This window comes from Streptomyces sp. NPDC001787 (genome assembly GCF_040297465.1).
In the GTDB taxonomy this organism is placed as follows: Bacteria; Actinomycetota; Actinomycetes; order Streptomycetales; family Streptomycetaceae; genus Streptomyces.
Map to the genome: position 1 here is coordinate 113,602 of NZ_JBEOZE010000010.1, position 57,671 is coordinate 171,272.

The window sequence follows — 57,671 nt, forward strand, 5'->3', positions numbered from 1 at the left end:
CGGTCCTGTGCGGGTAGCAGGCCCTACGGACTCACGGCCCCCAGGGGCCACGGCCCGCCCGCTCGGGCGTCGTCAGCCCGGTGCCAGCCGCGACGGCTGGGCGCCCGTCACCAGCGTGGCCAGGGCCTGGTCGATGTCCGCGCCGAGGTACCAGTCGCCCGTGTGGTCGATGCTGTAGACGCGTCCCTCGTTGTCGATCGCGAGCACGGCCTGCCCTTCCCCCTCCTCGCCGAGCGGGCTGACCTCCGTCTCCAGCGCCCGTCCGAGGTCGCCCAGCGTCCGGGCGAGATGCAGCCCGCTCATCGGGTCGATGCGCACCGCGGCCGGGGCGATCTGGCGGCCCGGCGCGGAGGCGGTGATGTGCAGCCCGCCGAACTCCGCCCAGGCCTCGACGGCCGCCGGGAACACGGCGTGCTGATGTCCGGCGGGCGAGGAGTGGGAGCGCAGCTCGTCCGCCCATTCCTCGGCCTGCCGGATGTCCCAGCGCCCCGGCTGCCAGCCGGCGTCGCGCAGGGCGGCGTCGACGGCGACGGGGAAGCGGGTGGAGGTGTGCTGCTGATGTCGGTCGTGCATCTGCGCGCGGTCAGCCCTTCTCGGCGGTGGTCGCCGCCCCGGTGGCGGTGAGGTCGACGGGGCGTACGCCGAAGTGGGCGAGCATCGCCGTGCAGGAGCGGCAGGGCGGCGCGTAGCTGCCGTGCAGGGGGTCGCCGTCCTCGCGGATCCGGCGGGCGGTGATGCGGGAGTGCTTCAGCGCGCGGCGGGCCTCGCCGTTGGTCAGCGGCTTGCGCTGGGCCCGCTTGGAGCGGCTGCCCTCCGCGGCGGTGAGCTGCCGGGACAGCAGTATGGCCTCGGGACAGCGGCCGGTGAAACGTTCGCGCTGGCCGCTGGTGAGGGTGTCGAGGAAGTCCTGGACGAGTGGGTGGAGCACGGGCGGCTGGTCCCCCTTGCCCGCCGTGCACGTGAGCGTCTCCCCGCGTACGGACAGCGCTGCGGCCACGGCGGGCAGGATGCCGTCGCGGCGGTGGTGCAGGCGGGGGGTGCGGCTGGTCTCGGTGCTCCTCCAGCTGAGTCGCGGGTCCCCGGATGTCGTTGTTTGTGCCATATGCATGGTGCTGGCGTCCCTCCCTGCAATCCCCCGAGTTGCGGGGACAGCCTGCCAAATGTGCCGGGTCGTGGGGAAGCTGGGGCGGTGAAACGTGTCCTCGTGTCGCCCGAAGGGGGCGAAACGGTCGCTCCCTCCGTCACGTCGAAGTGACGGTTCGTGACCGATGCGGAGGGGCGGGACCCCCTGTTGCCCCACCGCATAGGCTGTGCGGAACACCAGACGCAGCAGGGGGCAACCGCCATGACGACAGGTCGGCTCGGGCAGCAAGCCGCGCCACCGAACGCGGCCTACGCCGGGCAGGTCGTGCACTTCCCGGACCCGGTCCGGGCGTCCCGCCACCCCAGGGGTGTGCGCGTGGACGGGAACGGCCATCCGGAACTCTCGCCGTACGCGCGTGCCGCCGCGGAGATCGCCGATCCCCCGCAGGGGTTCGGCGTCGACGAGCTGCGGCTCACCGACTATGTGTCGGCGAACGCCGCACTGGCGGCGAGCGGACATGAGCTGTGGGACACGATCCCGGCGGTGGCCACACCGCACGGCTGGACCTGGCACCACGTGGCGGGCGGCCGGCGGATGGAGCTGGTCCCGGTCGAGGTGAAGGCGCTGCTGCGCCATCACGCCGGCCTGGCCACGACTCCGGTCGACCAGAACCGGCGCGGCACCCGTCCGCTCCAGGAGACCCGGCCCGCGCACTTCCGGCTGCCGAAGGGCGCCGTGGCGGTGAGCGAGCAGCAGGTCCTGAACGTGGAGGAGGACCTCGGCTACCGGCTGCCGGGCGCGTACCGCACCTTCCTGAAGGCGGCGGGCGGCTCGGCCCCGGTGGGCGCGGCGCTGGACGCGGAGCTGGGACTGCTGGTGGACCAGCCGTTCTTCACGGTGCGTGAGGAGGCCGCGATGAACGACCTGCTGTACGTGAACAAATGCCTGCGGGACCACTTCACCAAGGACTACCTGGGCGTCGGCTTCGTCCAGGGCGGCATCCTCGCCGTGAAGGTACGGGGCGACAGCATCGGCTCGGTCTGGTTCTGCCCGTACGACGACGCCAGGGACCAGGACGGCTGGAGCGTGCAGGAGCGGGCCGAACGGCTGCTGCTGCCCTGCGGTACGGACTTCGATGTGTTCCTCCAGCGGCTGGCGGGCAACCCGCCGGAACTGGAGACCGTGGCGAACCTGATGGTGGACGGCGGCTTCGCGCAGGCCGTCCCGGTGGAGGGGTGAGCGCGATGGTGACCTTCGCGCAGGCGCAGGAGCGGGCGGACGAGTGGGTCAACGGCGACGTGGCCGCGTACCAGCACCGCGAGGTACGGGTCCGTGAGTTCGAACTCGGCTTCGTGGTGTGGGCCGAGGACCGGGTGGACGGCCCGGTCTCGGACGGCGGGCGGCAGCGGCTGGTGATCGCCCGCGACAGCGGTGAGGCCACGCTGTGGCCCGGTCTGCCGGTGGGCGAGGTGATCCGGCGGTACGAGGAGGAGTACGGCGCCTCGGCCGGAGCACCGGTCGCGCCGGAGCCGCCCCAGCGCATCGACCTGAATCAGACGTCGTTCCTGCTGACTCCGCCGGAGTGGCTCCAGGAGGCGGCGGACAAGCTGGGGATCCCGGACCGGCGCGCGGGCGCCGACACGGATGAGGACACGGCCCCGGCTCCGGAAGCGGATCGGGTCCCGGCCCCGGCCGCGGGGATTCCGGCCGCGCCCGTGGTCCCGGCCGCACCCGCAGCGCCTGTTCCGCCCGTTCCGCCTGTGGTCCCGGCCGCACCCGCAGTCGACCACGAGCCCACGGCCTCCGAGGGCGTGCCCGCGTCCGCGCCGCACTCCGTGCCTTTCGGGGCCACCCCGTGGGCCGGCACCGACACCAACGCGGGCTCCGACGAGGGCGCGGTCCCGCTGCCCGCCACCGTGTTCGCGCCGCCGCTCTCGGGGACCGACGACGAGGGGGCCCCGCCGCCGGTCGTATCGGCCGACGCCCCCACGGCGCTGATGTCCGGCGGCAGCCAGTTGCCGCGTACGAGCCTCGCGCCCGCGCTGAACACGCGGCCGGGCCCCGATGCCGGTGACATCGCGGACGCGGCCACCAGCAAGGCCGCCGTGTCCCCGCGCAGCGCGCGGGGAAGCGTCTCGACGACTCCGCCGCCGCCCGGCGCCCCCGGTACTCCCGGCGTACGCCCCGGTGCGACGCCACCACCTTCGGGCCCGGGTGCGCCCGGCGCTCCGGCGGGCGGCTATGTGCCGACCCAGCTCGTCTCCCAGCTCGGCCCGCCCGGTCCGCCGGGGCCGCCCGGAGCGACGCCGCCTCCCGGGCTCCCCACGCCTCCCGGTCCGCCCGGAGCGACACCGCCTCCCGGTCCGCCCGGACCCCCCGGAGCCACGCCCCCGCCCGGCGGCGGGATGCACCACGCGGCGACGATGTTCGCCGACGGCAGCAGCCTCGGTGGCCCCGGCGGTCTCGCGGCCCCGCAGCCTCCGGGCCCGCCCGGCGCTCCGGGCGCCGGTGCGCCGCAGCCTCCCGGCCCGCCGGGTCCTCCCGGCCCTCCCGGCCCGCCCACGCCTCCGGGCCCGCCCGGCGCGCCGCAGCCGCCCGGCCCGCCCGGTCCGCCCGGACCTCCGCCCGGCGCCACGCCGCCGCCCGGTGGCGGGGTGCATCATGCCGCGACGATGCTGGCGAGCCCCGCCCAGGTCGGCCCGCCCGGTGCTCCGGGTGCGCCCACGCCCCCCGGCCCGCCGAATCAGCACACCCCGCACACCCCGCACGGTCCGCACACCCCGCCGCCTCCGTCGTACGGCTATCCGCAGCAGCCCACCGGTCAGCCGACCGTCGGGCCCGGCTACCAGGCCGTACTGCGCTACCGGGCGCCGGACGGCAGTGAGCAGCAGCTGATCCGCCGCTCGGCGCCCGGCACCCCGCACCCCGAGTGGCAGATGCTGCACGAGCTGCGCGCGATGAACGTGCCGCCGCAGCAGGTGATCGAGCTGCACACCGAGCTGGAGTCCTGCGAGCTGCCGGGTGGCTACTGCGCCCGGATGATCCGGGAGACCTGGCCGCAGGTACGGATCACCAGCGTCGCCCCGTACGGCACCGACCACGCGAGCCGCCAGCAGGGCATGCAGCATCTGCTGACGCACCAGGGCGAGCTGCACCAGGTCGCCGACGGCCCTGCCCGGCCCGCGCCGGTACGGGCACCGCTGCCGCAGATGCCGCCCGCCCCGGCCATTCCGCCGGAGGCTGTCGCGGAGGAGCTGCTCCAGGCCTTCGGCCCGCAGGGCGTGCTCCGCTTCGACCAGCGCGCCGTGTCCCGGCAGGGGGTGCCCGAGATCGTGGGGCGGACCCTGGTGTGGGCGGGTCTGCCCGCCGATTTCGGGCCGTTCTTCTGGGCGCAGCCGGGTCAGCCGGTGGTGCCCACACTGGCCGAGCTGGCCACGCAGCGGCAGGTGCAGCCCGCCTCCGACGCGGGCTCGTACCTCGTGATGGGGACGGACTTCGGCCGGGCGATCTGTGTCCAGTACGGCACGGCGAACATCGTGGCCGTACCGGTGGAGGCAGGACCGGGCGGGCAGCCGGTGCCGCCGCAGTTCGTCAACACCGGGCTGCCGGAGTTCGTGCGCTCGATGGCGCTGCTCGGCCGGATGTGGCGGCTGCGCTACGGGCTCAACCCGGAGCAGGCGGGCCGCTGGACCGTCGACTTCCAGGCACAGCTGGTGGCTCTGGACCCGGCGGCTCTCGCGTCGCCGGAGAGCTGGTGGTCGGTGCTGCTGGAGCAGATGTGGGACGGGCTGATCTGACCCGTACGAGCCCCGTCGCCGATGGCTGGGAAGCGCCCGGACCCCTGGAATGAGCCAGGGGACCGGGCGTTTCCGGCTTCCCGGGCTGTGATGCCGGTCGCTTCCGGAAGGAATCCCGCTGATCGATTCAGACTTCCGTCACCAATTACCGCATCCTTGACGTATTGATGGGGTGTCGGAGAGTCGGAGAGAGGCTTCAGGATGAGTGCTGCACCGGATTCCGCGTACGGCTTTGTCGGCGTACGGGGACGTGGCTACCGCCCTGAGCAGGTGGACCGCATGGTGGCAGCCCTGTCGGCGGAGCGGGACGCGGCGCTGGCCGAGATCGCCCGGCTGTCGGACCTGACACAGGAGCTGGCCGCCGAGTCGGCCCGGCTGGGCGAGACCGTGGCCACGCTCGCCCCGCAGACCTACGCGGAGCTGGGCGAGCGGGCCCAGCGGATCCTGGCGCTCGCCGAGAGCGAGGCCGAGACCCTGCACGACGCCGCCCGGACGGACGGCCAGCGGCTGCGGGACGAGGCGGAAGCGGTGGGACGCGCCGCCGGGGACGCGGCCCGCGAGCACTCCGCGACGGTACGGGAGGCGGCCGAGGCCCACGCGGAACAGGCGCTCGACACCGCACGCCACACGGCCGAGGAGACGGTGTCCACGGCCCGCCGGGAGGCCGCCGAGGTCGCAGGGACCGCCGAGGCGGGGATGCGGGAGACGCGTCGCCGTACGGCGAGCGTACTGGCGCACCAGGAGCAGGAGCACGCCGAGCGCTGGAAGGTCTCGGAGGCCGAACTCGCGGCGGAGGAAGCCGCGTCGGCCGCCCGGCACGCCGAGCTGACCGAGCGGGCCGAGGCACTCCTCGCGGAGGCGAAGCGAGCCCTCGCGGAGACCGAGGAAGCCGTCCGGCACGGCCAGGAGGACGCGGAGGCGAGCGCCGCCGAACTCCTCGCCGAGGCCCGGGTACGCGAGGAGCGGGTGGTCCGCGAGACGGAACGCGTCCTGCGCGAGCACGAGGAGGGCCGCGAGGAGGTGCAGGCGCACATGAAGCACGTACGCAACTCGCTCGCGGCGCTCACCGGACGCGTGACCCCGGCCGAGGACGACGAGGCGGAGGGCTGAGGGCGGTGGGGTGGGGCGCTGAGGACGGGCGCTCCGCCGGCTGCTGCTCCGACCGCACAGGTTGACCGGTTCGGTGTCTCCGGCTGTATAGCGGCTCAAGAGACGGTCGTTGTAGCCCAGGTCCCCGAAAGAGGGTGGGGGCCTCGGCGAGGTTTCCGGGGCCGCACGCGGCGTGGAAGATCTTCTCAGCGGTCCAGGTATGCACCCAGCCCTGCGTGCTGCGGCTGACCTCTTGGAGGGTGTACTCGCGCCCTTCCAGGCCCCTCTGCTCCAGATCGATGCCGATGGTTCAGCCGAGTTGTCGAGCGTGGCGATCTACGCTCCACTCGTGCCTCCAGCCGCCGTCGCACTGCTGCGAGTACCAGTTCTGCAGCCAGTTGAGAAGGGGCTCCGCATCGCTCATGACAGGTGATGCTGAGCGAGCCGCGCCGGGTTCGGGCGTGACTGGTCCATCCTGCAGGGGAAAAGCGATGTCGGAACCGGTACGAGTACGCAGACTGACCTGCCAGGAGGGGCAGCGGCTGCAGCAGACGAAGAAGGCATGCGCTGGGGGAGGACGCCCTCGCTGTTGCAGCAGGACCTGCAACCCGGGGAACCTATGCGGTCACAGCACTACCCCGGGGTCATCCGATCCAGAATCCGGCTCTCAGCGTCGACCTCGGTGATCGACATGAACGCAGCTTCTGAGGGCAACGGGCACTGGATCAGGCCGATTCAGCACTTCGATGCGGGCGATCGTGACGTACGGCGGCCTTCAGGCAGGTAGGTCGGGATACGTTCGTCCTCCCGAGCGTGCCAGGCGTCGCTGGCGAGGGCTGGCCTGCGAAGAACTGATGGGGGAGTTCTGGGTGGGGTTTGACGAAGAGTGGGGCCAACTACGGGCGGAGGCGGCTGCGCGGTTGGCTTCAGCGCCAGCCATCACAGCAGGTGCGTGCGCAGCGCCTCTGCTGCCCGTGGACGTTGATCCGGTTCGGGATGCGCGGGAGGCGGTACTGGAGAGGCTGACGGACTTCCGCAGCCGGGCGGTCTTGGTGCCGCGAGATGAGAGTGGCGGGCTGTGGACGGCTGACCTTGGTGGCCTGTACTGGATCTGCGCGTTCTCGGATGAGGAGGCGCTGTTCCGGTTCGCGGAGGCGCGGGACGAGACCGGGCGGGAGTGGCCGTACCGGCGGATGATCGGCGCACGGCTGCTGGACGAGGTGATTCCGGTGCTGGACTTCCCGTGTGGGGTGGCGCTGAACGCGGCGGGTCCCGACGGAATGGTGTTCCCGCCAGTACGTGGCATCGTGCCGGACGCTGCGGCGCTCGATGGGGAGGCGGCGTGAGCGGCGAAGGGCCGGACCTCGACATGTCCAAGCTGGCGCTTGATGAGATCGCGCGGGGGATCACGGAGACTCTGGGAGAGCTGAAGGAACTGGGGTGGATCGGTTCGGCGAGTATGGGGGGAAATTTCTCCGCGCTGAAGCTGTCGGGGCTTGAGACGGGCCACGATGGTCTCACTTCAGCGCTGGGTGTTTTCTGCGAGCGCTGGGGGTGGGGGGTCCGGTCGCTTGTGCAGAAAGGTAATAAATTTGCGACAGATGTGGGTTTATCAGCGGGTTTGATGCACGAGCAGGATCAGTACATCCAGGGCAGTTTCAAGGTACTGACGAATGCGGCGATGGGAAATCCGTACGCGTCCGAGGCGGACGTCGTGGGCCAGGATTGGCGAGGGGTTCTGTCCGAGAATCTGTACACGCACGTCCGGGACGCGGACTACAGCAGGGAGTCTTTCGAGACGGCCTGGGACGAGAGCAAGAACGTCTGGAGAGAGACGTACAGCGACGTCGCTGCGCCCACGCACTGGAGCAAGCTCACGGACATCGCACAGGACCCGGGCACTGAGCGTGGCGATCCCTGATGACGGACTGGGGAGGCCTGGTCAACAAAGGCCTGGGGAAGTTGGAGGGCGGCTGGGAGTCCACCAAGAGCCTGGTCGGTGAAGGGGTCGACAAGGCAACCAATGGGATCGGCGGAGCCCTCGACTACGTCGGGGCCCACGACTGGGCGGACGGCGCAGAGGATTGGGGTGACGACGTTGCCTCTGGCCTCGGCGCGTCGGTACGGGAACAGCAGCTCGGTCAAACAGAGCAGGCGAATGAGCTCATTCACGGTACGCCTTCCGCGATCCGGGAGTCAGCGAAGCATTTCACGGACTTCCAGACTGCCTTCGACCGGGTTGGCGCGGGGATGCGGGCGCTGGATTCGGGTAGTTGGAAAGGTGCGGCGGCGGATGCCTTCCGGGAGAGATTCGCCCTGCATCCGGCGGACTGGATGCGAGCGGCGGATGCCTGTGAGGCGGCCGGCAAGGCGCTGCTGCATTACACGGACACCGTGGAGTGGGCCCAGACGCAGGCGCAGCAGGCGATCGACTTGTACAAGCAAGCCGAGAAGATCTCCAAAGGCGCCCACGACGCCTACATGGCGAAGGTCGATACATACAGCGCGGCAGTCAAGGCAGGCCGTGATCCTGGACCGGAGCCGATACGTGGTGCCGATTCCGGCGAGGCGTTGTCCGAGCAGGCCCGGGAGCTCCTGGCCGAGGCACGGCGCCAGCGCGACGGGGCCGCCGAGTCGGTTCAGCGTGTCCTTGAGGCGGCGATGGAGCACGCTCCGGCGGAGCCGCCGCCAGCAACTGCGGCGCTGGCCGGGATAGGAGACTACGCAGGTGCACAGTCGGTGGAATTCACACACTTCGTGGGCGGCGTGGTCAAGGGCACGGCGGGCCTGGCCAACTTCGCCCGCGGGCTGAATCCGCTGGACCCCTACAACGTGACCCACCCGGCCGACTACCTGCGGCACAGCAACATGACCCTGGCGGGGCTCGTCACGACCGCCGCCCACCCGGAGCGAATCCCGGCCGCACTGATCGAGAGTTTCAAGAGTGACCCGAGTGAGGGTTTGGGGCGAATGGTGCCGGAGTTATTCGGCACGAAGGGGCTCGGCGGAGCCAGAGCAAGCGCGAGACTATCCCCCAAAGAGAGTATTCCCGGTCGCAGCAGCAGACTCCTCGATGGGTTGGCGAGTAGAGGTTCCGGCTCTCCGCTTCCAGATTTTGAAGATGTTCGTCGGGCTGTTGTCGAAAGTAAACCAGAGCCTCTTTCGCGATCGTGGCCCGATACGGACGGTCGATATTATGCGAGTCGAGTGCTGAAGGGTGGGCGCTCGGACGGGGAAACGGTGCTGGCCGGCCATGGATACATCGAAATGGGGGCCGGCGAGATAGTCGTTCCGCCAGGAACGAAAATATCATTCTATGTGCCGCACGGTGATAGGATTCCAGGCCTGAATGGAGTTGCGATTGAAGGCGGGTCTTATCCCGGAGGGGCCTTGGAGACCTTTGGGCCTGGGGATCGTATACCGAATTACACCCTCGCACCCCCGGAAGCCAAGGGGGCCGGTGGTTTCACCGTGTACGAAAATTCCACAACGGTTGCTCAGCGTACGATGCTGTCAGATCTCCTCAAGGGAGATATGGGGAACGTTCACTGGGCCGCATGTCGCGAGTTCAAATAATGGGAAGAACGGCACGAGCAGGATGGGGTGGAGCAGTGGGTTTCGGCTTGGGGCAGGCGGGTGCGGAGTGGGTTCTTACGGATGTGTCCCTGGTGGTGAAGAAGAGCGATCTCGACCCTGACGAGGTGACGGCCCGTCTGGGGCTGGAGCCGACTGCGGTCCGTGCGCCAGGAGAGGATCGTTGGGGCCCGCCGGGCGAGATCGACGGTCAGTGGCGGCTCCAATGCGACGAGCGCACGACCAGGAAGCTCTCTGAGCAATTGGATGAGATTTTGCTTTTGGCAGAGCATTGTGCTCCCCAGCTGCGAGAAATGATGGCGGAGGGATGTGAAGTCTGCCTGGCTGTCCATGGATTTGCGGACAATGATTCCCGTGCCTTCTTCTCCTCTCCCGTTGTATCGAGGGTCGCCTCTCTGGGTGTTCCCCTGCTCCTCAAGCCGAACCTGAATGCGCGCTGATCCAATGAAAGAGTGGGGTTGTCATGGGCTCGGTCGATAGCTGGCGGGGTGTCGGCGTCACCCTGATGGTCGGCAAGATTGATATTGATGTGGATTTCGTGGCGTCGGCCCTCGGGGTGAATGCGCAGTCGCTGGCGGAAACCTCGCGAATCGACTCAAGTCCGGACTCCTGGGCATGGAGCTTCGGGGAGTCCGTAGGTGGCACGCTAGAGCAGCAGGTCTTCTCGCTGGTCGCTCGGATCCGGCCCAGGCTTGAGAATGTGCGCGCGCTGATTCGGGAAGGTTGCTCGGTGCATGTGGATATCGCAGGCACAGTGGAGACGGGATCGGAGATCCTTGTTTCGCCTGATGCGCTCGCTGAGTTGGCATCCTTGGGTGTTCCTCTGACCTTCACCTGCCGTACGGAGACAGGGGTGGCCGAGAGCGACCCCCTGAGCTGGCTCGACGGGTAGCCGAGTGACCTCCGGTCCCTGTCGACAGGGACGCTCTGCGGGACCGGCTGCCGGTGGAGGACGACGGGGCGGCGGAGGGCTGAGGGCGGTGGGGGTGCCTTCAGGTGACGGCGGTGCCCCTGTTGGAGGCGCGGCCCTTCCTGCCCCGGTGGGCCCGGTCGGCCCGGTCGGTCATGGCGGCGCGCACGGTTTTGATGGAGTCGCGGTCTGTGGGGTCTGCGGGGTCCGCGCTCTGGGGCGGGGTGTCGCAGTCGAGACAGTTGCCGGGGCTGGCGGCGCGGAAGGCGCGCTCGCAGCCACCGTCGCAGGTCTGCCAGGGCAGTAGGTCCGGTGCGGCGGGTACGGCAACGGGGGCTTCGCCGAGCCGGTAGGCCAGGATGCGGGCCGGTCGGGCGCGTAGCGGGGTGGGCAGATCAAGGGCGAGCGAATCGGTGATCTGCTCGGCGCCGATTCCCTGCGCGAGCCAGGCGGTGACGGCGGGGGCGAGCGCGGCCACTTCGCGCCGGGACAGGATGAGCCGGGAGTCGACGATACGCAGCGAGGCCAGGATCGCGACGGCCTGCGGGTCGGCATCGGTGAGTGCGAGCGGAGGCGGGGCAACGGGGGTGTACGGAGCGGGGGTCGGGTCCCCGCATGCGTCGGCCTCGGGGGTGGTGACGGACTCGTCGTCCGTCTCTTCGGAGGGCCACCCCTCCGACTCAGGCGGCACAGGCGGCACAGGCGGTGGGGCGATCCGGTCGGCGGTCCGGGCAGCGGTCCGGCTGTCAGTGTGGCCGGGCACGTCGTGGAAGTACGTTCGCGTACCGATCAGCCCGCCGGACCCGCGAACCCGGCGCCGCTCCAGGTACCCGGCGTCCTCCAGCTCCCGCAGCGCGCGGGAGATCAGGATCTCGCCCTCGGTGAAGTGCGCGCACAGCGCGGGGACGCTCACCCGGGCGCCGTCCGGCAACGAGAGGATGAACGCGGCGACGCCGACCGTGACGGCGCTGCCGGGGCGCTGCGCAAGGGAGTTGGAGATCACGGTGAAGCGGGCCGTGAGGCGCGTGCGGACGTGGATCACGCCGGAGGTCGGAGCTCCGGCTACGGCGCGCAGGGGCGTATTAGACTGCGAATCAGCCATGGGGAAGGTGCTTCTTCCTGATTGGTCAGGCCCTCGATCGGGATTGCCGTCCCGGCCGGGGGCCGTTTGCGTGTGAGGTTGTTTCGCCGAACGTAACGGGCCCCGCCCCGGGCATGCAAACAAGTCACCCTTGTGGGTGACCAGTTGGGAGGGGAGGGAGGGAGGTAGTTTCTTCCCCGGTTCTTTGGGGAGGCCAGTGGCCCACCGACCCCCCGGCGACGACCCCTTGGTGGATGGCAGAACCCGAGAGCGAGCGTACGCGCGAGCCGTCAGCCACGCCGCCGCGTGTTGAGCCGGGCCGCCTGGCGGGTCAGGTGGTCGCGCTCGGCGAGGTTGGGGGCCTTCAGGGCCGCTTCGGCGTACAGCCGCGCCGCCGTCTCCGGGTCGCCGTCACGCTCGTGGAGGTACGCCGCCACCGCGCTGTGGCGGGGCAGCGAGTCGTCCAGTGACGCGAGCGCCGACAGACCGGCGCGCGGTCCATCGGCCTCGCCGACGGCCACCGCGCGGTTGAGCCGGACGACCGGGTTGTCGGTCAGGCGCACGAGTTCGTCGTACCACTCCACGATCTGCACCCAGTCGGTCTCCTCGGCGGTGGGCGCGTCGGCGTGCAGTGCCGCGATGGCGGCCTGGGCCTGGAACTCGCCCAGCCGGTCCCGGGCCAGGGCCGCCTGAAGGATCCCGACTCCCTCAGCGATCGACACGGTGTCCCACCGGCCGCGGTCCTGCTCGGCGAGCGGCACCAGGCCGCCGTCCGGCGCGGTCCGGGCGGCGCGCCGGGCGTGGTGGAGCAGCATGAGGGCGAGCAGTCCCGCCACCTCGGGGTGGTCGACCACGGCGGCGAGCTGCCGGGTGAGCCGGATGGCCTCGGCGGCGAGGTCGATATCGCCGGAGTACCCCTCGTTGAAGACCAGATAGAGGACGCGCAGCACGGTGGCGACGTCGCCGGGGCGGTCGAACCGTACGCCGGAGACCGTGCGCTTGGCCCGGCTGATGCGCTGCGCCATGGTCGCCTCGGGCACCAGGTAGGCGCGGGCGATCTGGCGGGTGGTCAGCCCGCCCACGGCGCGCAGCGTGAGCGCGACCGCGGATGACGGTGTCAGCGACGGATGGGCGCACAGGAAGTAGAGCTGGAGCGTGTCGTCCACCGCGGGCGAGGGGCCGGGCGCCGGCTCCTCGTCGAGCCGGTCCTCACGCCGGCGGCGGGCGCTGTCCGCCCGGGTCGCGTCGAGGAACCGGCGCCAGGCCACGGTGATCAGCCAGCCCTTGGGGTCCTGCGGCCGTCCGGCGGGCCAGACGCGGACCGCCTCGACCAGCGCGTCCTGCACGGCGTCCTCGGCCGCCGCGAAATCGGCTCCGCGGCGGACGAGGACCCCGAGCACCTCCGGCGTCAGGCGCCGGAGCGATGCCTCGTCCACCTGGAAGGTCACTCCGTGACGGTGGGCTGCGCGGTCAGGAACGGGCGAAGTTCGAGCCACTCGTGGATGGGCTTCCCGCCGGCCCCGGGCGCGGCCGACAGTTCCCCGGCCAGTTCGACGGCGCGCTCGTAGCTGTCGACGTCGATCACCATCCAGCCGGCGATGAGGTCCTTGGTCTCGGCGAAGGGGCCGTCGGTGACCGGGGGACGGCCCTCACCGTCGTACCGGACGAACGTTCCCCCGGGGGCGAGCGCCTGGCTGTCGACGTATTCGCCGGTTCCTTCCAGCCGGGCCGCGAAGTCGTTCATGTACCGCACGTGGGCCGAGACCTCTTCGGGCGTCCACTGGTCCATCGGAACGTCGTTGACCGAGGCCGGAGCGCCGCGGTAGTGCTTGAGCAGCAGGTACTTGGCCATGGTGTCTCTCCTCGCTGTGGTGCGGCCCATTCTGGCCGCGTTCACTACGGGGACGGAGCGGGACACGGGTTCTCGACATCGGCGCCCGAAATTCTTGGCCCCGGTGGACGAGCCCGGCTCTCCCACCGGTCCCGCACGGGCGTGAATGAGGATTCCTGTCCTTCAGGAGCGGGGTGACCGGGGTGGGCGGGATGCCGGTTCTCGTGCGACGGCGGCGGTCGAGCGTTCGCGGCGGGGTTCGTCCCAGGTGCCGAATTGTGCGGTGAGCCATGTGGAGTCCACGTGCCAGGTGCGGCGGAGGTTCAGGATGGGGGCGCCGTTGCGGTAGGCGTGGAGGACATCGTCGTGGTGGAGGAGCAACTCGGGGCGTGCGGCTGTGACTTGGGCGACGCTGGGGTGGCGCTGCGACGGCGGCAACCCTGGTCGTCCGGCTCCGAACCTGACGGCCGAACACGCCTCAGTGGTCGCCCTCGGCCGGCCTCTGATGCCCACACGGCACAGGGTCGCCGTTCCTGTCGAAGACCTCGGCGTCGCTGCCCGAATTCACCCACACCGTAATGCCCTGATCATGCACGACCACGTTGAACGGCGAGTGCTCCGGATCCGTCTCGGTCACGACGGTGAACTCTTCACCCGGACCCATCCAGTGATCGGTTCCCCACGGCTCAACCCACAGGCAGACCATGCTGCTGGTCTCGTTGCTCACGCTCGTCTTGGACACGCTCGCACCCTAACGAGCAACATGACCGCCCGGACAAGTCCTGACTGCTTCACGTCCTCGTACAGCAACAACGGCGGCGCCTGCGTCGAGGTCGCTTCGGCGTCAACAGGCGCCATGTGCCCTGACCTTGCTTTGTGGTATTGATCACCCGAAGTCCTCTATTGTCCTGACCTCAACCATTCAAGGGAAAGGCCAGGAGGCTTCGTTGTCCTCAACTCCGCCAACTCCGCCAACTCCGCCAACTCCGCCGACTCCGAGCAGCGACCCGGACCCGACCCCTGACCCGGGTTCCGGACCAGTTCCTTTACCCCGGCAGCCATCGCGCGCGCGTCGGGCGCGGGAGTGGTTCGGCGGTCTGACCGAGGCCGGCAAAGTCGCGCTTGTCGCAGCTGTGATCACGACCGTCGGTGGAGGGGTGTTCGGGTTGGTCAACGCCGCCGCCTTCACGTGGGGCGGCGGGAGCGACGCGGCCAGCGATGGAGCGCCGCAGAAAGTGGCTCCCGTCGCAACACCGTCCGGGCGCAGTACGCCTGATGGCGGGCCGGACACCAGCCTGCCCACCCAGGCCGCCGAGTGCGAGGTCCGCTTCAAGGTCCTGTACTGCACAGGAGGCAAGCCAGGGACCAAGCTGTACCGGCAACGCGCTGAAGATTCCGAGGTCGTCCACACACTCGCCGGTACCTCCAGCCGCTATTCGTGCTGGGGGCATGGCCGCTCCCACTCGGGAGGCAACGACATCTGGTATTGGACTCGCTTCAAGGGCGAGGACTACTGGGGCAATGTTCCGGCAGGGGAGGTGAGCACGGATCAGGACCCCGCCCCCGGCCTGCCCGAGTGCTGATGGCCCTCCCCGGGTGGAATGACGCGGGTGCGGATCCTTCGCCGCCACGTTCATGACCGTGCCGCCGTGTTCGAACCGGATGTACTCCGGCGCGAGCGCGCGTGACGTCCATCGCCTACGACCACGGCGTGGCCGACCACGCCGCCCCCTCGTCGCCCCTTCTCACCGCCCCCGTCCGGGCGTGCCCGCGAGGATCAGGGGCTCCACCGCCTCGTACTGCTCGCGCTGCTCCTCGGTTCCCCGGCGGGTGAACACGGTGCCCAGCCAGCCCGCCAGGAAGCCGAACGGGACCGAGACGAGGCCCGTCGTCGTGTACGGGAACCAGTTGAAGTCGTCGTCCGGGAACACCGCGTCCGGCGAGCCGGAGATCAGGTTGGTGCCGGTGAAGAGGACCAGCACGCTGAGGGTGCCGCCGATGAGCGTCCAGAGCAGGCCGGTGCGGGTGAAGCGGCGCCAGAACATGCTGTAGACGAGCGCCGGGGCCAGGGCCGAGGCGCCGACGCAGAAGGAGAGCGTCACCAGGGCCTGGAGGTTCCAGTGCCGGGCGAGGACGGCGAGGGCGATGGTGAGCAGGCCGATGGCGACGGCCGCGGCCTGGGCGATGCCCATCTCGGTGCGTTCCTTCAGGGGCGGCTTGCCCGGCCTGCGCAGACCGTGGGCGATCAGGTCGTGGGCCAGGGAGTTCGCGCAGGCCAGGATCATTCCGGCGACGGAGGCGAGCAGGGTGAGGAAGATCGCCGTGGTCATGAGCGTGACGATCAGCGCACCGGCGCCGCCGCCGCCCGCGACCGCGCCGCTGACCTGGAGGATGGCGCTGTTGCCCTGGGCCCCGGCCTCGATGATCTGCGCATGGCCGATGAGCGCCGCCGCGCCGAAGCCGGCGAGGGTGAGCAGCAGGCAGATGGCGGCGACGATGGCGATGGCCCAGGACAGTGAACGGCGGACCGCGGGGGCGCTGCTGACGCTGGTCATCCGCATGGTGATGTGCGGGAGGCACGCGACGCCGAGCACCAGGGTCAGTTCGGAGCTGATCATGTCCAGGTCGTTGCCGTCGAACTGGAGCCCGGAGTGCAGGTACGCCGCCCCGGCCCCGCTGCCGCGTACGGCGGCCTGGAGCAGGGCGCCGAGGCTCCAGTCGTAACGGTTGAGCACGAGTGCGGAGACGAGCAGCGAGGCGCCGAGGAGGACCACCGTCTTCACGATCTGGATGAGGGTGGTCCCCTTCATGCCGCCGATCGCCGAGTACGCGATCATCACGACGCCGAGCGCGACGATGGACCCGGTGCGGAATCCGGAGCTGTCGAAGCCCAGCATGAAGGCGAGCAGATTTCCGCTGCCCGCGAGCTGGACGACCATCAGGGGCACGAGCGCGGCGAGCGCGGCGGCGCAGGCGGTGATGCGGACCGCGCGGCCCGGTGCCCGGCGGGTGAGCATGTCCCCGATGGTGAACCGGCCCGCGTTGCGCAGGGGTTCGGCCAGCAGGAACATCAGCAGGACCAGCGAGAGCACGGTGCTCAGGGCGACCACGAGTCCGTCGTAGCCGGTGAGGGCGGTGAGGCCGGTGGCGCCGAGGACGGTGGCCGCCGAGAGGTAGTCCCCGGCGATGGCGAGGCCGTTGCGCAACGGGGAGAGCGTGCGGTAGCCGGTGTAGAAGGTGTTGAGGTCGTCGCGTTCCGGGCCGGTCATCACACAGAGCAGCAGGGCGACCGTGGCCACGGCGATGAACGCCACCAGGGACATGGTCTGCGCGGACTCGTCGAAGCCGTTCATCGTCCCGCCCGGTCGTTGGATGTACGGGTGTGTGTACGGGGAGTGGGTGCGGCATGCGCACGGCGGTGGGCAGGGGCGCCGGTACGGGGGCGGCCGTCGTCGTGCAACGCCTCCGAGAGCGGGTCCACCGTCCGTTCGGCGGTCCGCTCGTACACACGGATCGCGAGCCCGATGACCGGGAGCTGGCCCAGGCCCATCAGCAGACCGAGGGTGAGGCCCCCGCCCATCCGGCGGGTCATCAACTCGGGAACGTAGGCGGAGAGCACGAGGAAGAGCACGAAATAGCTGAGCGCGGTGAAGGTGGCCACCCGGCGCAGGACGCGGTACGCGGCGCGCAGCCGGCGCAGATCGCCGAGCCGGGCGGATGCCTGGCCGGGGCCGGCCGCCGGGGCGTCCTCGCACGGGGCGGGCCACAGGGGCCGGGCCGCTGGCAACTGCGCCGGCTCGGGTGGCGAACTCTGCCAGGGCAGTAGGTAGTCGTGCTGGTAGGGGGGAGGGTGCGGGTCGTTGGTCGGCATCGGGTACTGCGCCTTTCCTTGCATGGCTGGGGGCCCTTGGGGTGGACGTGCAAGGCTGAAGCGGAGGCGCCGGAGCGCCGGTTGATGCGCGTAGATTACTAACGGGTACCCCGGGTGGGGAGGGGGTACGCCTAAATACCCTTGGCAGAAGGGCGGTTGTCCACTTCCTGGTTGCCTAACGGACGCTTTCGGCGCTTTCGTCGAGGATCGGGAAGCGGCGCGGGGCGAGAAGGACGAGTACGAGCAGGGCGAGCGCTGCCGCTCCGGCGGCGCCGAGGTAGACATGGTCGACCGCCGCGTCGACGGCCCGGCGCAGATGGTCCGTCGCGGCGGCGGAGAGGGAGCCCGGTTCGTCCAGGGCGTGCGAGATCGCGTCCAGGTCGCCGGTCAGCCCGGGAACCGGGGCGTCGGTCAGCCGGGAGGCCAGCACCCCGTTGGCGACGGCGCCGAACAGCGCCGCGCCGATGCTCTGGCCCACCTGGCGGCAGAAGAGGACGGACGCCGTCGTCGTACCGCGTTCCGACCAGCCCACGGTCGACTGGACGCCCACGATCAGCGGGAGTTGGAACAGTCCGAGGGCCGCGCCGAGCAGCAGCATGATCAGGGCGGGCTGCCAGGCCGCGCCGGGGTAGGGCAGCAACGGGAACGCCAGCAGGATCAGCAGGGCGGCGCTCATGCCGATGATCGCGGTGAGCCGGAAGCCGATGCGGTGGTAGACCCGGTTGGACAACGCGGCCGAGACCGGCCAGCTCAGCGTCATCACGGAGAGCACGAAACCGGCCGCTATCGGGCCGAGCCCGAGGACGGACTGGGCGTACGTCGGCAGGAAGACGGTCGGTGCGACCATCAGCAGCCCCATCGCGCCCAGGGCCAGGTTGACCGAGGCGATCGTCCGGCGCCGCCAGACCCAGCCCGGGATGATCGGATCGGCGGCCCGGCGCTCGATGGCGACGGTGAGAGCGGCGAGCACGGCACTGGTGCCGAACAGCGCGAGCGAGGGTGCGGAGAGCCAGGGCCAGGCGACGCCGCCCTGGACCAGCGCCGTGAGCAGCAGGACGCCGGTCGCGAAGACGGCCAGCGCGCCCGCCCAGTCGATCCGGGGCCTGGTGGCGGGGCGGGGCCGGGACGGCTCGTGGAGGTGGCGGACGACCAGCCAGAGGGCGAGGCCCCCGACCGGGAGATTGATCAGGAAGATCCACCTCCAGTCGGCGTACGCGGCGAGCAGCCCGCCGACCGCCGGGCCGGCGACGGCCGAAGTGGCCCAGACCGTGGACAGCTTGGCCTGGATCCTGGGGCGTTCCTTGAGCGGGTAGAGATCGGCGGCGATGGTCTGCACCGTGCCCTGGAGGGCGCCGCCGCCGAGGCCCTGCACGACGCGGAAGGCGATCAGCGCGGCCATGTTCCAGGCGGCGGCGCAGAGTACCGAGCCGACGAGGAAGAGGATGATCCCGGCGACCAGGACGGGCTTGCGGCCGAAGGTGTCGGAGAGCTTCCCGTACACGGGGAGGGTGACGGTGACGGCCAGGAGGTAGCCGGAGAAGAGCCAGGAGAAGACCGCGAACCCGCCGAGGTCTCCGACGATCTGGGGTACGGCGGTGGAGACGATGGTGCCGTCGATGGCGGCGAGCGCCATGCCGAGCATCAGTGCCGCGACGACGGGGCGGCGGCCCCGGGGAGTGCCGGGGCGGCCCTTCGGCCCGTCGGGCGGACCGTCGGGCGTCGTGGCGGGCGGACCGGGCGGCGTGGCTCCGGGACCGGGGGACGCGGCCACGGGGTCGGGGGGCAGGGCTCCGGGGCGGTCGGGGGGTTCCGCGGCCGGACCGGATATCGCCGCCGTGTCGCCGTCCGTGCCGCCCACAGATTTTCCTTCCCTATGCATGTATTTCCCGGGACACTGTCTCACCGCGCGTCGCCCGGCGGGAGGGCCACGGGGAACGGGGCCGGTACCGGCCGGGTCGCGCCGGGGGTATTCACGACCCCTTACGCCGGACCCCGCCGGGGGGCGAGGACCCCTAGGGGTTTGTCCTCAGTTGTGCCCGGGGGCCGTTCCTCCCGGCGGAGGACGTGACGGCGAGGGCCCGTTCCTTAGCCTTTCCCTACGTCGCGAATGCGGCCCGCAACGGGGGGCGGGGTGGGGAAAACCCCACCACAGGACTGCGCTGAGCACCATCGCGCCGGGGCCCCTCCCCACCCGAGACTCGGAACGTACGCAGAGACGTTCCGCCATTGACCGACATAGGAGATAAACCGTGACAACGGCTGTAACCATTCCCAGGCACGGGGGCACTGGAGGGCGTACGGCCGTCGCTGCGCGAGCACGGCAGGTCGTGAAGGCGTACGGGGCGGGGGAGACCCGGGTCGTCGCGCTCGACCATGTCGATGTGGACATCGCCCGGGGGCAGTTCACGGCGATCATGGGGCCGTCCGGCTCCGGCAAGTCGACCCTGATGCACTGCCTGGCCGGGCTCGACACCGTGACCTCCGGCGAGATCTTCCTCGACGAGACCGAGATCACGAAGCTCAAGGACAAGAAGCTCACCCAGCTCCGCCGGGACCGGATCGGCTTCATCTTCCAGGCGTTCAACCTGCTTCCGACGCTCAACGCGATCGAGAACATCACGCTGCCGATGGACATCGCGGGCCGTAAGCCCGACGCGGGCTGGCTCCGGCAGGTCGTGGAGACCGTGGGTCTCTCCGAGCGGCTGAAGCACCGGCCGACCGAGCTGTCGGGCGGTCAGCAGCAGCGTGTCGCGGTGGCCCGCGCCCTGGCCTCGCAGCCGGAGATCATCTTCGGTGACGAGCCCACCGGGAACCTGGACTCACGGGCCGGCGCCGAGGTGCTGTCCTTCCTGCGCCGGTCGGTCGACGACCTGGGCCAGACCATCGTCATGGTGACCCATGACCCGGTGGCCGCCTCCTACGCGGACCGGGTGCTCTACCTCGCCGACGGTTCCATCGTCGACGAGATGTACAACCCGACGGCCGACCAGGTCCTGGACCGGATGAAGCACTTCGACGCACGCGGGCGGACGTCATGACCGTCTGGAAGACCTCGATGCGCAACTTCCTCGCGCACAAGGGGCGGATGGCGCTGTCCGCCGTGGCGGTCATGCTGTCGGTGGCGTTCGTGTGCGGCACGCTCGTCTTCACCGACACGATGAACACCACCTTCGACAAGCTCTTCGCGGCGACATCGGCCGATGTCACCATCAGCCCGAAGTCGCCGAAGGGCGGCGACGGCATGCCGGACAACGGGAAGCCCGAGTCGCTGCCCGCCTCCGTCGTCCAGCTGGCCGGGAAGGCCGAAGGGGTGGAGCGGGCCGAGGGCGCCGTCATGAGCGCGTCGGTCACCGTCGTCGACAGCCACAACAAGAACATGGGGTCGGAGACCGGCGCCCCGACGCTCGCGGGCAACTGGACCCGGAACGACCTGCGTTCCATGGAGATCACCTCCGGCCACGCCCCGCGCGGCCCCACCGAGGTGATGGTCGACGCCGACACCGCCGAGAAGCACCACCTGAAGATCGGCGACGAACTGCGCACGATCGCCGTCACCGGTGACATCACGGCACGGATCAGCGGGATCGCCTCGTTCAAGGTGACCAACCCGGGCGCCGCGATCGTCTACCTCGACACCGCGACCGCCCAGGCGAAGCTGCTCGGCACGCCCGGCGCCTTCACCCATGTCTCCGTCACCGCCGAACCCGGCGTCAGTGACACGCAGGTGAAGAAGAACGTCGCCTCGGCGCTCGGCGACCCGGCCCCGTACACGCTCCAGACCCAGCAGGAGGCCGCCGACGCCAACAAGGACTCCATGGGGTCCTTCCTCGACGTCATGAAGTACGCGATGCTCGGCTTCGCCGGGATCGCCCTGCTGGTCGGCATCTTCCTGATCGTCAACACCTTCTCCATGCTGGTGGCCCAGCGCACCCGTGAGATCGGCCTGATGCGGGCCATCGGCTCCAGCCGCAAGCAGGTCAACCGGTCCGTACTGGTGGAGGCGGTACTCCTCGGCATCGTCGGATCGGTCCTCGGCGTCGCCGCCGGGGTCGGGCTCGCCGTCGGGCTGATGAAGCTGATGGGCTCCATCGGGATGGAGCTCTCCACCGGCGACCTCACCCTCGCCTGGACGACCCCGGCGACCGGACTCGTGCTCGGCATCGTCGTCACCGTCCTCGCCGCCTACATCCCGGCCCGCCGGGCCGGCAAGGTCTCCCCGATGGCCGCGCTGCGCGAGGCCGGGACCCCGGCGGACGCGAAGTCCGGCTGGATCCGGGCGGGTATCGGCCTGGTCCTCACGGGCTCCGGAGGCGCCGCGCTGTGGGCCACCACCCAGGCCGACAAGGCGAGCGAGGGATCGCTGTTCCTCGCCCTCGGCGTGTTCCTCACCCTGATCGGCTTCATCGTGATCGGCCCGCTGCTGGCCGGTCTGGTGGTGCGGGCGCTCAGCGTGGTCGTGCTGCGGCTGTTCGGCCCGGTCGGCCGGCTGGCGGAGCGCAACGCGCTGCGCAACCCCCGGCGTACGGGGGCGACCGGCGCGGCCCTGATGATCGGCCTGGCCCTGGTGGCCTGCCTCTCGGTCGTCGGCTCGTCCATGGTGGCCTCGGCCACCGACGAGCTCGACAAGTCGGTCGGCGCGGACTTCATCGTCCAGTCGCCCACCGGCCAGCTGATCGTGCCCCAGGCCGCGAAGGCGCTGGAATCGGCGCCCGGCATCGAGCACCTCACCGAGTACCGGACCATCGACGTCAGGATCACCGCACCCGACGGTGTCGCGAACGACGAGGAGATCGTCGCCGCCGACCCCACGTACAAGGACGACCTGCGCCGCGAGACGGTCGCCGGTGATCTGGCCGCCGCGTACGGCAAGAACGCCATGTCGGTCGGCGACGGCTACGCGAAGGAGCACGGCGTCGAGGTCGGCGACGAGATCACGGTCGCGTTCAAGGCGGGCGACACGGCGAAGCTGAAGGTCGCCGCGATCACCTCGGACGACACGAGCGTCGACACGGGCGCGATGTACACCAACATCACGACCGCCGAACAGTACGTCCCCGCCGACCGGATGCCGAAGAACGGGATCATGTTCGCCAAGGCGCGGGACGGCAAGGAGAAGGAGGCCTACGCCTCCCTCAAGGCCTCGATCGACGCGTACCCGCAGTACAAGGTGCAGAACCAGACGGACTTCAAGCAGGAACTGAAGGACCAGATCGGCCAGTTGCTGAACATCGTGTACGGGCTCCTGGCCCTGGCGATCATCGTGGCGGTGCTCGGCGTGGTGAACACCCTCGCCCTGTCCGTGGTCGAACGGACCCGGGAGATCGGCCTGATGCGGGCGATCGGGCTCTCCCGGCGCCAGCTGCGCCGCATGATCCGTCTGGAGTCCGTGGTCATCGCCCTCTTCGGCGCCCTGCTCGGACTCGGCCTGGGGATGGGCTGGGGCACCTCGGCGCAGAAGCTGCTCGCGCTGGAGGGCCTCGGGGTCCTGGAGATCCCGTGGCCGACGATCCTCACGGTCTTCGTCGGCTCGGCTTTCGTCGGACTGTTCGCCGCGCTCGTCCCCGCCTTCCGGGCGGGCCGGATGAACGTCCTGAACGCGATCGCGACGGACGGCTGACAACAGCGGTCACCGTAGAATGACGGTGCCGGCCCCGGGGCGTTCCTCCAAACGCCCCGGGGCCGAACACGTTCGTCCCGAAACCGGCCCGTGTCCGCCCTGCACGAAGCTGCCGCGCCCCGTGCAGCAAGCTGTCATCACGGCCCCGGCCCCGTCTCGTTCCCCGCTGGCATATTCATCCGTGCCGGGACTCCCCGGCAGGACGCCACAGCCGAAGGGGAAAACGTGACTGTGTCTTTGCTGTCTCCGCTTTCGCGGACGCCGCGCGGTACGGTGCGCGGCGCCGTCGCCGTCACCGCTCTCACGCTCGTCTCGCTCGCACTCTCCACCGGTTCCGCCTCGGCCGCCCCCGCCGCGGGGTCCCCGGAACGGCTTCCCGGACACGCGGTCCACACGATCTGTACGCAGTTGGACGAGCTCCTCGGGCGACTGCCCGTTTCCTCCGGGCCCGTTCAGGTGTGCAAGCTGGTCAACGGCTGGGACTAGGGCGGAAGCCGTGATGCGGTTTCAGCTCCTCGGGCCGCTGGCCCTCGCGGACGGCCCCGACACCGTCGTACTCCAGCCGTCGAAGCCCACGATCCTGCTCGCCGCCCTCCTGCTGCACGCCAACTCCGTGGTGTCCGCCGAATATCTCCAGCGGGCCGTCTGGGGCGAGGAGCAGCCCGCCACCGCCAAGGCCGCCCTCCAGACCTGTGTGCTGCGGCTGCGCCGGCTGTTCACCAAGCACGGGGTCACCGAGACCGCGATCGAAGCGGTGCCCGGCGGCTACCGGATCACCGCCGCACCGCACACCCTGGACCTCCTCGGCTTCCGCGACCAGGTACGCCGGGCCGTGGCCCTGTCCGAGGACCCGGAGGCGGAGCTCTACACACTCAAGGACGCGCTGTCGCTCTGGCAGGGCTCCCTGCTCGCCAATGTGCGCTCCGACGTCCTGCACCGGGACGAGGTGCCACGGCTCGCGGAGGAGCGGCTGCGCGGCGTGGAGCGGGTCTGCGACCTGCTGCTGGGGCTGGGGCGCTGCGGAGAGGCGCTCGTCGAACTGTGGACCGCTACGCGCGTATATCCCGGGCACGAACGGTTCCACGAGCAGCTGATCGAGGCGCTCTACCGGACCGGACGGCAGTCCCAGGCACTCGCCGAGTACCGCAGGGTCAAGGGCTTCCTCCTGGACGAACTGGGAGTGGACCCGTCGCCCGCCCTGCGGCAGCTGGAGCTGGCGATCCTGCGCGGCGAGGACCTGGGAAGGGCGGACACCGCCTCCCTGCCCGCCCCCGCCCGAGGGCCCGCCCCCGCGCTGGGGCCCGCGCCGGGGCCCGGCTCCGCGCGGGGTCCCGCCTCCGCCGTCCGGGTCGTCGAGGGGGAGGTCGTCGACGCCCCCGGGGTCCAGCCCGTGCCCCCCGTCCCCCACTTCACCGGGCGCGAGGCCGAGACGGCCGCCATGGTCGCCCGGCTCACGGCGGCGGCCGAACCCGGCGCGAAGGACCGGCAGCCGCTCGCCGTCCTGGTGTCGGGCGCGCCCGGCATCGGCAAGTCGGCGCTCGCCCACCAGGTCGCCCACCTGGTGCGGGACTCCTTCCCGGCCGGCCGGCTGCTCGTCCGGATGACCCGGCCCGACGGTGAACCGCGCCGTGTCCCCGAGGTCGTGGCCGAGGTGTCGCAGGCCCTGCGCTCCGGGAGCGCGGGCGAACGCGCCCTGCTCGTCCTCGACGACGTGGTGGACGCCGATCAGGTGCGCCCGCTGCTGCTCCCGGCCGACGGCCCCGCCATCGCCGTCGTCGTCACCAGCCGGATGGGACTGGCCGGACTCATCGCCACCCACGGGGGCTGGGTGCACCGGCTCTCCGCCTTCACGGAGGCGGAGTCCCACGCCCTGCTGCTGGCCGCGCTCGGCGCCGAACGCGTCGAGGCGGAACCCGTGGCCGCCCGCCGGCTGGCCGCGCTCTGCGGACACTTCCCCGCCGCCCTGCGCATCCTGACCGCCCGGCTGGTGACCCGGCCGGGGCTGGAGCTCGGCCACGCCGTCGACTGGCTGGGCGAGGACCCGCTCGCCCGGCTCACCCTGACCGACTCCCCGGGCCTGTCCGTCTCCGGTCTGTTCGACCGGGCGATCGACCGGCTCGACCCCCGGCTGTCCGAGGCGCTGTTCCGGGTCGGGGCGGGCCCGCCGGACATCCCGGTGACCGGGGACACCGCACCGGAGACCGAAGCCGTGCTGGAGCAACTGGCCGACGCCGGACTGCTGGAGGACGGCCCGCCCGGCCCGTACCGCATCCATGCCCTGCTCCGCGCCCACATACGAAGAACCGCCCGGATCCGCATCCGCCGCACAGAGAAGGTGTGAACCCATGGCCGAGAGTGCCGAAGCCGCCGCAGCAGTAGCAGGCGAAGCCGTAGCCGCAGGCGGAGCAGCCGCCACGACCGGGACGCCGGCCGGGAAGGGGACCGGGGCGTTCGACTCGCTGGCCGGGACCCGGCCGCGCATCCGCCAGGACGTGCTGTTCACCGAGACCCCCGGCGGGGTGCTCTTCCACAACGCCGACGGCGGCTTCCATCTGACCGGCCGCACCGCCTACCGCTTCGCCTCCCTCGTCGTCCCGCACCTGACCGGCCACCACCGGCTCTCCGAACTCTGCGCGGGCTTCGGACCGGCCCAGCGCGCGATGGCCGCCGAGCTCGTCAAGACCCTGTACGCCCGGGGGTTCGCCCGTGACATACCGGCGGCGGACGGCACGGCACAGCCCCTGCCGGACGGGGTCGCCGAGCGGTTCGCGGCCCAGATCGCCTACGTCGACCACTACGCCGACGGCGCTCCGGAACGCTTCGCCCGCTTCCGCGCCACCCGCGTCGCCGTCCTCGGCGACGACGAGGTGGCCCGCTGGTGCGCGCTGAGCCTGGTGCGCAACGGGTGCGTCCGGATCGGCACGGCCGCCGCGTTCGACGACGTCACCGCCGAGGCGGCCGGGGCGGGCGCGCACATCGGGCGGATCGTCCCGGACACGGACGCCGGACAGGGCGCCCCCGGCACCGGGCCGGAGGCCGGCTGGGCGGCGCTCGACGGCTACGACGTGGTCGTGGTGACCGGCGCCGGGGCCGGCGCGCGCACCCACCGCCTGCTGGCCGCCGGAGTGCCCGAGGGCCGGACCCTGATCCCCGCCTGGTCGTTCGGCCGCCGTCTCGTCGTCGGCCCGCTCGCCACCGCCACCTCCACCGGCTGCTGGTCCTGCGCGGTCCTGCGGCTGGGCGGCAACGTGGCTCCCGGGCCCGCCGCCGAACTCTGGGGCGAGGCCGCGGGCGCGGTCACGGCCTCGGGGAACGCGCTGTCCGGCCCGGTCGCCGCGATGGTCGGCAACCTCCTCGGCTACGAGATCTTCCGCATCGCCACCGGCGCCCTGCCCGCGGAGACGGACGGCCAGGTCCTCGTCCAGGACCTGGAGTCGCTCGATGTGATGGCCGAGCCGGTCCAGCCCCACCCCCGCTGTCTCCGCTGCGCCGCCCTCGACGACCGCGAGCCCGACGCGCTGCCGCCGGGCCTGGCGCTCCCCGTCACCCCGACCGTGGAGACCGCCCGCGACGCGGAGGCGCTGGTCGAGGACCTCAACCGGATCAGCACGGCACTGGTACGCCCGTTCACCGGGATCTTCAGCCGGTACGACGACGAGAGCCTGACCCAGACCCCGTTGAAGATCAGCCGGGTCGAGGTGGCGCTCGGGGCCGGGGTGCGGCGCCGGATCGCCGCGTTCGACGTGCACCATCTGGCGGGCGCGCGGATGCGGGCGCTGTACGCGGCGGCGGAGGCGTACGTCGAGCACGTCGTGCCGGTGGAGACCGCGGACACCGAGGCCGCCGCCGGTGAGGGCGCGGCGGACCTCGTACTCGCCCCGGAGGCGCTGACCACCGGGGGCGGCACCGGCGTACGCCCGCGGGCCTGGGTCACCGCGACCTCATTGATCGGCAAGGAGCCGGTCAGGGTGCCCGCCGCCGCGGTGCGCACCTTCGGCGCCCACAACCGGGACCGGCTGCACCTGGCGACCTCGGCCGGATCGGGCGCGGGCGGCAGCGCGCGGGAGGCGGCGGGACGCGGCCTGATGTCGGCGCTCGCGCACGACGCGCTGCTCCGGGCCGTCCGGGGCACCACCGGGGTGAGCCCGGTGGCGGCCGACGCGGCCGACCCGGAACTGGTGTTCCTGCTGAAGTCGGCGGCCAACCTGGATGTCTCGGTGGAGCTTCTCGACCTGGGCGAGGCGGCCCGTACCTCGGCCCATGTGGTGCTGGCCCGCGAGGCGGACAGCGGCCCGGCGGGCGGGCGCTGGGCGGTCGGGGCCGGTCTGTCGCGGCGCACGGCGGCCTGCTCCGCCCTGCGGGACCTGCTCGGTCAGGTGCAGCTGGCCGCCGAGGACCCGGATGCCGAACCGGACCTGGGCGACCCGCTGCTGGGTGACTTCGCCGCCGGGACGGTCGCGGTGACGGGGGAGTCCGTCGCCGCGGAGGGGGAGACGACCACCTTCGAGGCGGTCCTCGACCGGCTGCGGGAGGCCGGGCGCGACGCCCTGTATGTGTCCACCACCCCGGCCGACCTCCCGGCGGGCGGCATCAGCACCGCCCGGGTGCTCCTCACCGTGGACGGCGAGGGCGGCCCCGATGCCCGTTGAGACCGCGGACGCCGTACTCGCGGAGTCCACCCGTCTGCTCGCGGGGCTCATCGGGGAGGGGCTGGCCCGGCACCTCGGTGACCCGCCGCCGCTGGACGTCGCACCGCTGGGCGTGCACGACGCCTTCGCGGGCGGTACGGGGGCCGGGAGCGTCGCACCGGACGGGACCCCGCCGGTCGCCGTCGCACCGGACGGGGCGCGGACGGACGCCGTCGCACCGGACGGGACCCGGATGCCCGCCGTGCCGGTCCGCTACTACGGACAGCACGCCGTCGTCGGTCCCTTCCCGGCATCCGCGACCGCCCCGGACGAGGGTGCCGGGGCGCCGCAGCCCTGCGCGCGCTGTCTGGACCGGCGCTGGCAGGGAGTCCGCTCCGTCGCCCTGCGCGAGGCGCTGGAGCTCGGCTCCGGCACCCGGGCGGCCGGGGAGAGCCCCTATGTCACCCCGTTCGGCGCCGAGACCCTCGCGGGGGTCATCGCCGCCCGGCTGAGCGGAACCGGTCCGGACACCGGCGCCTTCCCCTTCGTCCACCTCGTCGATCTGCGGACCCTCGTGGTCCGCGGCTATCCGCTCGTCCCCGACCCGGAGTGCCCCGACTGCGGCCGTCCGGAGCCGGACACCGAGGAGGCCGCCACGCTCGTCCTGCGGCCCGCGCCCAAGCGGAAGCCCGGCAGCTTCCGGGTCCGGGACATCGCCGACTACGAGCTGCCCGTCGAGCCGTACGCCAACCCGGTCTGCGGCTCGCTGGGCCCGTCCGTCGTCCGGGACATCGCCTCCGCCTCCACCTCCGCCACCATCGGCCGCTTCTCGATGCGTTCGGGGGAGTACCTCCGCGAGACGTTCTGGGGCGGCCACGCCGACACCTTCGCCGAGAGCCTGCGCATCGGGGTCCTGGAAGGCCTTGAGCGGTACGCGGGCATGCGGTCCCGGGCCAAGCGCGCCCAGGTGCGCGACTCCCTGCACGGCCTGCGCGGGCGCGGCGAGCACGCGCTCGACCCACGGGTCTGCGGGCTGTACTCGGACGCCTTCCACCGGGCCAACCCCCGGGTCACCCCGTTCACCCCGGACCGGCGAATCCCCTGGGTGCGCGGCTACTCGCTGCGCGACCACCGCACGGTCCTGGTCCCGGAGGTGCTCACGTACTACCACGCCCCCGGCCTGGAGAACCGCTTCGTGCAGGAGAGCTCCAACGGCTGCGCGTCCGGCGGCTGTCTGGAGGAGGCCGTCTACTTCGGGCTGATGGAGGTCGTGGAGCGCGACGCGTTCCTGCTCGCCTGGTACGGGCGGGCCGCCCTGCCCGAGATCGACGTGCGCACCAGCGCCCGTCCGGCCACCCGGCGGATGGTGGACCGGCTGGAGATGTACGGCTACGAGGCCCGCTTCTTCGACACCCGGATCACCTTCCCCGTACCCGTCGTCACGGGTGTCGCCGTGCGCCCGGACGGCGGGCCGGGCCGGATGTGCTTCGGCGCGGGGGCCGGGCTCGACCCGGAAGCGGCGCTGGCCGGCGCGCTCTGCGAGATCGCCACGGACGCCGTGAACCTCCAGGGGCGCACCGAACGCGACGAGGCGCGGCTGCGCGCCATGGCCTACGACTTCGACAAGGTCGAGGCGCTGCACGACCACCCGCTGGCCTACGGCATCCCGGAGATGGGCGACAACGCCCACTTCCTGCTCGGCGAACCGGGAGCGCCGCGCCCGCCGAAGCGGTCCTTCGCCGAGCTGTACGGAGCCGGAGCAGAAGCCGGCACCGGACCAGGTGCCGCGGGCGCGGGCGCGGGCGGTGACCGGAGCGGCGGGCGGCACCCGGTGATCCCGGTCTCCGACGACCTGCGGGAGGACCTGGGGCGGTGTGTGGACGCCGTCACCGGGGCCGGGTTCGACGTGATCGTCGTCGACCAGACCATGCCGGAACAGCGTGCCCTGGGCCTGACCACCGTCTCCGTCATCGTGCCGGGGCTGCTGCCGATCGACTTCGGCTGGAGCCGGCAGCGGGCGCTCGGCATGCCCCGGCTGCGCACCGCGCTGCGCGAGGCGGGGCTGCGCGGCACCGACCTCACCGACGCCGACCTCAACCCCGCGCCCCATCCCTTCCCGTGACCAAGGAGCTCGCCATGGGGTACGCCCATGAATACGCCGCCGCGATCATGCAGCGCGGCCGGGTCCCGATGGACCCCGCGGATTTCGTACCGAACTGGTCGGACGGACCGCGCAAGGCCAAGTTCTACCCGGGGGCCGACAGCCTGCCGCTGCCCGCCGCCGACTACCCGGCACACGCGACGCTCGACCGCGGCCTGGCCCAGGACGGCGGCGCGGAGGGGGAGTTCGACCTGTCCGTCCTCTCCGGGATGCTCCGGGACTCCTACGGGCTCACCGGCCGCCGGCTCGGTGTCCAGGCCAACACGGACCTGAGCGCCCTGCCCCACTACCCGCTCGCCAACTGGTCCCGGGGTTCCGCCTCCGGCGGCGGCCTGTACCCCGTGAGCGTCTACTGGGTCTCCGGCGCCGCCGGGCCCGTACCGCCCGGGGTGCACTACTACTCCACCCGGCACCACACCATGCAGCGGCTGCTCACCGGCGATGTGTCGGGCGAGGTACGGGCCGCGCTGGGGGAGGGGGCCCCGGGGCCCGCCACCGATCAGTACCTGGTGCTCGGCGTCAAGTACTGGCAGAACTCCTTCAAGTACAACAACTTCTCCTTCCACGCCGTCTCCATGGACGTCGGCGCCTGTGTGCAGACCTGGCGGCTGTGGGCCGGTGCCAGGGGCCTCGCGGTCGAGCCCGCGCTCTGGTTCGACGAGGAGCGCCTCGCCTCGCTGCTCGGGGTGAGCACCCGGGAGGAGGGCATCTTCGCCGTCGTCCCCCTGAAGTGGGCGGGCGCGGCGGACCGGCCCGGAGCGGCGGGCGCGGCGGACGGCCCGGCCGGTGACCGGCCCGCCACCGCTCCCGTCTCCGTGCGGCGCCGCGATGTCGAGCGCTCCCGCACCGTCCTCGCCTTCGACGCGCTGGAGAGGATGCAGGCGGTCACCTCCGCCCGCGCCGCCACCCGCCCCGCCCCGGACGCGCTGGCCCCGGCCGCCGCGCACCCCGCGGACCCCGCGCTCCCCGAGGTGGCGCTCGTGCCCGCGCGGGCGCTGGAGACCGACGTACGCACCGCCCTGCGCGCCCGGCGCAGCAGCTTCGGCCGCTTCGACGCGCAACGGCCGGTGAGCCAGGAGCAGTTGGCCACCTGTCTCGCCGCGGCCACCACCGGATCGCGGATCGGCGGGGACACGGGCGGCACCCGGCTGGCGAAGCTGTACGCGTTCGTCAGCCATGTCGAGGGGCTGGCCCCCGGCAGCTACGCGTACGACCCCGAGGCGCACAGCCTGCGGCTGATCAAGGAGGGGCGGCCGGGGGAGTTCCTCCAGAAGAACTACTTCCTCTCCAACTACAACCTGGAGCAGGCGGGCGCGGTCCTGGTGCCCACGGTCCGTACGACCGCCGTCCTGGACGCGGTCGGCGACCGGGGCTACCGCCTGGTCAACGCCGCCATCGGGGCCGTCGCGCAGAGCGTGTACACCGCGGCGTCCGCGGTCGACCTCGGCTGCGGGGTGGCGCTCGGCTTCGACAACATCTCGTACATCGAGGAACTGGGCCTCGCGGAGACGGGCGAAGCGCCACTGCTGATCATGATGGTCGGCAACGAACGGCCCGCCCCCGCCGACTTCCGCTACGAGATCGCCTGAGCCGGGGGTACGGACGATGAAGCAGAATCCCGCGAATCCCGCGAATCCCGCCAACCCCGCAGTCACCCGGCCCGCGTTCATGCTGCGCGTCGCCGGGCTGCCCGTCGAGAGCGTGCGGGCACTGCGCTGCCCCGGGAGCCGTCGCTGGGCCGACGACATGCTCGACACGACGGAGCGGCTGAGCCGGGGCGCCGAGGCGGTCGGCGACCAGCTGCACGGGCTGATCGGCGGCAGCGACGACGAGCCGCTGCGCCGCGCCCTGCTGAAGCTCCGCCGGGACGTCTTCAACAACCGGCTGCCGCAGGCCGACGCGGCCGACCGGGCGCTGGCCCTGGTCCGCGGCCTCGACCCGGCGGCCGGTGACACGCTGGCCGACTGGCTGGCCGGCCGGCGCGGGCTCGACGAGCGCCGGAGCGAGGGCGCCGCCCTGCTCGCCGCCGAGACCGGCCGCAGCCGCGCCGAACTGCGCCGGCTGGCGGGGGAGGACCGGCTGCGCAAGGGCCTGCTGCTGGCCTCGCCCACCCTGGACGCCCAGCTGGGCGCCTTCATCCACCGGGCGGCGGACGGTCCGCCCGACAAGAAGCAGCGCAAGATCGAACGCTCGCTGCTCTCCTACCTCTACCGGACCGTCTGCAAGACCAGCCCGTTCTCCACCTTCACCGGCGTCGCGCTCGGCTCACTCGACGGTGACGGCGGGCTGGACGTACGGGTCGGGGCGGACTGGCGGGGGCAGGTGCGGCTCAATGTCGTCGCCCTCGGCCGGCTCGCCGACGCCGTGATCGCCGACCCGGTGCGCCGGGCCGATCTGCCGGTCGCCCTCGCCTCCGGCTGGGGCCGTGACGACGACCGGGTGCGCTATGTCCGCCGCTGGGTCACGGCGGGCGACGACGACACCGCCGTGACCTTCGACGCGGTGAAGGACCGGCTGTTCTTCCTGCGGCGCAGCGGCACCCTGGAGCGCCTGCTCGGCCTCTTCGAGGAGCGCGGCACCCTGCGCTACGGCGAGCTCTCCGGCTGGCTGGCGACGGACCGGGGCGCCACCGAGGAGGAATGCGCGCAGTACCTCCAGGCGCTCCTGGACCTCGGCATGGTCCAGGTGCCGTGCCTGCGGACGGAGGTGCACGACACCGACCCGCTGCGCGCGTTCCAGGGTTCGCTGCGGGGCCTGGGGCGGCCCTGGGCGGACCGGCTCGCGGACCGGCTGGAGGGGGCCGCCGCCCGCGTCGAGCGCTTCGCGGACGCCTCCCCGGACGAACGGCGCGCGCTCCTCGCGGAGTTGCGGGACGAGCTGATCCGGGTCCAGGAGGAGGAGCTGGGTGCCGCACGCGCGAAGGTCCCGCAGACCCTGCTGTACGAGGACGTGGCGGCCGGGCGCGAGGTGACGATGGACCCGGCGGCCTGGCAGGAGCTGGCCGCCGGACCGCTGGGCGCGGTGGAGCGGATTCTGCCCGCGTTCGATCTGACGCTGCCGCAGCGGATCACCTTCAAGGGCTTCTTCCTCGCCCGGTACGGGCAGGGCGGACGCTGCGACGACCTGCTGAAACTCGTGCACGACTTCCACGAGGACTTCTTCGACCAGTACATGTCGTTCACCGCCGGGCACACCACCTTCGACGCCGAGGGCACCTATGTGCCGGAGGTGAACTGGCTCGGCCAGCCGCAGCTGAAGGCCCTGGACGCGGCACGGCAGACGTTCGTGGAGCGGATGCGGGCCCTGTGGGAGTCGACGGAGCCGGGCTGCGGCGAGGTGCGTGTCGACGAGGACTTCCTCGCCGCCGTTGCCGGGCAACTCGACCCGCTCGCACCGGGATTCGCCCCGATGAGCCACCATCTCCAGCTGGTGGACCGGCCCGGCGACCCGCTGGTCGTCCTCAACCGCTCGTACGGCGGGGTGTCCTTCCCGTTCAGCCGTTTCACGCACCTCTTCGACGGACACGGCACCGGCGCCGAGACCGGCACCCTTGACGCGCGGCTGCTCGCGGGCGCGGAGGACATCGTGCCCGAGGGCGCCGTCCTCGCCGAGATCACCGGCGGACCCGTCACCAGCAACCTCAACCTGCACGGGCGCCTCACCCGGTACGAGATCGTCTGCCCGGGGGAGCGCGGCACCCTGCCCGGGGAATTCCGGCTGGACCTCGACGACCTCCACCTCGTCCACGACCCGGACGAGGACCGGCTGATCCTGCGCTCCACCCGGCTGGGGCGCGAGGTCATCCCCGTGTACCTGGGCTATCTCGTACCGCTGGCCCTGCCCGAACTGCCCCGCACGCTCCTGCTGCTCTCCCCGACCTCGATGGCCCCGCTCAATGTGTGGGGCGGCGTTCCCGAGGGCGCTCCGGTCGGCGGGGTGACCGGGCGGCCGAGGGTGCGCCACGGCAGCGTCGTGCTGAGCCGCCGCAGCTGGAGCGCCCCCGCCGCCGTACTGCCGCTGCGCGGGCCGGGGGTGGCCGAGGACGTCTGGTTCCTCGGCTGGCACGGCTTCCGGCGGGCCCACGGGCTGCCGGACCGGGTGTTCGCGACCGTGTCGGACACCGGGGCGCGGGGCGCGACCGGCGCCAAGCCGCAGTACCTCGACTTCGACAGCCCGCTCTCCCTGTCGGCGTTCGAGGCGCTCCTGAAGTCCCCGCAGGCGCGTGTGGTGTTCCGGGAGATGCTGCCCGACGAGGACGGACTGCACACCGTGTCCGCCCGGGGCCGCCATGTCGCCGAACTGGCCGTGGAGACGGCCGTACCCGTCCGAAGGAGTACCCAGACCCCATGAACGTCCCCACCGCCGCGACCGCGTCCACCGCCGGCCCGGCCACACCCCCGGGCCCCTGGCAGGCCCTGCACATCTTCTACGCCGCCAACCCGCGCCCCCTGCTCCTGCACTGCGTCCGCCCGCTGGTCGACGAGCTGGAGGCGGACGGGCTCCTCGCCGGGTACTTCTTCATCAACTACTGGCTGGAGGGACCGCACGTACGCCTCAGGCTCCGGCCCTCCTCGCCGGCCGCCGCCGAGGAGGTGACGCGCCGCGCCGAGCGGGCCGTGGACGCCTTCCTGGCCGAGCGCCCGGCGCTGTACGAGGTGGACTCCGGTTTCCTCAACGACTTCTACAACACGCTCTTCGAGATCGAGTTCCCCGGCAGCGAGCGCGGCCACTACATGGACGACCAGGGCCGGATGAACCTCCGCCCGAACAACTCGCGCCATGCGATGCCCTACGAGCCGGAGTACGGGAAGTACGGCGGCCCGGCCGGGATCGAGCTGGCCGAATGGCACTTCCGTCACTCCAGTGACCTGGTCATCGACGCCTTCCGCTCCAAGAACCTCCATCTGCGCACCGTGCTGCTGGGCACCTCCGCCCAGCTGATGATGGTCATGTCCGCGACCTTCCTCCCGGACCGCACCGAGCTGGCGGACTACCTGGACAGCTACTACGAGTTCTGGCACAAGGCCTTCCCCGGCACCGGGTTCATCGGCACCGAGGAGTACGACCGCAACTACGCGGCGATGGCCGCCGGACTCACCGCGCGCTTCGAGCGCGTCATGGCCGCCACCGCCGGGGGCGCCCGGGAGGACGGGGGCGTACGGGAGGCCGGGGAGCCGGCCGTTCTGCCCGGGTTCCTGGGCGGCTGGGCCGAGCACTGCGCCGAACTGCGCGACCGGGCCCGCAAGCTGACCGCCGACGGCGACCTCGTCTTCCGCTCGTGGGACGGGGAGCGCGACGAACTGGTCACCGACCCGGCCCGCTCGCTGCCGCTGCTCCTGTCCCCGTACATGCATATGACCAACAACCGCCTCCACGTCACCATCAGGGACGAGGCCTATCTCAGCCATGTGCTGGGGCGGGCCCTGCGGGGGACCGCGTGAGCACCCCCGGGGCCCTGGCCGAGTACCGCCCCGCGCTCCGGCCCCGGGTGCTGCTCAGCGACGCGCTGCTGGACGGCGCCGCCACCGTGCATCTGATCAAGGACACGGACAGCGGCAACTCCTTCAAGGTCGGCACCAAGGAACACTTCCTCATCGCCCGGATGGACGGGGAGCGCAGCCTGAAGGAGATCGGCGAGGAGTACGCCGCGCGGTACGGGCGCAGGCTGGCGGACGCCAACTGGCAGCAGATCCTGCGGATGCTGGGCTCGCGCGGCCTGCTCGCCGGGGCGCCCGCGCCGGCCGCTGCGGCGGGTGCGCCCGCTGCCGCGGCGGGGGCGGCCCCGGCGGGCCCGCCCGCCCGGAGTCTCCTGCGCGGCAGTCTGCGGCTGGTCGCCGACGCGGACGCCACCACCGCCCGGCTGCACCGGGCGGTCGGCTTCCTGCTCGCGCCGGGGTGGCTGATACCCCTGCTGGCCATGGTCGTGGCGATGGAGGCCGTCGTCGTTCTGAGGGCCGGTGAACTGCTCCTCGCCGTACGGGAGCTGTTCACCAACCCGGTGCTGCTGACCGGGGCCGCCACGCTGCTGTGGCTGAGCACGGCCCTGCACGAGCTGGCGCACGGGGTCGTCGCACGGCACTACGGCGGCCGGGTCGCGGAGATCGGGCTGCGCTGGCGGCTGCCCGTCGTGATCATGTACTGCACGGTGGACAACTATCTTTATCTGGGCAGCCGTTGGCGCAGGATCGGCACGGCGGTCGCGGGCGCGGTGATGAACCTGGTCTTCCTCCTGCCGTTCTGCGCCCTGTGGCTGTTCGCCCCGCTCGACGACGCCACGCACGACGCGCTGGCCGGTCTGCTGCTGCTCGGCAGCGTCCAGGCGTTCGCGATGCTCGTGCCCTTCCCGCCGCTGGACGGCTACAAGATCGCGAGCCAGCTGGCCGGGGCGACCGGGCTCGCCGCCTCGGCCGGCGCGTATCTGCGGCTCGTCGTCCGGCGCGACCCGGCGGCGGCCGGCTACCCGCGCCGGGCCCGGATCGCCTATCCCGCCTACGGGATCGGCTCGCTGCTCGTCCTCGCCGCGATCGTCGCAGCGGCCGTGGCCGCCGCCCACCACCTGCTGACGGCCTGATGCCCCTCCCAAGGAGAGTTCCATGACCCCCACCACCCCCCGCTCCGCCCCGGACTCCCCGGGTTCCGCGGACTCCCCGGCCGTCCTCCTGGAGGGCGTGCACAAGACGTACGGCGACACCCGGGCCGTCGACGGGGTGTCCTTCACGGTCGCCCGCGGGGAGTTCTTCGGTCTGCTCGGCCCCAACGGGGCGGGCAAGACGACCCTCATCGAGATCATGGAGGGCCAGCGCAGGGCGGACGCCGGGACGGTGACCGTGCTCGGCACGAGTCCCTGGCCGAGGAACGTCGCCCTGCTGCCGCGGCTGGGCGTACAGACCCAGGCGTCGGCGTTCTTCGTCCGGCTGACCGCCCGCGAGCACCTGTGCACCATGGCGGCCCTCTACCGCTGCGACACGGCGGCGGCCGAACGGGCCCTCGCCTCCGTCGGGCTCACCGAGCAGGGCGACACCCGGGTGGACGACCTCTCCGGCGGCCAGCGCCAGCGGCTCGCCATCGCCTCCGCCCTGGTCCACGACCCCGAGCTGATCTTCCTGGACGAGCCGACCGCGGCCCTCGACCCGCAGGCCCGCCGCGCCCTGTGGCAGGTGCTCCGCGATCTGAAGGGGGCGGGCCGCACCATCGTCTACACCACCCACCACCTCGACGAGGCCGAGGCGCTCTGCGACCGCGTAGCGATCATGGTCGGCGGCAAGGTCGCCGCCCTCGACAGCCCCGCCCGGCTGATCGCGGCGGGCAGCCCCACCACCCGTCTGCTGGTCCCGGCGGGCCGGCTCACCCTCGCCGCGGCGCTGGCGATCCCCGGTGTGGACCGGGCGGCCGAGGAGGCCGACGCGATCGTGCTGGAAACCCTCGAATCGGGCCGGGTACTGGCCGCCGTCGACGAGATCACCGGGCTCCAGGGCGTCCAGACGCGCACCGCGAGCCTCGAAGACGTCTATCTCGCGCTGACCGGTGCGGGTACGGGCGTGGGCGCGAGCGAGGGCGCGGGCGCGGGTGCCGGCGCCCCGCAGCCGTAGGCCGTGTCCCCCCGCCCCCGCCCCGCACCAGTCCCGGCCCCCGGCCCCCGGCAGCCGTGCGGCAACGCGCCCCGGCCACCGGGTCACCCTGGCAGCCCCGCCCTTCCCAGCGATATACGGAGACACCCCCGATGAGCGCATACGCCGCGCTGAGCCAGGCCGGATACCGGGCCTGTACGCGTGACCGGACGACCCTCTTCTTCACCTTCGCCTTCCCGCTGATCTTCCTGGTGGTCTTCGGGCTGATCTTCCACGGCCAGACGGTCGAGCAGAGCGGAAAGCCCTACATCAACTACATCGCCCCCGGTGTGCTGTCCTGGGGCGTGGGCAACGCCGCCGTCTTCGGCGTCGGCTTCACCCTCATGCAGTGGCGCCGCGACGACATCCTGCGGCTCATCCGGATGACCCCCACCCCGGTCTCCTCGGTCCTGGCCTCCCGCTATGTGCTGGCGCTCGGCATCGGAGCCGTACAGGCCGTGCTGTTCGTGGCGGTGGCGCTGCTGCCCTCGTTCGGCCTCGAACTGGACGGCCGCTGGCCGCTCGCGCTGCCCGTGCTGATCCTCGGGATCACCGCGTTCCTCGCCATGGGCGTCATCGTCGGCAGCTACGCGAAGACGCCGGAGGCGGTCGCCGCCGTCGCCAACTGCCTGATGATCCCGATGGCCTTCCTGTCCGGCTCGTTCTTCCCGCTGGACGCCATGCCCGGCTGGATGCAGAGCCTCTCCCGGGTCCTGCCGCTGCGCTACCTCAACGACGGCATCTCCGGCGCCGTCACCGGGCGCGGCTCCCTCGCCGACATCGGCATCGCCTGCGCGGTGCTCGCCGGATTCGCGCTCGTCCTCGGCGCCGTCGCGCTCAGGACCTTCCGCTGGAGCGACAAGTCATGACCGCCACGACGGTGCACACGGCAGCCGCGTCCACCCCGCTCGACGCGGCCCGCACCCACCTCCAGTCCGCGCTCTCCCGGCTCCACGAGCGGTCGCCCGCGCCCGGCCTGCCCGCCCCCCGCGTCGTCCCGCTGGGCGCCGCCGACACCCTCGGCTTCGGCCACCCCGACCCGTACGCCGCCGCCCGCCCCGCGGCGAACGTCCAGCTCACCGCGCGGGCCGTGCTGATCGGCCCCTGGGGCGGCGGGGACGACGACAGCGCCTGCGGCCAGTGCCTCGCCATGCGCTGGCAGCGGCTGCGCAGCCGCTCCGAGCGCGAGGCACTCGAACTCGGCCACGAACCGCACGGCGCCATCCACTGGCCGGTGCTCACCGGCTACGCGGTGGACGCCGTCTGGGCCACGTACCGGGCCGTCCTGTCCGGCGGGCGCACCCGGCCCACCGACACCACCGCCACCGCGGCCGACCGCGCGCTGCCCCAGGTCACCCGGGTCGACCTCGGCACGCTCGCCACGGCCACCTTCCCGCTGCTGCCCGAACCGCTGTGCCCCGTCTGCGTCCACGAGGTGCCGGACACCGAGGCCGCCGCACGGATGCGGCTGATCCCCAGCCCCAAGCCCGACCCGGACGGCTACCGGCTGCGCTCCCTCGACTCCTACCCCCTGCCGACCGCCGCCCTCGCCAACCCCGTCTGCGGCGCGCTCGGTTCCGACACCTGGATCAACCCGGCGTCCACCACCACGGCACCGGTCGCCGGCACCCACTTCGTACGCGGCTACGCCGGACTCAACGACGTCACCTGGAGCGGCCAGGCCAACCGGTACTCCACCAGCCGCACCCTCGCCTACCTGGAGGGACTGGAGCGCTACGCGGGCACCCACCGCAGGCGCGGCACCTCACCCGTCGTCGACTCGTACACGAACCTGGCGGACCGGGCGCTGAACCCGGCGGACTGCGGTTTCTACGCGCCCGAGACCTACGCGCGCGACCACCTCGTCAGCCCCTTCGACCCGGACCGGGCGATCCCCTGGGTCTGGGGCCACTCGCTGCGCGACGACCGCCCGATCCTCGTTCCCGCGCGGCTCGCCCACTACAGCGCCGGAGTGGAGGCCGACAACTTCGTCTTCGAGTGCTCCAACGGCTGTGCCACCGGCGGAAGCCTGGAGGAGGCCATCCTCTTCGGGCTCCTGGAGCTCGTCGAGCGGGACGCCTTCCTGCTCGCCTGGTACGGGCGGGTCCGGCCGGCCGCGATCGACCTCGGCTCCTGCCGCTCCCCGGCCGTCCGCTCCATGCTCGACCGCGCCGCGCTGCACGGCTACGACGTGCACGCCTTCGACACGCGGATGGACCTCGCGGTACCGGTCGTGACCGCGCTCGCGGTGCGCCGGGACGGCGGGTACGGCACCCTCTCGTTCAGCGCGGCGGCCGGCTTCGACCCGGAGGGCACGGTGGAGGCGGCGCTGTCCGAGGTCCTCACCTACATCCCGCACCTGCCCTACCAGGTGGCCGAGCGGCGGAGCGAACTGGAGGCCATGGCACAGGACTTCACCAAGGTGCTGCACCTCAAGGACCACGCCCAGCTCTACGGTCTGCCCTCGATGACCGGGCACGCCCGCGAATACCTGGAGCCCACGGTGGTGGCCCCGCTGGAGGAGACGTTCGCCGACTGGGAGCCGACGCGGCCCCGCACGGGCGATCTGCTGGACGATCTGCGGCTGCTGCGCGACCAGCTGACGGCGGCGGGGTACGACGTGATCGCCGTCGACCAGACGACGCCCGAGCAGCGCCGGATGGGCCTGCACACGGTCTCGACCACCGTCCCCGGGCTGCTGCCGCTGGACTTCGGCTGGACCAGGCAGCGGGCGCTGCACATGCCCCGGCTGCGCACCGCGCTGCGGGTGGCGGGCCACCGCGGCGACGACCTGCCGGAGGCGGAGATCAAGGCCGTCCCGCACCCGTTCCCGTGACCGCACCCGCCCCGGCGGCCGAATCCGGTCCCGGTCCCGGCGCCTTACGGCCGGCAGCCCCCTCCGTAGTACGGAGGGGGCTGCCGGAGGTGCGTCGAACGCGCTGTTCCCGGTGGGGGATCAGGCGCAGCAGGACGTGGTGCTGGTGGTGCTGGAGCAGGTCGACGTCGAGGAGGACGAGGTCGAACCGGCGAGGACGACCTCGACCGCGTCCGAGTAGTCCGAGATCTCGAAGGTCTCCGACTCCAGCTCCAGGATCTCGTCGGCGAGGGTCGCGAGCTCAGTCTTGGGGGCCATGGTGTTCTCCCTGGTGTCGGGGGGACCGGCCGGCGGCTCCGGCGCTGTTCCCCTGCGGTGGGTCCATTGCAGGCTCCGCCGCTGTCAGATCGGCCCGGCATTCGCTGTCACCTCGCTGGCATCCGGTGACAGCGGAACGGCGGGGCGCTGACGGCGGGTCGGCGCAGGCTCGTACTCCTGGTACCGCTCCGCCCCTCGCACGCCCCGCACCCCTGGTGCTTCCCGCATGTCCGAAGGAGAGGACCGACTCCATGTCCACACCCCTGCCGGTGCGGCGCCCGGTGCAGCACTCGGTGCTGCGTTCCGCGGTCGAGCTCTACCTCGACCTGCACGCCCACCCCGAACTCTCCGGGGCCGAGCACCGCACCGCCGACCGGTTCGCGGCCCGGCTGGCCGGCCACGGCTGCACGGTCACCCGTTCCGTGGGCGGCGGCCACGGGCTCGTCGGCGTCCTGCGCAACGGCCCGGGGCCCACCGTGATGCTGCGCACCGAACTCGACGCGCTGCCGGTGACCGAGCGCACCGGCCTGCCCTACACGAGCACCGTCCCCGGGGTCATGCACGCCTGCGGCCACGATCTGCACATGGCGGCGGTGGCCGGTGCCGTGGCCGAACTCGCCGCCGCCCGCACGGCCTGGCGCGGCACCGTCCTCGTCGTGGGCCAGCCCTCGGAGGAGACCCTGACCGGGGCGCGGGCCATGCTGGAGGACGGGCTGTACGAGCGCTTCGGCACCCCGGACGCGGTCCTCGCCCAGCACGCCGCGCCGCTCCCGGCGGGCATGCTCGCCCACCCGGCCCCCGGCCCCGCCCCCCTGATGGCGGGCAGCCTCTCCGCCGATGTCACCGTGCACGGCCGGGGCGGCCACGCGGCGACCCCGCACCTGGCGGTGGACCCGGTCGTGACGGCCGCCGCGATCGTGCTGCGGCTCCAGTCCGTCGTCTCCCGGGAGACCGCCCCGGCCGAACAGGCCGTGCTGACCGTCGGGTCGCTGCGGGCGGGGGAGCGGGGCAACATCATTCCGGAGACCGCCGAACTCTCCCTGTGCCTCCGGGCGTTCTCCGCCCCCGTGCTCGACCGGATGGCGGCTGCCGCCGAACGCGTCGTGCGGGCCGAGTGCGCGGCGTCGGGCACTCCCCGGGAACCGGACTTCACGGTGACCGCCCGCTCCCCCGTGCTCGTTCCCGACCCGGCCCTGACCGGCGCGGTGCGCGGGGCCCACGAGAGCCTGCTGGGGCCGGACCGGGTGCTGGACTTCGGGACCACCACCGCCACGGAGGACTTCCCGTGGTTCGCCGAAGCGGGCGTGCCGGTGGCGTACTGGATGCTCGGTACGACGGGGGCCCGGCAGTGGCGTGCCGCCCGCGCCGGGGGCGAGCCCGTACCGCCCAACCACGCACCCGGGTTCGCCCCCGACGTCAGAACGGCCCTGCCGGCCGGGATCGGGGCGATGGCGTCCGCGGCCCGGCAGGTGCTGGGAGCGGGGCCGGACGGCGGGAGGGCGGCGGCATGAACCCCCGGTGGACCGATGTGGTCATCGTGCGCCGCGACCGTACCGCCCCGACCGGGGAGACCACCGTCGTACGGATGCTGGGGATGCTGCCGGCGCACTGGCCCTGCACCCCGGGGGACGTCGGCCAGGACCGGGTCGTGCTGCGGATCCGGCTCAGCGGAGTGACGGACGCGTCCGCGGTGCGGCTGGCGGTGTCGCGGGTGCTGTCGGACGCGGCGCTGCACGGCTGGACGAGGGAGCCGTGACCGGGGCCGTGCCTCCGGCGCGCGGCCCCGCCGTCTCCCCGTCCCGCCGTCTCCCCGTCCCGCCGTCTCCCCGTCCCGCCGTCTCCCCGTACCCCTCAGATCCAGCCGCGTTCGCGGGCCCGCAGTGCCGCCTGCGCCCGGCTCGCGGCGCCCAGCGTCTGCATCAGGTCGGCGACGTGCCGCCGGTAGGTCCGGACGGACACCCCCAGCTCACGGGCGCCCGACTCGTCCTTGCCCGCCGTGCACATCGACATGAGGACCCGCAGCTCGATCCCGGAGAGCCCGGTGTCCGCGGCGGCGTCGTCCTGGCCGCCCGCACGGGCGAGATCCTCGGCCTGGTCCCAGATCTTCTCGAACAGGGCGATGATGTTGGAGACCAGCCCGCTGCGGTGGGCCAGGAGCGCGCCCCGGGCGGTGTTGCGCGGGTCCAGCGGGACGAGCGCGGCTCTGCGGTCGTAGACGAGCAGCCGTTCCGCCGTGTCCGACGTGACCCGGATCGAGGCCCCGTGCGCGGCCAGCTCCCGCAGATACGCGGCCGTGGGCGGATCCTGGAGCGCGGCGCGGGCGACCACGTTCCGGATGCGTACGCCCCGGCGCAGACAGCGCAGGTCCAGCGGCCGGGAACGGGCGATGTTCTCGGGCGACAGCTTGGTGTACGGCTCCACCGAGAGGATCTCGTCCCGGGCGAAGAACGCGAGATCGTCGATCCGGTTGCGTATCTGGGCGAGCCCCTCCAACTGCTCGATGCCCTGCGGCGGGGGCGTCCGGGCCCCCTGCTCCGCGCGTAGACCGTCGATGATGTGCCGGGAACGGGTGACGCGCTGAAGCTCCTGGTGCAGCGCGTGCAGCCGTAAATCGACCAGCCGGGCGAGCGAGACCTCGGGATCGGTCGGGAAGATCCGGAGATCGGCGCCCTCCGGGTGCAGCAGCCCCAGCTCCTGGAGCCGGGCGACGCAGGCGCGGGCCACCCGCGGCTCGGAGTGCAGGAGGAGATGGAGATCGTCGGCGGAGGTGCCGGGATTGCGCAGGAAGTGCCGGTAGATCTCTTCCTCGGCCTCGGAGACCCCGAATACGGACATCTCGTTCTCGCCCACGTACGCCCCCGCTGCCTGGTGCCCTGTGGCCGCACACCGTCGGGGGATCGCCCTGCGGTGCTGGTCGACGGCTGCTTCCCGGTTACCCGTCCTGCTGTTGTGCAATGGTCGGGCAAAGACTAGACGGTGGGATCACTTCTGTGAGGATCCCGGACGCAACTGTGTGCGCTATGGAGATGAACGGTGTGCGACCGGCGGTGAGCGGTGCCGCTGGAGCGACGGACGGCTTCCGGCCGGGGAACGTCCCCCCGCGTCTCGCCGGGCACGCGGTGCCCGGTCCCGGGTCGTAGTCTGGAACCCCCGGCCCGCTGGGGGCGCGTTCCGGATCGGCAGCGGTCCGGCGGGCGCCCCAGGACGCGTGTCGGGCCCTTCGCGTTGCCCCTGGCAGCAGCCGGCTGTCAGCGAAACCCTCTTTACCCGGACGGAAGCCCTTCATGAGTCTGCACGGTCTGCTGGATGTCGTCGTACGTGACCCGGCGCTCGCCGAAGCGGTGAAGGCCGCCGCAGACGGCCACCGGACGCACGTGGACCTGGTGGGCCCGCCCGCCGCCCGGCCCTTCGCCGTGGCGGCCCTGGCCCGGGAGACCGGCCGGACCGTGCTGGCCGTCACCGCGACCGGCCGGGAGGCCGAGGACCTGGCGGCCGCGCTGCGCACCCTGCTGCCCCCGGACACCGTCGCGGAGTTCCCCTCCTGGGAGACCCTGCCCCACGAGCGGCTCTCGCCGCGCTCGGACACCGTGGGCCGCCGCCTCGCCGTGCTGCGCCGCCTGGCGCACCCGCGGGCGGACGACCCGGAGACCGGGCCGGTCAGTGTGGTCGTCGCCCCGATCCGTTCCGTACTGCAACCGCAGGTCAAGGGGCTCGGCGACCTGGAGCCGGTGGCACTGACCGGCGGCCAGAGCGCCGATCTGGGCGAGATCGTCGAGGCGCTCTCGGCCGCCGCGTACTCCCGGGTCGAACTGGTCGAGAAGCGCGGGGAGTTCGCCGTACGTGGGGGAATTCTGGACGTTTTCCCGCCGACCGAGGAACACCCCCTCCGGGTGGAGTTCTGGGGCGACGACGTCGAGGAGATCCGCTACTTCAAGATCGCCGACCAGCGCTCGCTGGAGGTGGCCGCGCACGGCCTGTGGGCGCCGCCCTGCCGTGAGCTGCTGCTCACGGACCAGGTGCGGGAGCGGGCCGCCGTCCTCGCCGAGGCCCATCCCGAGCTGGGCGAGCTGCTCGGCAAGATCGCCGAGGGGATCGCGGTGGAGGGCATGGAGTCCCTCGCCCCGGTCCTGGTGGACGAGATGGAGCTGCTGATCGACGTCCTGCCGGAGGGCTCGATGGCCCTGGTCTGCGACCCGGAGCGGGTCCGCACCAGGGCCGCCGACCTGGTCGCCACCAGCCAGGAGTTCCTCCAGGCGTCCTGGGCGGCCTCCGCGGGCGGCGGCGAGGCGCCGATCGACGTGGGCGCGGCCTCGCTCCGGGGCGTCGCGGACGTCCGGGACCGGGCCCGCGAACTGTCGATGATGTGGTGGTCCGTCTCCCCGTTCGCCGCCGACGACGAACTGGACGAGGACACCCTCAAGCTCGGGATGCACGCCCCGGAGTCGTACCGGGGCGACACCGCGCGGGCGCTGGCCGACACCAAGGGCTGGCTGGCCGACGGCTGGCGCACGGTGTACGTCACCGAGGGCCAGGGCCTCGCCAGCCGTACCGTCGAAGTGCTCGGCGGCGAGGGCATCGCGGCCCGGCTGGACCCGGACCTGGCCGAGATCTCCCCCTCGGTCGTCCATGTCTCCTGCGGAGCCGTCGACCACGGCTTCGTGGACCCGGGGCTCAAGCTCGCCGTGCTGACCGAGACGGACCTCACCGGCCAGCGCACGGCCACCAAGGACCTGGGCCGGATGCCGGCCCGCCGCAGGAAGACCATCGACCCGCTGACGCTGGAGGCGGGTGACTACATCGTCCACGAGCAGCACGGTGTCGGCCGCTACGTCGAGATGGTGCAGCGCACGGTCCAGGGCGCCACCCGTGAATACCTCCTGGTCGAATACGCCCCCGCCAAGCGCGGCCAGCCGGGCGACCGCCTCTACATCCCGACCGACCAGCTGGAACAGGTCACCAAGTACGTCGGCGGCGAGGCGCCCACCCTGCACCGGCTCGGCGGCGCCGACTGGACCAAGACCAAGCAGCGCGCCAAGAAGGCGGTGAAGGAGATCGCCGCCGACCTGATCAAGCTGTACTCGGCCCGGATGGCGGCCCCCGGCCACGCCTTCGGCACGGACACCCCCTGGCAGCGCGAGCTGGAGGACGCCTTCCCGTACGCGGAGACGCCCGACCAGCTGTCCACGATCGCCGAGGTCAAGGAGGACATGGAGAAGACGGTCCCGATGGACCGGCTGATCTGCGGCGACGTCGGCTACGGCAAGACGGAGATCGCGGTCCGCGCGGCCTTCAAGGCGGTCCAGGACGGCAAGCAGGTGGCCGTACTCGTCCCCACCACGCTGCTCGTCCAGCAGCACTACGGCACCTTCACCGAGCGGTACTCCCAGTTCCCGGTCAGTGTGCGGGCGTTGAGCCGGTTCCAGTCGGAGGCGGAGTCCAAGGCGACCCTGGAGGGCCTGAAGGACGGGGCCGTCGACCTGGTCATCGGCACCCACCGGCTGTTCTCCGCCGACACGAAGTTCAAGGACCTCGGCCTGGTCATCGTGGACGAGGAGCAGCGCTTCGGCGTCGAGCACAAGGAGCAGCTGAAGAAGCTCCGCGCCAACGTCGACGTCCTGACGATGTCCGCGACCCCCATCCCCCGTACGCTCGAAATGGCCGTGACCGGCATCCGCGAGATGTCCACGATCACCACCCCGCCCGAGGAGCGCCACCCGGTCCTCACCTTCGTCGGCCCGTACGAGGAGAAGCAGATCGGCGCGGCCGTCCGGCGTGAACTCCTGCGCGAGGGCCAGGTCTTCTACATCCACAACCGGGTCGAGTCCATCGACCGGGCGGCTGCCCGGCTGCGCGAGATCGTCCCCGAAGCGCGGATCGCCACAGCGCACGGCCAGATGTCCGAACAGGCCCTGGAACAGGTGGTGGTGGACTTCTGGGAGAACAAGTTCGACGTCCTGGTCTCGACGACGATCGTCGAGTCCGGCATCGACATCTCCAACGCCAACACCCTGATCGTGGAGCGCGGAGACAACTTCGGCCTCTCCCAGCTCCACCAGCTGCGCGGCCGGGTGGGCCGGGGCCGCGACCGCGGGTACGCCTACTTCCTCTACCCCCCGGAGAAGCCCCTCACCGAAACGGCCCACGAGCGCCTCGCCACGATCGCCCAGCACACGGAGATGGGCGCGGGCATGTACGTGGCGATGAAGGACCTGGAGATCCGCGGCGCGGGCAATCTCCTCGGCGGCGAACAGTCCGGCCACATCGCGGGCGTCGGCTTCGACCTGTACGTCCGCATGGTCGGCGAGGCGGTCGCCGACTACCGGGCCCAGATGGAGGGCGGCGAGCAGGAGGAGCCGCCGCTGGAGGTCAAGATCGAGCTCCCCGTCGACGCCCATGTCCCGCACGACTACGCCCCCGGCGAGCGGCTGCGCCTCCAGGCCTACCGCGCCATCGCCTCCGCCAACACGGAGGACGACATCAGGGCGGTCCGCGAGGAACTCACCGACCGCTACGGCAAGCTCCCCGAACCGGTCGAGAACCTGCTCCTGGTGGCGGGCCTGCGCATGCTGGCCCGCGCCTGCGGCGTCGGCGAGATCGTCCTCCAGGGCTCGAACATCCGCTTCGCCCCGGTGGAACTGCGCGAGTCCCAGGAGCTGCGCCTGAAGCGGCTCCACCCGAAGACGGTCATCAAGCCGGCCGCCCACCAGATCCTGGTCCCGCGCCCCACGACGGGCAGGATCGGCGGCAAGCCGGTGGTGGGCCGCGAACTGCTGGCGTGGACGGGGGAGTTCCTGACGACGATCCTGGGGTCGTAGGTCGTCGGCGCTTCACGCGGTAGGCCCCGCCGGGCATTTGGCGGGGCCGTTTCCGTCAGAGGCGGTGGTGAGACCGATCTCCTACCGGCCGGAGGGGGTCTTGAAGGCGAGCCACACGGTCTTGCCGACGGCGTGGTCATCGACTCCGAAATCGGCGGCCAGTTCGTTGACCAGGTATAAGCCGCGCCCGGTACAGGCGTCTTCGTCGGCCTGCCGGATCGTGGGCCGGCCCGAACCGCTGTCCCGTACTTCGAGTCGTACGAGCCCTTCTGCGGCGTGGAGGCGCACGGAGAACTCCCTGCCCGGCGGCACGCCGTGGAGCAAGGCGGTTCGTGGCGAGTTCCGAGACGCAGAGCGCTATGTCCTCGACCAGGGGCAGGAGCCCCCACTCCGTGAGGACGCTGACGACGAAGTCGCGTGAGGCACCGACAGACGTGCGTTGTCGGGGAGTTCGAACGCTTCACCTACCGTGGGCATCGACGGGGTCCTGCGGGCAGGCTGCGAAGGGAAAGTCATGGGTGACGGTGAGGGGATCAGCACCTCCGCGCGGTATCTGTCTCCATCGGCCCCGGGGCAAGGTGACGCCTGGGGCAGGGAAGCGGCGGCCGAAGGGCGTCGAGGCAGTCAGCGGATCGTGCAGGCGGGGGAGGTGGTCGCACCGGAGCAGGTGGCGGATCTCCTCGGGCTGGCGCACGGCGAGTACGTCGTGGCGCGCCGGCGGATCATGTATCTCGACAGCGAGCCGTGCGAGTTGACCGATACGTACTACCCCGTGGAGATCGGACGTGGCACGGGACTGGCCGGAAAGGGCAAGATCCCGGGCGGCGCCATCCGCCTGCTTGCCGATCTCGGGCATGTCGGTGTCCGCGCCCAGGAGGACGTGGCCGCCCGGATGCCGACGGAGGGCGAGCGCGAAGCCCTGGCGCTGGCGGCGGGTGAACCCGTACTTCAACTGACGCGGCTCACCCTGAACAGTGACAACAGGCCGATTCAGGCCGACGTGATGGTCATGCCGCCGCGAGGCCAGCGGCTGCGGTACGAGATCAGGATCGGATGACTGTGCCACGAGCGGAGAACGAAGCCGAGGATCGCCGGTCGCTCCACGAGCGGATCGCGGCCGATCTGCGGGACGAGATCATGTCGGGCGATCTCGCTCCGGGTGCCAGTCTGCCTTCCACCGTGCAGCTGAAGGCCCGGTTCTCCGCCTCCAACGCCACGGTGCAAAAGGCGCTGCAGCTCCTCAAGGATGAAGGGCTGGTGGTCGGCAGAGCGGGAGCGGCGGTCACCGTTCGCGAGCACCGGCAACAGACGATGCGTCCCGCCTCCTACATGGCTCCGGCGGGCCCCGGAGAGCCGTATCGCTGGCTCGCCGAAGCCGCGAAGACCGGGGCCAGGCCCCACAGCGCGCTTCTGGACAGCAGCTCCGTGAGGGTGCGGAAGACCTTCTCCGGGTGACGCCTTCGCTCAGGGCCTCGTCCGCGCGGGCCTTCGCGGCGAGCGGGTCAGCGGGATGCTCCCGGGCGAGAACACGCTGGGCATCGGCACGGTGTGAGCGGGGAGATGTGATTCGGGACGCATCCTGACCGAACCGTCGTCATGAGTGCGCGTCGGTGGGGAAGAGGTCCATAGGATTCCCGGGTTCGGCTTTCTCCCCGTCAGGATGGCTACGCGTGATATCTCCCCGTACGTACCGAGTGGTGTTGCCCGTACTGAGCGCGGTGGCCGTGCTGTCCCTGGCGGGGTGCGACCCCGACGGCCTCGCGGCCGAGGGCGGTTCGGGCGGCGGCTCGGGAGGGGGCGGGCAGTCGGCCGGGGGCTTCGGGGTCAGCCCCCTGGACAACCCCGACGGTACGAAACCGGGTCTGGCGCCCCTCACCTCCGAAGCGGACCGGGCGGCCGGGCGGAAGATCATCGAGCAGGTGGCCACCAAGGGGCGCGGTCCGAAGACCGGTTACGAGCGCGACAGGTTCGGCTACGCGTGGAAGGACTCCGTCGACGGCATACCGCTCTCCCGCAACGGCTGCGACACCCGCAACGACCTCCTCGCCCGCGACGGCAAGGACGTGGAGCACCGCTCCGGCTCCGACTGTGTGGTCATCTCCATGACGCTGAAGGACCCGTACACCGGGGAGACCATCGCCTGGCGCAAGCAGCAGGCCACCAAGGTGCAGATCGACCATGTGATGCCGCTGTCCTACGACTGGCAGATGGGCGCCGCCCGCTGGAACGACGCCAAGCGGCAGCGGATCGCCAACGATCCGCTCAACCTCATCCCGGTGGACGGCCCCGCCAACAACGCCAAGCGCGACTCCGGCCCCGCGTCGTGGCTGCCGCCGTACAAGCCGGTCCGCTGCTCGTACGCGGTGCGGTTCGCGCAGGTCTCGCTGAAGTACGAACTGCCGGTCACCACCGCCGACAAGCGGGCCATGCTCGCGCAGTGCGGCGGCTGAATCCGGGCTCGGGCCGAAAATAGCTGGTCATGGCCGAGGTGTGCCGGTTAGCTTCGGCCATATGGAGCTGATCATCACCACCCTCGCCGCGCGCCCCGAGCTCGCCGGTCCCATGAACGCGATGCCGGACACCTGGCCCGAGTTCGTCCTGGAGGACCTGGTCGGCTGGGCGAACTTCCCGCGCATCGCGGTCGAGTTCCCGGAGTACGTGCTCGTGGCCACCGACCCCGACGGTGCCGTGGTCGCCCGTGCGTACAGCGTTCCCTTCGAACTGGGCGGCCCCGGGCGCGGTGAGCTGCCCACCGGCGGCTGGGACCAGGTGCTGCTGTGGGCGTTCTCCGATCTGCGGCGCGGGCGCGTGCCCGACACGGTGAGCGCCATCGAGATCACCGTGGCCACGGGGCACCAGGGGCGGGGGATCTCGGGCCGGATGGTGGCGGCCCTGCGGGACAACGCCCGGCGGCTCGGCTTCGGGGAGGTCGTCGCCCCGGTCCGGCCGAGCGCCAAGCACCTGTCCGCCTCGGTCCCGATGGAGGACTACGCGCACCGGACCCGGGAGGAGGACGGGCTGCCGTACGACCCCTGGCTGCGGGTCCACGTGCGGGCGGGCGGCGTCATCGAGGCGGTGGCGCCGGTGTCGATGACGGTGAGCGGTTCGCTCGCGCAGTGGCGGGAGTGGACCGGGCTGCCGTTCGACACGGACGGTCCGGTGGAGGTGCCGGGGGCTCTCCTGCCGGTGCACTGTGCGGTCGCGCACGGGTACGCGGTCTATGTCGAGCCCAATGTCTGGGTGCGGCACAAGGTGTGAGGAAGCGGCACGGGACATGAGGAAAGGGCTTCGGCAGCGGTGAGTTCCCCGCCGCCGAAGCCCTCCGCGTGCGGGCGCTTCCCGGGCGCGAGCGGCGGGTCAGCCCGCCGGCTGCTCCAGGTCGACGATGTCCTTGGCGGCCGGCTTCTTCGCCACCACCGGCTCGTCGAACTCGGAGAGGTCCATGGTCGTCGGCTCCTCGCCGCCCTCGGACGTGACGCGAAGCAGATACGGTGCGCCCTCGGCGGCCACCAGGACCGTGTAGGTCTCCTTGCCGTCCTTCTCGGTGAGCCGCAGGGCGGGCTTGCCCTTGACCTCGGTCTCCCCGGCCTTGCGGGCGGCGGTGTCGTTCGCCTCGAATTCCTTCAGGAGCCCGTCGAGGTCGCAGAACTCGATGCTGTCCTCGGTGTCCGGGTCGCTCGCCTTCGACTCCGTCCAGCGGCCCGCGAGCAGCTTCACCGCGGCATCGACATCGGCCTTCGGCTCGCCCTTCGACTGTTCACGCAGCATCGCCTCGTCGAACTTCGTGTACACGGTGTCACCGGTCTTGATGATCTCCATCGTGCCCGCCGCGCCGATGGACATGGTCCCCGTGCAGTCGCCCGTGCTGCTCGCGGAGAAGTCGGCCTTGACGGGGCTGTCGGCCGACCGGACGTCGATGGCGACCCGCAGGGACTTCGCCTTCTTCGTGGTCGACAGCGCCTTGTTGGCGACCTCCGGGCCCGACATGTCCGCGAACGGACCCGTGTCCTTCGGATCGGCCGAGCCGGTGCCGCACGCGGCGAGGCCGAGTACGGACAGGGCGCAGAGCGTGTTGACGGCAGTGCGGGCGAGCAGACGCATGGGTGATGACTCCGGGAGTGAAGTGAGTGGGTGAGCGGGCGCCGGAACGGGCGCCGGAACGGGCGCTGTTCAGGAGCCGGCGGGGAGCTGGGCCGAGCGGGGCATGGCCGTTCGGAGTGGGTCGGAGGTCGTGAGGAGAGGGCCGGCGGTCGTCAGGGGCGGGCCGGCGCCGGATTCAGGTTGTGCGGGCCAACCGCTGTACGCGGTGGGGCGCGTCGTGCGGGCTTCCGGTGGAGGCGACCGTCGACGGCCAGTCGGTCGGGCCGGGGACGGTGGTGCCGCCCACGGCCTTGAGCGCGAGCACCGCACCGACGAGGGCCAGGGTCAGCGCGACCACGCCCAGCAGGGCACCGAAGCTGGTCATGCCGTCGTCGGCACCCGTACCCCGTCCGATGCGGCGCCGGCCCGCCAGGCCGAGGAGGAGGGCCAGCAGGCCCAGGCCCCCCGCGAGCCAGAACAGCGGCCGGATCAGCCCCAGGACGCTGCCGGTGAGACCGAGGGCGAAGGCCGTCGTACCGAGTCCGCGGTGCGCCGGACGCTCGCCCGGCGCATGAGCGGGGGCGTACACCTGCTGCGGCGAGCGGCGGTACTCGGACATGGCTGTGCCCTTCGGTGAACACGGGAACGGCGTACGGAACGAATCTGGCGATGACGACGGGCGGAACGCGCAACGGATGACGTGGATGCCGTCCCGGCCCGGAAGGGGCAGGGACAGGTCAATAACAGCAGAGCTTGTGAACCGAGTCAACACGGTTCACGGTGGAGGAGTTGGATCACACTGTGAATCGGTGTCGGTCCATCAAGTCGGTATGCTCGCCGACACAGCGCGGACGGATCAGGGGAGACAGGTCAGTGCCGGAGAACGCGACAGAGGTGACCGCGGCGGGGATCGCGCGGCTCGCCGGTGTGGGGCGGGCCGCCGTCAGTAACTGGCGCCGTCGTCACGCCGACTTCCCCAAGCCCGTCGGCGGCACCGAGACCAGTCCGTCCTTCGCGCTGCCCCAGGTGGAGCAATGGCTGCGCGACCAGGGGAAACTCGCCGAGGTCCCCCTCCGGGAACGGGTCTGGCAGCAGGTGTCCGGGCACCCCGAGGGAGCCGTCACCGCCCTGATCCACACCGGCTGCGCCCTCCTGGTCGTCAGGGACCGGCCGACCGCCTGGCTGGAGCTCGCCGCCGTCCCGGACGAGCGCATGGCCGGTGCGCTGCCGCAGGCGATCGAGAACGTCCTCACCGCGCGCTTCGGCCCGGACTCCGGATCGCCGCACCACTCCGGTGAACTCCCGGACCCGGCGGCCCGGGTGGTTCACACCCCGGACGCGGCCTGTCTGCTGCCGTCCGTCCCGCTGCTGCGCGCCGCCGCCGAACTCGCCGCCGGATCCGGTGCCCGGCAGACCTTCGAATTCCTCTTCGGCCGTCAGCTCGACGCCAACCCACGCCAGTACACCCTCACCCCGCCCGGTCTCGCGGAGCTGATGGCCGCCCTGGCCGAACCGGGGAAGGGCACGGACAGGGGCACCGGCAGGCAGCTCGCCCGCACGGTGCTCGACCCCGCCGCCGGTACCGGCTCCCTGCTGCGCGCGGTCAGCAGGCCCACCGCCCTGTACGCGCAGGAGGCAGACCCGGACCTCGCCGCGCTCACGGCGCTCCGCCTCGCCCTCCACCGCGACGGACCCGGGGCCGACGACACCGCCCTGGCCGTGCGCACCGGTGACACGCTGCGCGCCGACGCCTTCCCGCAGCTCGCCGCCGACGCCGTGCTCTGCCACCCGCCGTTCAACGAACGCAACTGGGGCCACGACGAACTGGCCTACGACCCGCGCTGGGAGTACGGCTTCCCCGCCCGGACCGAGTCCGAACTCGCCTGGGTCCAGCACGCGCTGGCCCGCCTCAAGGACGGCGGCACCGCCGTGCTGCTGATGCCGCCGGCCGCCGCGTCCCGCCGCTCCGGCCGCCGGATCCGTGCCGACCTCCTGCGCCGGGGAGCGCTCCGCGCGGTCATCGCCCTTCCGGCCGGTGCCGCGCCCCCGTACGGCATCCCGCTCCACCTCTGGATCCTGCGCAGGCCGGGCGGCGACGTCCGTCCCGCGCCCGAACTGCTGCTCGTCGACATGGCCGAGCCCGCCGAACCGGCCTCCGGGGCCGGTGCCGGGCCCGGGAGCCCGGCGGGCGGGGGCCGTGACCGGATCGACTGGCCCGCCGTGCACAGGGCCGTGCTCGACGCCTGGCAGCACCACACGGGAAACTCCGCCGCGACCGCACCCCCCGCACCCTCCACCGGCTCCGCACCTTCCGCCGGCTCCGCACCCTCCACCGGCTCCGCACCCTCCGCCGACTCCGCGGGCTCCACCGGCGTCAGCCGTGCCGTCCCCGTCATCGAACTCCTCGACGACGACGTGGACCTCGCCCCGGCCCGGCATCTGCCCCGCCCCGCCGCCGGTGGCGGAGCGGCCGGACTGATCGGCGTACGGGAGCGGCTGGCCGAGACCCTGCGGCTGACCGCACGGCTCACCCCACCGCCCGCCGACCTCTCCGACCCGGCCCACTGGCCCCTCACCACCGTCGGTGAACTCGCCCGCGCGGGGGCCCTGCACCTGCGTGCCGGAGGATCCGGCGGCGGTGGCGGCACCGTCCTCACGGAACACGACGTGCTGGCCGGTACGGCGCCGAGCGGCACCCCCGCGCAGGCCGCCGCGCCCGCTGAGGGCGCCGATGACGCCGTACTCCTGGAACCCGGCGATGTCGTCGTCCCCGTACTCGGCGGCGGCTCCGTCACCCGGGTCGTCGACGAGGCCACCGCGGGCGCCGTGCTCGGCCGCAACCTCCAGGTGCTGCGCCCCGATCCGGCCGCGATCGACCCGTGGTTCCTCGCCGGATTCCTGCGCGGCACCGCCAACAACCGGCAGGCCAGCAGCTATGCCTCCACCGCGACCCGGCTCGACGCCCGGCGCCTCCAGCTGCCCCGGCTGCCGCTCGCCGAACAGCGGCGGTACGGGGAACAGTTCCGCACGCTCGCCGAGTTCGAGGACGCGCTGCGGGCGGCCGGGCGGCTCGGCGGACTGCTCGTCCAGGGCATGTACGACGGGCTGACGGACGGCACGGTCGCCCCGAAGTGAGGTGAACCACAGTGCTCGCGCGCAACCCGGGGCCGGGCGTCCGTGTCGGTGTATACGCTCACAGCACACGTCCGACACACACGCCTCCCGGGAGCGGCACATGCACGGCTACGGCTATCCGCCGCAGCAGCCACCGAAGCGTCGTCCGTCGTCGGCGACGCTGACCGCGGTGCGCGTGGTTCTTGTGGCGCTGACCGTACTGAGCCTCGGGTTCCTGGCCTGGGGGGCGATGCTGAGGCTCGCGATCGTCACCCGCAAGGGCCGTGACTGGGCCCTGCTGGCGCTCGTGTTCGCGCTCAACACCGGGCTCTTCGCGTTCATGCTGGCCATGCCCGAGGACCCCGACAAGACGACGGACGCGGAGGCGTTCATCGGCGTCACCTGGCTCTTCGGCGTCATGGTCGGCGTGGTGGCGTACTACCTGTACGCGGAGATACGTCACTACGGCCCGGAAGGCCCGTACGGCGACCGGCACAACCAGCAGGTGTTCCCGCCGCAGCCTCCGCTCCCGTACCAGCCGCACGTCCGGCCCCCGCAGCCCCAGCTCCACCCGCAGTCCCAGTCCCACGCGCAGCCCCAGTCCCACGCGCAGCCGCCGTACGGCCGGTACGCCGCGACGGCCGTCCCGACACCCCCGCCCGCCCCCGGTCACGGCTACCCGCCCGCCGTCCCCGGGCCGGCCACGCCCCAGCGCCTCGACCAGGTCCGCGCCGAGCTGGACGAGCTGAGCGACTACCTCCGCAAGGAGGGGGAGGGGCGGTGAGCGGACGTGTCATCGCCGGGCGGTACGAGCTGGCCACCGTCCTCGGCCAGGGCGGCATGGGCCAGGTGTGGACGGCGTACGACCAACGCCTGGACCGCCGGGTCGCCGTGAAGCTGCTGCGCCCCGACCGGGTCGCCGGACCCACCGGCAGCGAGGCGGCCGACGAGCTGCGCCGCCGGTTCGTCCGCGAGTGCCGGGTCACCGCCCAGGTCGACCACCCCGGTCTGGTCACCGTCCACGACGCGGGCAGCGACGACGACGACCTCTACCTCGTCATGCAGTACGTCGAGGGGGCCGACCTCGCCGACCATCTCGCCGAGCACGTCCCCTACCCCTGGCCCTGGGCCGTCTCGGTCGCCGCCCAGCTCTGCGCCGTACTCTCCGCGGTGCACGCCGTGCCGATCGTCCACCGCGACCTCAAGCCCCGCAATGTGATGGTCCGGCCCGACGGCACCGTCACCGTGCTCGACCTGGGCGTCGCCTCCGTCCTGGACACGGACACGACCCGCCTCACCCACACCGGTTCACCGATCGGCTCCCCGGCCTACATGGCCCCGGAGCAGGCGATGGGCGGCGCTGTCGGCCCGTACACCGACCTGTACGCGCTCGGCGTCCTCCTGCACGAACTCCTCAGCGGCGATGTGCCGTTCGCGGGATCCACCGCCCTCGGTGTCCTGCACCGCCACCTCTACGAGCCGCCGCTCCCGGTACGCCGGTTCAGGTCCGAGATCCCCGCGCAGCTCGAAGCGCTCGTGCTGCGGCTGCTCGCCAAGGACCCGCAGGACCGGCCCGCCTCCGCCCAGGAGGTCTACGAGACGCTCCGCCCGCTGCTGCCCACCCACGGCGACCCGGCCGGACCGCTCGACCCGACCCGCCCCTTCCTCCGGCCGCACGCCCCGTGGCCGGACCGGGCCGCCACTCCGGCCGCCGCGGCTCCGGCATCCACCGCGGCTCCGGCACCCGCCCCGCTTCGGCCCGGCCCCGCCGCGCCCGTGCCCGCACCGGCCGCCCGGACCGATGTGGCGCAGGCCGTCGACGAGGTGAAGCGGCTGCTCGGCGAGGGCCGGATCACCCAGGCCGTGGACATCCTCGGGGACATCCTCCCGGCGGCTGCCGCCGAACACGGCGAGCACTCACCCGTCGTCCGGATCCTGCGCAAGCAGTACGCGGCGACGCTGATGGACGACGGCCAGTACCGCCGTGCCCTGCCGGAGCTGAGCCGCCTCGCCGAGGACCGCCTGGCGGAGGCCGGCCCGGCCGACGCGCAGACGCTCCAGTACCGCTACGACGCGGCGCTGTGCCTGGAGCAGCTGGGCGAGGCGGCGGCAGCGCTCAACGAGTACCGTGCCGTCCTCCCGTACTACGAGAACGTGTACGGCGCGGTCACCACCGGCCCCGGCCGCGCCTTCGACATCCGGCACCGCATCGGGCACCTGCTCCTCGCGGTGGGCGACCACGCGGCGGGGCGGGCCCAGATCCAGGCCCTGCTGTACGACGCCGAGCGCGTGTACGGGCCGCACCACCCGCTGCCCGTGGAGCTGCGCCGCCGGCTGGCCCACCAGCAGGACGTACGCGGCGGCTGATCCCGGGCCCCGTCCCCGGCTCCCGGGGCCCCGGCTCCGGACCCCGGGCCCCGGTTCCCGCTCCTGCTCCGGAACCCCGGCCCCGGTGGCTCAGGAGCGACCGCGCAGCCGGGCCGCCGCCCGGCGCGCACCCGGCCGCCCCGCTGCCGCCGTCGCCAGCAGCACGAGCAGTGCGACCGCCCCCGCGGCGCCCCCCGCGCGCAGCCCCGGCGGCCGGAACGTGCAGCTGACCGACGTGGCACCGGCGGGTACGGGCGCGGCGACCAGCCCCAGGTGGGCACCGGCCGGCCGGCCGTCGCAGCGCCACCCGGCGATCCGGGGCGCGGCCAGCACGGCGGTTCCCGCGGTGCCGGGCGGGAGTTCGGCCCGTACGCCGTCGCCGTCGACATGGACGGAGGTCGCCCCGGTGCGCGTCAGGGCGGTCACGGCCGTGGCCAGCCGGGTGCGGTCCAGGCAGCCGATGGCGGAGTGCGGCACGGTCCCGTCCCGCTCGGGCCGCAGGGTGACCCGCACGGGAACGCCCCCGGCCGCGCTACCGGCCCGGTGTCCGGCCGCGCTGCCGACCGGGCCCGAAGGCGCGCCCCCGGCCGGTCCCGCCGGTGTGCCGAGCCGCTCCATCGCCGCGCTCCGCGCGGGCAACTGCCCCTGGAGCCGCACTCCTCGCGTGTCCGCCAGCGCGGCGCGCCCGAACAGGTCCGGCGCCCACAGGTACACCTCGCCTCCGGCCGGGCAGCGGGCGCTCAGGGTGTACGTACCGCCGCGCTCCACCCGGTAGGCCCCCGCCCCGCCGCGCCCCGCCGTACCGGCGGTCCCCGGCCCCGGTGTCCCCGTGGCTCCCGCCGCGTCCCGCAGCGCCGTCGCCGGGACCGTGTAGACGGTGGTGCCGAGCAGC

45 protein-coding genes and 2 pseudogenes (1 of these 47 running past the window's edge) are annotated in these 57,671 nt (G+C 72.3%); 32 read left to right on the plus strand and 15 right to left on the minus strand.

Annotation, left to right across the window (positions count from 1 at the left end; genetic code table 11):
• Nucleotides 1–72: 72 nt before the first annotated feature.
• Together ABT170_RS16615 and ABT170_RS16620 are read right to left on the minus strand one after the other, a co-directional pair.
• Nucleotides 73–573 (minus strand): SUKH-3 domain-containing protein, encoded by a 501-nt coding sequence (locus ABT170_RS16615; protein WP_329943771.1) that lies wholly within the window; start codon nucleotides 571–573, stop codon nucleotides 73–75.
• Between the two features lie 10 nt (nucleotides 574–583).
• Complete coding sequence (locus ABT170_RS16620; protein ID WP_329943770.1) at nucleotides 584–1,108, minus strand: YwqJ-related putative deaminase; 525 nt, start codon at nucleotides 1,106–1,108, stop codon at nucleotides 584–586.
• Between the two features lie 237 nt (nucleotides 1,109–1,345).
• Here ABT170_RS16620 and ABT170_RS16625 point away from each other — a divergent pair, with 237 nt between their 5' ends.
• From ABT170_RS16625 to ABT170_RS16665, 8 genes are all read left to right on the plus strand, one after another.
• Complete coding sequence (locus tag ABT170_RS16625) at nucleotides 1,346–2,323, plus strand: SMI1/KNR4 family protein (protein WP_329943769.1); 978 nt, start codon at nucleotides 1,346–1,348, stop codon at nucleotides 2,321–2,323.
• Nucleotides 2,324–2,328: 5 nt separating this feature from the next.
• The gene (locus tag ABT170_RS16630) at nucleotides 2,329–4,881 is read left to right on the plus strand and encodes an SUKH-4 family immunity protein (protein ID WP_351867996.1); all 2,553 of its coding nucleotides are present in this window, start codon (nucleotides 2,329–2,331) and stop codon (nucleotides 4,879–4,881) included.
• A 201-nt stretch (nucleotides 4,882–5,082) separates the two neighbouring features.
• Nucleotides 5,083–5,991, plus strand: coding sequence for a coiled-coil domain-containing protein (locus ABT170_RS16635; protein WP_351867998.1), 909 nt, complete (start codon nucleotides 5,083–5,085; stop codon nucleotides 5,989–5,991).
• 953 nt (nucleotides 5,992–6,944) lie between these two features.
• Nucleotides 6,945–7,316 carry an SseB family protein gene (locus ABT170_RS16645; RefSeq protein WP_351868001.1) on the plus strand — a complete coding sequence of 124 codons (372 nt, stop codon included), beginning with the start codon at nucleotides 6,945–6,947 and terminating at the stop codon, nucleotides 7,314–7,316.
• A complete protein-coding gene (locus ABT170_RS16650; protein ID WP_351868003.1) occupies nucleotides 7,313–7,891 on the plus strand; it encodes a hypothetical protein in 579 nt (192 codons plus the stop codon). The genes ABT170_RS16645 and ABT170_RS16650 overlap by 4 nt, the downstream gene beginning before the upstream one ends.
• Nucleotides 7,891–9,546: a WXG100 family type VII secretion target gene (locus ABT170_RS16655; protein ID WP_351868006.1), complete on the plus strand. Its 1,656-nt coding sequence runs from the start codon at nucleotides 7,891–7,893 to the stop codon at nucleotides 9,544–9,546. The genes ABT170_RS16650 and ABT170_RS16655 overlap by 1 nt, the downstream gene beginning before the upstream one ends.
• Nucleotides 9,547–9,638: 92 nt before the next feature.
• Entirely contained in the window at nucleotides 9,639–10,004 is a 366-nt protein-coding gene (locus ABT170_RS16660) for a DUF4279 domain-containing protein (RefSeq protein WP_351868009.1), read from the plus strand.
• 23 nt (nucleotides 10,005–10,027) lie between these two features.
• On the plus strand, nucleotides 10,028–10,456 hold the full coding sequence (locus tag ABT170_RS16665; protein ID WP_351868012.1) for a hypothetical protein: 429 nt from the start codon (nucleotides 10,028–10,030) through the stop codon (nucleotides 10,454–10,456).
• 100 nt (nucleotides 10,457–10,556) lie between these two features.
• Here the strand turns inward: ABT170_RS16665 and ABT170_RS16670 are convergent, their stop codons facing one another.
• The 4 genes from ABT170_RS16670 to ABT170_RS16685 form a co-directional block, all read right to left on the minus strand.
• Nucleotides 10,557–11,576: a hypothetical protein gene (locus ABT170_RS16670; protein WP_351868015.1), complete on the minus strand. Its 1,020-nt coding sequence runs from the start codon at nucleotides 11,574–11,576 to the stop codon at nucleotides 10,557–10,559.
• Nucleotides 11,577–11,845: 269 nt separating this feature from the next.
• Nucleotides 11,846–12,991 (minus strand): RNA polymerase sigma factor, encoded by a 1,146-nt coding sequence (locus ABT170_RS16675; protein WP_351868184.1) that lies wholly within the window; start codon nucleotides 12,989–12,991, stop codon nucleotides 11,846–11,848.
• A gap of 8 nt (nucleotides 12,992–12,999) precedes the next feature.
• The gene (locus ABT170_RS16680; protein ID WP_329943765.1) at nucleotides 13,000–13,407 is read right to left on the minus strand and encodes a YciI family protein; all 408 of its coding nucleotides are present in this window, start codon (nucleotides 13,405–13,407) and stop codon (nucleotides 13,000–13,002) included.
• Nucleotides 13,408–13,864: 457 nt separating this feature from the next.
• Nucleotides 13,865–14,128, minus strand: coding sequence for a hypothetical protein (locus tag ABT170_RS16685; protein WP_351868018.1), 264 nt, complete (start codon nucleotides 14,126–14,128; stop codon nucleotides 13,865–13,867).
• Nucleotides 14,129–14,519: 391 nt separating this feature from the next.
• On the opposite strand from ABT170_RS16685, the gene ABT170_RS16690 reads away from it, so the two are divergent.
• The gene (locus ABT170_RS16690; RefSeq protein ID WP_329943763.1) at nucleotides 14,520–14,969 is read left to right on the plus strand and encodes a hypothetical protein; all 450 of its coding nucleotides are present in this window, start codon (nucleotides 14,520–14,522) and stop codon (nucleotides 14,967–14,969) included.
• Between the two features lie 162 nt (nucleotides 14,970–15,131).
• Here ABT170_RS16690 and ABT170_RS16695 read toward each other — a convergent pair whose 3' ends face one another.
• The 3 genes from ABT170_RS16695 to ABT170_RS16705 form a co-directional block, all read right to left on the minus strand.
• Nucleotides 15,132–16,739, minus strand: coding sequence for a sodium/solute symporter (locus ABT170_RS16695; protein ID WP_329943762.1), 1,608 nt, complete (start codon nucleotides 16,737–16,739; stop codon nucleotides 15,132–15,134).
• Complete coding sequence (locus ABT170_RS16700; protein ID WP_351868023.1) at nucleotides 16,736–17,257, minus strand: DUF485 domain-containing protein; 522 nt, start codon at nucleotides 17,255–17,257, stop codon at nucleotides 16,736–16,738. Before ABT170_RS16700 ends, ABT170_RS16695 begins: the two co-directional genes overlap by 4 nt.
• A gap of 175 nt (nucleotides 17,258–17,432) precedes the next feature.
• Nucleotides 17,433–19,136, minus strand: a complete 1,704-nt coding sequence (locus ABT170_RS16705) for an MFS transporter (protein ID WP_443034309.1) — start codon at nucleotides 19,134–19,136, stop codon at nucleotides 17,433–17,435.
• 370 nt (nucleotides 19,137–19,506) lie between these two features.
• Here ABT170_RS16705 and ABT170_RS16710 point away from each other — a divergent pair, with 370 nt between their 5' ends.
• From ABT170_RS16710 to ABT170_RS16770, 13 genes are all read left to right on the plus strand, one after another.
• Nucleotides 19,507–20,295, plus strand: a complete 789-nt coding sequence (locus tag ABT170_RS16710) for an ABC transporter ATP-binding protein (protein WP_266931716.1) — start codon at nucleotides 19,507–19,509, stop codon at nucleotides 20,293–20,295.
• Nucleotides 20,292–22,874, plus strand: coding sequence for an ABC transporter permease (locus tag ABT170_RS16715; protein WP_351868027.1), 2,583 nt, complete (start codon nucleotides 20,292–20,294; stop codon nucleotides 22,872–22,874). The genes ABT170_RS16710 and ABT170_RS16715 overlap by 4 nt, the downstream gene beginning before the upstream one ends.
• 225 nt (nucleotides 22,875–23,099) lie before the next feature.
• On the plus strand, nucleotides 23,100–23,360 hold the full coding sequence (locus ABT170_RS16720; RefSeq protein WP_329943759.1) for a hypothetical protein: 261 nt from the start codon (nucleotides 23,100–23,102) through the stop codon (nucleotides 23,358–23,360).
• Nucleotides 23,361–23,373: 13 nt separating this feature from the next.
• The gene (locus ABT170_RS16725) at nucleotides 23,374–25,215 is read left to right on the plus strand and encodes an AfsR/SARP family transcriptional regulator (protein WP_351868030.1); all 1,842 of its coding nucleotides are present in this window, start codon (nucleotides 23,374–23,376) and stop codon (nucleotides 25,213–25,215) included.
• A gap of 4 nt (nucleotides 25,216–25,219) precedes the next feature.
• The gene (locus ABT170_RS16730) at nucleotides 25,220–27,523 is read left to right on the plus strand and encodes a TOMM precursor leader peptide-binding protein (RefSeq protein WP_329943757.1); all 2,304 of its coding nucleotides are present in this window, start codon (nucleotides 25,220–25,222) and stop codon (nucleotides 27,521–27,523) included.
• On the plus strand, nucleotides 27,513–29,624 hold the full coding sequence (locus ABT170_RS16735) for a TOMM precursor leader peptide-binding protein (protein ID WP_351868034.1): 2,112 nt from the start codon (nucleotides 27,513–27,515) through the stop codon (nucleotides 29,622–29,624). Before ABT170_RS16730 ends, ABT170_RS16735 begins: the two co-directional genes overlap by 11 nt.
• Before the next feature lie 14 nt (nucleotides 29,625–29,638).
• On the plus strand, nucleotides 29,639–31,252 hold the full coding sequence (locus ABT170_RS16740; RefSeq protein ID WP_329943929.1) for a SagB family peptide dehydrogenase: 1,614 nt from the start codon (nucleotides 29,639–29,641) through the stop codon (nucleotides 31,250–31,252).
• A 16-nt stretch (nucleotides 31,253–31,268) separates the two neighbouring features.
• Nucleotides 31,269–34,013, plus strand: coding sequence for a lantibiotic dehydratase (locus ABT170_RS16745; RefSeq protein ID WP_351868037.1), 2,745 nt, complete (start codon nucleotides 31,269–31,271; stop codon nucleotides 34,011–34,013).
• Nucleotides 34,010–35,104: a lantibiotic dehydratase C-terminal domain-containing protein gene (locus ABT170_RS16750; protein ID WP_329943754.1), complete on the plus strand. Its 1,095-nt coding sequence runs from the start codon at nucleotides 34,010–34,012 to the stop codon at nucleotides 35,102–35,104. Before ABT170_RS16745 ends, ABT170_RS16750 begins: the two co-directional genes overlap by 4 nt.
• Nucleotides 35,101–36,234: a M50 family metallopeptidase gene (locus ABT170_RS16755; protein ID WP_329943753.1), complete on the plus strand. Its 1,134-nt coding sequence runs from the start codon at nucleotides 35,101–35,103 to the stop codon at nucleotides 36,232–36,234. The genes ABT170_RS16750 and ABT170_RS16755 overlap by 4 nt, the downstream gene beginning before the upstream one ends.
• A 22-nt stretch (nucleotides 36,235–36,256) precedes the next feature.
• Nucleotides 36,257–37,252, plus strand: coding sequence for an ABC transporter ATP-binding protein (locus ABT170_RS16760; RefSeq protein WP_351868041.1), 996 nt, complete (start codon nucleotides 36,257–36,259; stop codon nucleotides 37,250–37,252).
• Between the two features lie 131 nt (nucleotides 37,253–37,383).
• Nucleotides 37,384–38,139 (plus strand): ABC transporter permease, encoded by a 756-nt coding sequence (locus ABT170_RS16765; protein ID WP_351868044.1) that lies wholly within the window; start codon nucleotides 37,384–37,386, stop codon nucleotides 38,137–38,139.
• On the plus strand, nucleotides 38,136–40,106 hold the full coding sequence (locus tag ABT170_RS16770) for a TOMM precursor leader peptide-binding protein (protein ID WP_329943750.1): 1,971 nt from the start codon (nucleotides 38,136–38,138) through the stop codon (nucleotides 40,104–40,106). The genes ABT170_RS16765 and ABT170_RS16770 overlap by 4 nt, the downstream gene beginning before the upstream one ends.
• Nucleotides 40,107–40,226: 120 nt before the next feature.
• Here ABT170_RS16770 and ABT170_RS16775 read toward each other — a convergent pair whose 3' ends face one another.
• Nucleotides 40,227–40,403, minus strand: a complete 177-nt coding sequence (locus tag ABT170_RS16775) for a thiazolylpeptide-type bacteriocin (protein ID WP_073726004.1) — start codon at nucleotides 40,401–40,403, stop codon at nucleotides 40,227–40,229.
• Between the two features lie 251 nt (nucleotides 40,404–40,654).
• Here ABT170_RS16775 and ABT170_RS16780 point away from each other — a divergent pair, with 251 nt between their 5' ends.
• Entirely contained in the window at nucleotides 40,655–41,914 is a 1,260-nt protein-coding gene (locus ABT170_RS16780; RefSeq protein WP_351868048.1) for an amidohydrolase, read from the plus strand.
• On the plus strand, nucleotides 41,911–42,159 hold the full coding sequence (locus ABT170_RS16785) for a hypothetical protein (protein ID WP_329943748.1): 249 nt from the start codon (nucleotides 41,911–41,913) through the stop codon (nucleotides 42,157–42,159). The genes ABT170_RS16780 and ABT170_RS16785 overlap by 4 nt, the downstream gene beginning before the upstream one ends.
• A gap of 95 nt (nucleotides 42,160–42,254) precedes the next feature.
• Here ABT170_RS16785 and ABT170_RS16790 read toward each other — a convergent pair whose 3' ends face one another.
• A complete protein-coding gene (locus ABT170_RS16790) occupies nucleotides 42,255–43,253 on the minus strand; it encodes a helix-turn-helix transcriptional regulator (RefSeq protein WP_329943747.1) in 999 nt (332 codons plus the stop codon).
• Between the two features lie 434 nt (nucleotides 43,254–43,687).
• Between ABT170_RS16790 and mfd the strand changes: the two genes are divergently transcribed.
• Nucleotides 43,688–47,218 carry a transcription-repair coupling factor gene (gene mfd / locus ABT170_RS16795; RefSeq protein ID WP_329943746.1) on the plus strand — a complete coding sequence of 1,177 codons (3,531 nt, stop codon included), beginning with the start codon at nucleotides 43,688–43,690 and terminating at the stop codon, nucleotides 47,216–47,218.
• 81 nt (nucleotides 47,219–47,299) lie between these two features.
• On the opposite strand, the pseudogene ABT170_RS16800 reads toward mfd, so the two are convergent.
• Nucleotides 47,300–47,597 (minus strand): annotated as a pseudogene (locus tag ABT170_RS16800) (ATP-binding protein).
• A gap of 135 nt (nucleotides 47,598–47,732) precedes the next feature.
• On the opposite strand from ABT170_RS16800, the gene ABT170_RS16805 reads away from it, so the two are divergent.
• The 4 genes and pseudogenes from ABT170_RS16805 (at nucleotide 47,733) to ABT170_RS16820 (ending at nucleotide 50,476) form a co-directional block, all read left to right on the plus strand.
• Nucleotides 47,733–48,275, plus strand: coding sequence for a GntR family transcriptional regulator (locus ABT170_RS16805; RefSeq protein ID WP_351868050.1), 543 nt, complete (start codon nucleotides 47,733–47,735; stop codon nucleotides 48,273–48,275).
• A pseudogene (locus ABT170_RS16810) lies at nucleotides 48,272–48,640 on the plus strand (GntR family transcriptional regulator); the annotation flags it as partial. The gene ABT170_RS16805 and the pseudogene ABT170_RS16810, both read left to right, overlap by 4 nt.
• Nucleotides 48,641–48,888: 248 nt before the next feature.
• Nucleotides 48,889–49,668: an HNH endonuclease family protein gene (locus ABT170_RS16815; RefSeq protein ID WP_351868053.1), complete on the plus strand. Its 780-nt coding sequence runs from the start codon at nucleotides 48,889–48,891 to the stop codon at nucleotides 49,666–49,668.
• A 61-nt stretch (nucleotides 49,669–49,729) separates the two neighbouring features.
• Nucleotides 49,730–50,476: an N-acetyltransferase gene (locus tag ABT170_RS16820; RefSeq protein ID WP_351868056.1), complete on the plus strand. Its 747-nt coding sequence runs from the start codon at nucleotides 49,730–49,732 to the stop codon at nucleotides 50,474–50,476.
• 99 nt (nucleotides 50,477–50,575) lie between these two features.
• On the opposite strand, the gene ABT170_RS16825 is transcribed toward ABT170_RS16820, so the two are convergent.
• Both ABT170_RS16825 and ABT170_RS16830 read right to left on the minus strand, forming a co-directional pair.
• The gene (locus tag ABT170_RS16825; protein WP_351868059.1) at nucleotides 50,576–51,319 is read right to left on the minus strand and encodes a hypothetical protein; all 744 of its coding nucleotides are present in this window, start codon (nucleotides 51,317–51,319) and stop codon (nucleotides 50,576–50,578) included.
• 175 nt (nucleotides 51,320–51,494) lie between these two features.
• The gene (locus tag ABT170_RS16830) at nucleotides 51,495–51,917 is read right to left on the minus strand and encodes a hypothetical protein (RefSeq protein ID WP_351868061.1); all 423 of its coding nucleotides are present in this window, start codon (nucleotides 51,915–51,917) and stop codon (nucleotides 51,495–51,497) included.
• A gap of 254 nt (nucleotides 51,918–52,171) precedes the next feature.
• Here ABT170_RS16830 and ABT170_RS16835 point away from each other — a divergent pair, with 254 nt between their 5' ends.
• From ABT170_RS16835 to ABT170_RS16845, 3 genes are all read left to right on the plus strand, one after another.
• Nucleotides 52,172–54,433 carry an N-6 DNA methylase gene (locus tag ABT170_RS16835; RefSeq protein WP_351868064.1) on the plus strand — a complete coding sequence of 754 codons (2,262 nt, stop codon included), beginning with the start codon at nucleotides 52,172–52,174 and terminating at the stop codon, nucleotides 54,431–54,433.
• A 100-nt stretch (nucleotides 54,434–54,533) separates the two neighbouring features.
• Nucleotides 54,534–55,196, plus strand: a complete 663-nt coding sequence (locus tag ABT170_RS16840) for a hypothetical protein (protein ID WP_351868066.1) — start codon at nucleotides 54,534–54,536, stop codon at nucleotides 55,194–55,196.
• Nucleotides 55,193–56,779, plus strand: a complete 1,587-nt coding sequence (locus ABT170_RS16845; RefSeq protein WP_351868069.1) for a serine/threonine-protein kinase — start codon at nucleotides 55,193–55,195, stop codon at nucleotides 56,777–56,779. The genes ABT170_RS16840 and ABT170_RS16845 overlap by 4 nt, the downstream gene beginning before the upstream one ends.
• Before the next feature lie 90 nt (nucleotides 56,780–56,869).
• On the opposite strand, the gene ABT170_RS16850 is transcribed toward ABT170_RS16845, so the two are convergent.
• On the minus strand, nucleotides 56,870–57,671 hold the 3' end of the coding sequence (locus tag ABT170_RS16850; protein WP_351868072.1) for a YfhO family protein. The gene runs 1,820 nt beyond the window's last position; 802 of the gene's 2,622 nt are visible here — the last part of the coding sequence; its start codon lies off the right edge, out of view — the gene reads right to left on this strand; its stop codon occupies nucleotides 56,870–56,872.

Bases quoted from the DNA above. Each gene is read 5' to 3' on its own strand.
- ABT170_RS16655 (WP_351868006.1), top strand. From the start codon at position 7,891: ATGACGGACTGGGGAGGCCTGGTCAACAAAGGCCTGGGGAAGTTGGAG.
- ABT170_RS16625 (WP_329943769.1), top strand. From the start codon at position 1,346: ATGACGACAGGTCGGCTCGGGCAGCAAGCCGCGCCACCGAACGCGGCC.
- ABT170_RS16830 (WP_351868061.1), bottom strand. From the start codon at position 51,917: ATGTCCGAGTACCGCCGCTCGCCGCAGCAGGTGTACGCCCCCGCTCAT.
- ABT170_RS16620 (WP_329943770.1), bottom strand. From the start codon at position 1,108: ATGCATATGGCACAAACAACGACATCCGGGGACCCGCGACTCAGCTGG.
- ABT170_RS16775 (WP_073726004.1), bottom strand. From the start codon at position 40,403: ATGGCCCCCAAGACTGAGCTCGCGACCCTCGCCGACGAGATCCTGGAG.
- ABT170_RS16615 (WP_329943771.1), bottom strand. From the start codon at position 573: ATGCACGACCGACATCAGCAGCACACCTCCACCCGCTTCCCCGTCGCC.
- ABT170_RS16630 (WP_351867996.1), top strand. From the start codon at position 2,329: ATGGTGACCTTCGCGCAGGCGCAGGAGCGGGCGGACGAGTGGGTCAAC.
- ABT170_RS16700 (WP_351868023.1), bottom strand. From the start codon at position 17,257: ATGCCGACCAACGACCCGCACCCTCCCCCCTACCAGCACGACTACCTA.
- ABT170_RS16680 (WP_329943765.1), bottom strand. From the start codon at position 13,407: ATGGCCAAGTACCTGCTGCTCAAGCACTACCGCGGCGCTCCGGCCTCG.
- ABT170_RS16770 (WP_329943750.1), top strand. From the start codon at position 38,136: ATGACCGCCACGACGGTGCACACGGCAGCCGCGTCCACCCCGCTCGAC.
- ABT170_RS16785 (WP_329943748.1), top strand. From the start codon at position 41,911: ATGAACCCCCGGTGGACCGATGTGGTCATCGTGCGCCGCGACCGTACC.
- ABT170_RS16725 (WP_351868030.1), top strand. From the start codon at position 23,374: ATGCGGTTTCAGCTCCTCGGGCCGCTGGCCCTCGCGGACGGCCCCGAC.
- ABT170_RS16635 (WP_351867998.1), top strand. From the start codon at position 5,083: ATGAGTGCTGCACCGGATTCCGCGTACGGCTTTGTCGGCGTACGGGGA.
- ABT170_RS16750 (WP_329943754.1), top strand. From the start codon at position 34,010: ATGAACGTCCCCACCGCCGCGACCGCGTCCACCGCCGGCCCGGCCACA.
- ABT170_RS16805 (WP_351868050.1), top strand. From the start codon at position 47,733: ATGGGTGACGGTGAGGGGATCAGCACCTCCGCGCGGTATCTGTCTCCA.
- ABT170_RS16715 (WP_351868027.1), top strand. From the start codon at position 20,292: ATGACCGTCTGGAAGACCTCGATGCGCAACTTCCTCGCGCACAAGGGG.
- ABT170_RS16840 (WP_351868066.1), top strand. From the start codon at position 54,534: ATGCACGGCTACGGCTATCCGCCGCAGCAGCCACCGAAGCGTCGTCCG.
- ABT170_RS16695 (WP_329943762.1), bottom strand. From the start codon at position 16,739: ATGAACGGCTTCGACGAGTCCGCGCAGACCATGTCCCTGGTGGCGTTC.
- ABT170_RS16730 (WP_329943757.1), top strand. From the start codon at position 25,220: ATGGCCGAGAGTGCCGAAGCCGCCGCAGCAGTAGCAGGCGAAGCCGTA.
- ABT170_RS16780 (WP_351868048.1), top strand. From the start codon at position 40,655: ATGTCCACACCCCTGCCGGTGCGGCGCCCGGTGCAGCACTCGGTGCTG.
- ABT170_RS16735 (WP_351868034.1), top strand. From the start codon at position 27,513: ATGCCCGTTGAGACCGCGGACGCCGTACTCGCGGAGTCCACCCGTCTG.
- ABT170_RS16670 (WP_351868015.1), bottom strand. From the start codon at position 11,576: ATGGCTGATTCGCAGTCTAATACGCCCCTGCGCGCCGTAGCCGGAGCT.
- ABT170_RS16825 (WP_351868059.1), bottom strand. From the start codon at position 51,319: ATGCGTCTGCTCGCCCGCACTGCCGTCAACACGCTCTGCGCCCTGTCC.
- ABT170_RS16760 (WP_351868041.1), top strand. From the start codon at position 36,257: ATGACCCCCACCACCCCCCGCTCCGCCCCGGACTCCCCGGGTTCCGCG.
- ABT170_RS16745 (WP_351868037.1), top strand. From the start codon at position 31,269: ATGAAGCAGAATCCCGCGAATCCCGCGAATCCCGCCAACCCCGCAGTC.
- ABT170_RS16765 (WP_351868044.1), top strand. From the start codon at position 37,384: ATGAGCGCATACGCCGCGCTGAGCCAGGCCGGATACCGGGCCTGTACG.
- ABT170_RS16665 (WP_351868012.1), top strand. From the start codon at position 10,028: ATGGGCTCGGTCGATAGCTGGCGGGGTGTCGGCGTCACCCTGATGGTC.
- mfd (WP_329943746.1), top strand. From the start codon at position 43,688: ATGAGTCTGCACGGTCTGCTGGATGTCGTCGTACGTGACCCGGCGCTC.
- ABT170_RS16820 (WP_351868056.1), top strand. From the start codon at position 49,730: ATGGAGCTGATCATCACCACCCTCGCCGCGCGCCCCGAGCTCGCCGGT.
- ABT170_RS16740 (WP_329943929.1), top strand. From the start codon at position 29,639: ATGGGGTACGCCCATGAATACGCCGCCGCGATCATGCAGCGCGGCCGG.
- ABT170_RS16705 (WP_443034309.1), bottom strand. From the start codon at position 19,136: ATGCATAGGGAAGGAAAATCTGTGGGCGGCACGGACGGCGACACGGCG.